52 protein-coding genes, 1 tRNA gene and 2 riboswitches (2 of these 55 only partly in view) are annotated in these 56,291 nt (G+C 67.7%); of the genes, 11 read left to right on the top strand and 42 right to left on the bottom strand.

Going from position 1 to position 56,291, the window contains the following annotated elements; translation table 11 throughout:
* The 4 genes from F3H57_RS02760 to F3H57_RS02775 all read right to left on the bottom strand — a co-directional run.
* Nucleotides 1–180: the 5' portion of a (2Fe-2S)-binding protein gene (locus F3H57_RS02760; RefSeq protein ID WP_149754323.1), read on the bottom strand. The gene continues 126 nt to the left of window position 1, outside the view; the window shows 180 of its 306 coding nt (coding positions 1–180); its start codon is at nt 178–180; the stop codon falls past the left edge of the window.
* Nucleotides 177–2,159, bottom strand: coding sequence for a hydantoinase B/oxoprolinase family protein (locus F3H57_RS02765; protein ID WP_149754324.1), 1,983 nt, complete (start codon nt 2,157–2,159; stop codon nt 177–179). The genes F3H57_RS02760 and F3H57_RS02765 overlap by 4 nt, the downstream gene beginning before the upstream one ends.
* Before the next feature lie 5 nt (nt 2,160–2,164).
* Nucleotides 2,165–4,213, bottom strand: coding sequence for a hydantoinase/oxoprolinase family protein (locus F3H57_RS02770; RefSeq protein ID WP_149754325.1), 2,049 nt, complete (start codon nt 4,211–4,213; stop codon nt 2,165–2,167).
* Nucleotides 4,214–4,304: 91 nt separating this feature from the next.
* Nucleotides 4,305–5,198 (bottom strand): LysR family transcriptional regulator, encoded by an 894-nt coding sequence (locus F3H57_RS02775; RefSeq protein WP_223162922.1) that lies wholly within the window; start codon nt 5,196–5,198, stop codon nt 4,305–4,307.
* Between the two features lie 99 nt (nt 5,199–5,297).
* Between F3H57_RS02775 and F3H57_RS02780 the strand changes: the two genes are divergently transcribed.
* A complete protein-coding gene (locus F3H57_RS02780; protein WP_149754327.1) occupies nt 5,298–6,404 on the top strand; it encodes an NAD(P)/FAD-dependent oxidoreductase in 1,107 nt (368 codons plus the stop codon).
* A gap of 2 nt (nt 6,405–6,406) precedes the next feature.
* On the opposite strand, the gene F3H57_RS02785 is transcribed toward F3H57_RS02780, so the two are convergent.
* Nucleotides 6,407–7,732 carry an NAD(P)/FAD-dependent oxidoreductase gene (locus tag F3H57_RS02785; RefSeq protein ID WP_149754328.1) on the bottom strand — a complete coding sequence of 442 codons (1,326 nt, stop codon included), beginning with the start codon at nt 7,730–7,732 and terminating at the stop codon, nt 6,407–6,409.
* Nucleotides 7,733–7,893: 161 nt separating this feature from the next.
* Between F3H57_RS02785 and F3H57_RS02790 the strand changes: the two genes are divergently transcribed.
* Complete coding sequence (locus tag F3H57_RS02790; protein ID WP_149754329.1) at nt 7,894–8,388, top strand: Lrp/AsnC family transcriptional regulator; 495 nt, start codon at nt 7,894–7,896, stop codon at nt 8,386–8,388.
* A gap of 7 nt (nt 8,389–8,395) precedes the next feature.
* On the opposite strand, the gene F3H57_RS02795 is transcribed toward F3H57_RS02790, so the two are convergent.
* The 9 genes from F3H57_RS02795 to argE form a co-directional block, all read right to left on the bottom strand.
* The gene (locus F3H57_RS02795; RefSeq protein WP_149754330.1) at nt 8,396–10,057 is read right to left on the bottom strand and encodes an ABC transporter ATP-binding protein; all 1,662 of its coding nucleotides are present in this window, start codon (nt 10,055–10,057) and stop codon (nt 8,396–8,398) included.
* The gene (locus F3H57_RS02800) at nt 10,057–10,923 is read right to left on the bottom strand and encodes an ABC transporter permease (protein WP_149754331.1); all 867 of its coding nucleotides are present in this window, start codon (nt 10,921–10,923) and stop codon (nt 10,057–10,059) included. Before F3H57_RS02800 ends, F3H57_RS02795 begins: the two co-directional genes overlap by 1 nt.
* Nucleotides 10,923–11,882: an ABC transporter permease gene (locus F3H57_RS02805; protein ID WP_149754332.1), complete on the bottom strand. Its 960-nt coding sequence runs from the start codon at nt 11,880–11,882 to the stop codon at nt 10,923–10,925. Before F3H57_RS02805 ends, F3H57_RS02800 begins: the two co-directional genes overlap by 1 nt.
* A 71-nt stretch (nt 11,883–11,953) precedes the next feature.
* The gene (locus tag F3H57_RS02810; protein ID WP_149754333.1) at nt 11,954–13,567 is read right to left on the bottom strand and encodes an ABC transporter substrate-binding protein; all 1,614 of its coding nucleotides are present in this window, start codon (nt 13,565–13,567) and stop codon (nt 11,954–11,956) included.
* Nucleotides 13,568–13,636: 69 nt separating this feature from the next.
* The gene (locus tag F3H57_RS02815) at nt 13,637–14,371 is read right to left on the bottom strand and encodes an HAD-IA family hydrolase (protein ID WP_149754334.1); all 735 of its coding nucleotides are present in this window, start codon (nt 14,369–14,371) and stop codon (nt 13,637–13,639) included.
* A 159-nt stretch (nt 14,372–14,530) separates the two neighbouring features.
* Nucleotides 14,531–15,442 carry a 2-hydroxyacid dehydrogenase gene (locus tag F3H57_RS02820; RefSeq protein ID WP_149754335.1) on the bottom strand — a complete coding sequence of 304 codons (912 nt, stop codon included), beginning with the start codon at nt 15,440–15,442 and terminating at the stop codon, nt 14,531–14,533.
* Complete coding sequence (locus F3H57_RS02825; protein ID WP_149754336.1) at nt 15,439–16,815, bottom strand: aminotransferase class III-fold pyridoxal phosphate-dependent enzyme; 1,377 nt, start codon at nt 16,813–16,815, stop codon at nt 15,439–15,441. Before F3H57_RS02825 ends, F3H57_RS02820 begins: the two co-directional genes overlap by 4 nt.
* A 20-nt stretch (nt 16,816–16,835) precedes the next feature.
* Complete coding sequence (locus F3H57_RS02830; protein WP_149754337.1) at nt 16,836–17,672, bottom strand: GNAT family N-acetyltransferase; 837 nt, start codon at nt 17,670–17,672, stop codon at nt 16,836–16,838.
* 131 nt (nt 17,673–17,803) lie between these two features.
* On the bottom strand, nt 17,804–18,916 hold the full coding sequence (argE, locus tag F3H57_RS02835; protein WP_149754338.1) for an acetylornithine deacetylase: 1,113 nt from the start codon (nt 18,914–18,916) through the stop codon (nt 17,804–17,806).
* A gap of 208 nt (nt 18,917–19,124) precedes the next feature.
* On the opposite strand from argE, the gene F3H57_RS02840 reads away from it, so the two are divergent.
* The gene (locus tag F3H57_RS02840) at nt 19,125–19,790 is read left to right on the top strand and encodes a haloacid dehalogenase type II (protein WP_149754339.1); all 666 of its coding nucleotides are present in this window, start codon (nt 19,125–19,127) and stop codon (nt 19,788–19,790) included.
* Between the two features lie 93 nt (nt 19,791–19,883).
* Nucleotides 19,884–21,086: an NAD(P)/FAD-dependent oxidoreductase gene (locus tag F3H57_RS02845; protein WP_262504484.1), complete on the top strand. Its 1,203-nt coding sequence runs from the start codon at nt 19,884–19,886 to the stop codon at nt 21,084–21,086.
* A gap of 2 nt (nt 21,087–21,088) precedes the next feature.
* Here F3H57_RS02845 and F3H57_RS02850 read toward each other — a convergent pair whose 3' ends face one another.
* From F3H57_RS02850 to F3H57_RS02870, 5 genes are all read right to left on the bottom strand, one after another.
* Nucleotides 21,089–22,048 carry a GNAT family N-acetyltransferase gene (locus tag F3H57_RS02850; protein ID WP_149754341.1) on the bottom strand — a complete coding sequence of 320 codons (960 nt, stop codon included), beginning with the start codon at nt 22,046–22,048 and terminating at the stop codon, nt 21,089–21,091.
* A gap of 688 nt (nt 22,049–22,736) precedes the next feature.
* Nucleotides 22,737–22,811 (bottom strand) — tRNA-Gln (locus F3H57_RS02855).
* Nucleotides 22,812–22,896: 85 nt separating this feature from the next.
* Nucleotides 22,897–23,871, bottom strand: a complete 975-nt coding sequence (locus tag F3H57_RS02860) for a diguanylate cyclase domain-containing protein (RefSeq protein ID WP_149754342.1) — start codon at nt 23,869–23,871, stop codon at nt 22,897–22,899.
* Nucleotides 23,868–24,482, bottom strand: coding sequence for a heme NO-binding domain-containing protein (locus tag F3H57_RS02865; protein ID WP_149754343.1), 615 nt, complete (start codon nt 24,480–24,482; stop codon nt 23,868–23,870). The genes F3H57_RS02860 and F3H57_RS02865 overlap by 4 nt, the downstream gene beginning before the upstream one ends.
* Nucleotides 24,483–24,581: 99 nt before the next feature.
* The gene (locus F3H57_RS02870) at nt 24,582–24,866 is read right to left on the bottom strand and encodes a DUF3572 domain-containing protein (RefSeq protein WP_149754344.1); all 285 of its coding nucleotides are present in this window, start codon (nt 24,864–24,866) and stop codon (nt 24,582–24,584) included.
* Nucleotides 24,867–24,970: 104 nt separating this feature from the next.
* On the opposite strand from F3H57_RS02870, the gene F3H57_RS02875 reads away from it, so the two are divergent.
* Nucleotides 24,971–26,383 (top strand): diguanylate cyclase, encoded by a 1,413-nt coding sequence (locus F3H57_RS02875; protein ID WP_149754345.1) that lies wholly within the window; start codon nt 24,971–24,973, stop codon nt 26,381–26,383.
* Here the strand turns inward: F3H57_RS02875 and F3H57_RS02880 are convergent.
* From F3H57_RS02880 to F3H57_RS02895, 4 genes are all read right to left on the bottom strand, one after another.
* Entirely contained in the window at nt 26,335–26,817 is a 483-nt protein-coding gene (locus F3H57_RS02880; RefSeq protein WP_149754346.1) for a periplasmic heavy metal sensor, read from the bottom strand. The two genes, F3H57_RS02875 and F3H57_RS02880, sit on opposite strands and share 49 nt — an antisense overlap.
* Before the next feature lie 3 nt (nt 26,818–26,820).
* Complete coding sequence (locus F3H57_RS02885; protein ID WP_149754347.1) at nt 26,821–27,183, bottom strand: dihydroorotate dehydrogenase; 363 nt, start codon at nt 27,181–27,183, stop codon at nt 26,821–26,823.
* A complete protein-coding gene (locus F3H57_RS02890) occupies nt 27,164–27,733 on the bottom strand; it encodes an RNA polymerase sigma factor (protein WP_149754428.1) in 570 nt (189 codons plus the stop codon). Before F3H57_RS02890 ends, F3H57_RS02885 begins: the two co-directional genes overlap by 20 nt.
* Before the next feature lie 105 nt (nt 27,734–27,838).
* Nucleotides 27,839–28,360: an EF-hand domain-containing protein gene (locus tag F3H57_RS02895; RefSeq protein WP_149754348.1), complete on the bottom strand. Its 522-nt coding sequence runs from the start codon at nt 28,358–28,360 to the stop codon at nt 27,839–27,841.
* A 230-nt stretch (nt 28,361–28,590) separates the two neighbouring features.
* Between F3H57_RS02895 and F3H57_RS02900 the strand changes: the two genes are divergently transcribed.
* Both F3H57_RS02900 and F3H57_RS02905 read left to right on the top strand, forming a co-directional pair.
* On the top strand, nt 28,591–29,001 hold the full coding sequence (locus F3H57_RS02900) for a DUF983 domain-containing protein (RefSeq protein ID WP_149754349.1): 411 nt from the start codon (nt 28,591–28,593) through the stop codon (nt 28,999–29,001).
* 16 nt (nt 29,002–29,017) lie between these two features.
* The gene (locus F3H57_RS02905; RefSeq protein ID WP_149754350.1) at nt 29,018–29,716 is read left to right on the top strand and encodes an NUDIX hydrolase; all 699 of its coding nucleotides are present in this window, start codon (nt 29,018–29,020) and stop codon (nt 29,714–29,716) included.
* A gap of 447 nt (nt 29,717–30,163) precedes the next feature.
* Here F3H57_RS02905 and metK read toward each other — a convergent pair whose 3' ends face one another.
* From metK to F3H57_RS02930, 5 genes are all read right to left on the bottom strand, one after another.
* The gene (gene metK, locus F3H57_RS02910; RefSeq protein WP_149754351.1) at nt 30,164–31,342 is read right to left on the bottom strand and encodes a methionine adenosyltransferase; all 1,179 of its coding nucleotides are present in this window, start codon (nt 31,340–31,342) and stop codon (nt 30,164–30,166) included.
* 8 nt (nt 31,343–31,350) lie between these two features.
* Nucleotides 31,351–31,398, bottom strand: a riboswitch (SAM-SAH riboswitch).
* Between the two features lie 34 nt (nt 31,399–31,432).
* Nucleotides 31,433–32,947: an apolipoprotein N-acyltransferase gene (gene lnt, locus F3H57_RS02915; RefSeq protein ID WP_149754352.1), complete on the bottom strand. Its 1,515-nt coding sequence runs from the start codon at nt 32,945–32,947 to the stop codon at nt 31,433–31,435.
* Nucleotides 32,940–33,884, bottom strand: coding sequence for a hemolysin family protein (locus F3H57_RS02920; protein WP_149754353.1), 945 nt, complete (start codon nt 33,882–33,884; stop codon nt 32,940–32,942). The genes lnt and F3H57_RS02920 overlap by 8 nt, the downstream gene beginning before the upstream one ends.
* The gene (ybeY, locus tag F3H57_RS02925; protein ID WP_149754354.1) at nt 33,877–34,413 is read right to left on the bottom strand and encodes an rRNA maturation RNase YbeY; all 537 of its coding nucleotides are present in this window, start codon (nt 34,411–34,413) and stop codon (nt 33,877–33,879) included. Before ybeY ends, F3H57_RS02920 begins: the two co-directional genes overlap by 8 nt.
* Before the next feature lie 58 nt (nt 34,414–34,471).
* Complete coding sequence (locus F3H57_RS02930) at nt 34,472–35,452, bottom strand: PhoH family protein (protein ID WP_149754355.1); 981 nt, start codon at nt 35,450–35,452, stop codon at nt 34,472–34,474.
* Nucleotides 35,453–35,964: 512 nt separating this feature from the next.
* Here F3H57_RS02930 and F3H57_RS02935 point away from each other — a divergent pair.
* Nucleotides 35,965–36,306, top strand: a complete 342-nt coding sequence (locus F3H57_RS02935) for a hypothetical protein (protein ID WP_149754356.1) — start codon at nt 35,965–35,967, stop codon at nt 36,304–36,306.
* A gap of 69 nt (nt 36,307–36,375) precedes the next feature.
* Here the strand turns inward: F3H57_RS02935 and miaB are convergent, their stop codons facing one another.
* On the bottom strand, nt 36,376–37,698 hold the full coding sequence (gene miaB, locus F3H57_RS02940; RefSeq protein WP_149754357.1) for a tRNA (N6-isopentenyl adenosine(37)-C2)-methylthiotransferase MiaB: 1,323 nt from the start codon (nt 37,696–37,698) through the stop codon (nt 36,376–36,378).
* Nucleotides 37,699–37,818: 120 nt separating this feature from the next.
* On the opposite strand from miaB, the gene F3H57_RS02945 reads away from it, so the two are divergent.
* Nucleotides 37,819–38,688: a hypothetical protein gene (locus F3H57_RS02945; protein WP_149754358.1), complete on the top strand. Its 870-nt coding sequence runs from the start codon at nt 37,819–37,821 to the stop codon at nt 38,686–38,688.
* 22 nt (nt 38,689–38,710) lie between these two features.
* Here the strand turns inward: F3H57_RS02945 and F3H57_RS02950 are convergent, their stop codons facing one another.
* The 11 genes from F3H57_RS02950 to metZ all read right to left on the bottom strand — a co-directional run bounded on the left by F3H57_RS02950 (nt 38,711) and on the right by metZ (nt 53,128).
* Nucleotides 38,711–39,385 (bottom strand): FAD-binding oxidoreductase, encoded by a 675-nt coding sequence (locus F3H57_RS02950; protein WP_149754359.1) that lies wholly within the window; start codon nt 39,383–39,385, stop codon nt 38,711–38,713.
* Nucleotides 39,386–39,516: 131 nt separating this feature from the next.
* Complete coding sequence (locus F3H57_RS02955) at nt 39,517–39,948, bottom strand: universal stress protein (protein ID WP_149754360.1); 432 nt, start codon at nt 39,946–39,948, stop codon at nt 39,517–39,519.
* Nucleotides 39,949–39,957: 9 nt separating this feature from the next.
* Nucleotides 39,958–42,732 carry a TRAP transporter permease gene (locus tag F3H57_RS02960; protein ID WP_149754361.1) on the bottom strand — a complete coding sequence of 925 codons (2,775 nt, stop codon included), beginning with the start codon at nt 42,730–42,732 and terminating at the stop codon, nt 39,958–39,960.
* 137 nt (nt 42,733–42,869) lie between these two features.
* Complete coding sequence (locus tag F3H57_RS02965) at nt 42,870–43,838, bottom strand: TAXI family TRAP transporter solute-binding subunit (RefSeq protein ID WP_149754362.1); 969 nt, start codon at nt 43,836–43,838, stop codon at nt 42,870–42,872.
* Nucleotides 43,839–44,208: 370 nt separating this feature from the next.
* Nucleotides 44,209–44,814 carry an ABC-type transport auxiliary lipoprotein family protein gene (locus F3H57_RS02970; RefSeq protein WP_223162924.1) on the bottom strand — a complete coding sequence of 202 codons (606 nt, stop codon included), beginning with the start codon at nt 44,812–44,814 and terminating at the stop codon, nt 44,209–44,211.
* 5 nt (nt 44,815–44,819) lie between these two features.
* A complete protein-coding gene (locus tag F3H57_RS02975; protein ID WP_149754364.1) occupies nt 44,820–46,997 on the bottom strand; it encodes an MCE family protein in 2,178 nt (725 codons plus the stop codon).
* Between the two features lie 3 nt (nt 46,998–47,000).
* The gene (locus F3H57_RS02980) at nt 47,001–47,768 is read right to left on the bottom strand and encodes an ABC transporter ATP-binding protein (protein WP_149754365.1); all 768 of its coding nucleotides are present in this window, start codon (nt 47,766–47,768) and stop codon (nt 47,001–47,003) included.
* Nucleotides 47,769–47,770: 2 nt separating this feature from the next.
* Nucleotides 47,771–48,892: an ABC transporter permease gene (locus F3H57_RS02985; RefSeq protein ID WP_149754366.1), complete on the bottom strand. Its 1,122-nt coding sequence runs from the start codon at nt 48,890–48,892 to the stop codon at nt 47,771–47,773.
* Between the two features lie 250 nt (nt 48,893–49,142).
* Entirely contained in the window at nt 49,143–50,591 is a 1,449-nt protein-coding gene (locus F3H57_RS02990) for a TrkH family potassium uptake protein (protein WP_149754367.1), read from the bottom strand.
* 102 nt (nt 50,592–50,693) lie between these two features.
* The gene (gene folE2, locus F3H57_RS02995) at nt 50,694–51,794 is read right to left on the bottom strand and encodes a GTP cyclohydrolase FolE2 (protein WP_149754368.1); all 1,101 of its coding nucleotides are present in this window, start codon (nt 51,792–51,794) and stop codon (nt 50,694–50,696) included.
* Between the two features lie 140 nt (nt 51,795–51,934).
* Entirely contained in the window at nt 51,935–53,128 is a 1,194-nt protein-coding gene (gene metZ / locus F3H57_RS03000) for an O-succinylhomoserine sulfhydrylase (RefSeq protein WP_149754369.1), read from the bottom strand.
* Between the two features lie 70 nt (nt 53,129–53,198).
* Nucleotides 53,199–53,276: riboswitch (SAM riboswitch) on the bottom strand.
* A 114-nt stretch (nt 53,277–53,390) separates the two neighbouring features.
* Between metZ and F3H57_RS03005 the strand changes: the two genes are divergently transcribed.
* Nucleotides 53,391–54,335, top strand: coding sequence for an alpha/beta hydrolase family protein (locus F3H57_RS03005; protein WP_149754370.1), 945 nt, complete (start codon nt 53,391–53,393; stop codon nt 54,333–54,335).
* Nucleotides 54,336–54,399: 64 nt separating this feature from the next.
* On the opposite strand, the gene F3H57_RS03010 is transcribed toward F3H57_RS03005, so the two are convergent.
* Nucleotides 54,400–55,635 (bottom strand): lytic murein transglycosylase, encoded by a 1,236-nt coding sequence (locus F3H57_RS03010; protein WP_149754371.1) that lies wholly within the window; start codon nt 55,633–55,635, stop codon nt 54,400–54,402.
* Nucleotides 55,636–55,693: 58 nt separating this feature from the next.
* The gene (locus F3H57_RS03015; RefSeq protein WP_149754372.1) at nt 55,694–56,050 is read right to left on the bottom strand and encodes an ArsR/SmtB family transcription factor; all 357 of its coding nucleotides are present in this window, start codon (nt 56,048–56,050) and stop codon (nt 55,694–55,696) included.
* 78 nt (nt 56,051–56,128) lie between these two features.
* Between F3H57_RS03015 and F3H57_RS03020 the strand changes: the two genes are divergently transcribed.
* Nucleotides 56,129–56,291, top strand: partial view of a YeeE/YedE family protein gene (locus tag F3H57_RS03020; protein WP_149754373.1) — the start only. 278 nt of this gene lie beyond the right edge of the window; 163 of the gene's 441 nt are visible here — the first part of the coding sequence; the start codon lies at nt 56,129–56,131; its stop codon lies beyond the right edge, outside the window.

The following is a 56,291-nucleotide window of genomic DNA, read 5'->3' on the forward strand; positions in this document are numbered from 1 at the left end:
ACCCATCAGGCAGAACCCCGCCCGCCGCTCCGACCCGAACTCCGCCGGGCGCAGGTGGTCCCTCGCGCAGAGGACAGCGGTCAGCACCGTATCGCCCACGAGCGCCGAGAGATCCTCGCCGTCGAAGCGAAAGCGCACCGTTGGACGCTCCTGTTCGGCCAGGCGCACAAAACGGCTCATTCCGCCGCCATCGGCAGACGGGCCTCCGACAATTCGGGAAAACGTGCGCAGGCCTCTTCGTGCGCGGCATGAACACCTTCGGCGCCACGGCGTCCTTCCATCCGGCGGAAGATCTCGGTCTTGGCGAAGAAGCGCCAGTGCACGGGCAGAGCGCTCAGGATCGCAGTCAGCGCGTCATAGGCCGCCTCCGTCCACTGCGCCTCGTAACCGTCGCGCTCGGGACCGAAGTGGAAATGCTGCTCGTGCCGGACAGCGCGGGCCCGCAACTCGGCCGTGGCCTCGGCGTCGACAACCCCGTCGGCGATGACCACGCCATAGGCCTCGCGCGCAGCCTCGGATGAGACATAGCCGCGCCGCACGTCCGCAAGAACGCGGGCGGGATCGCGGGTGAAGGGATCGCCGCGACCGCCGCCGCCGGCGGAACTGACCGAGAGCACGTCGCCCGGTTGCAGGATTGCGGTGTCGGCGCTGCCGAGCCGCCGCTCGTCGGCGGTGCCGGCATTAACGCTCATCCCCGCAAGGCCCGCCGCGCGCCCGCCCAGCACGCCCCATGGCCGAAATCGCGATCGGTCGCGGTTGCGCGCGGTGATGCGGGTGTCGGGCGCGAAGACGCGGAACGCCATCTCGGTGGCGAGTCCGCCACGCCAGTGGCCGGCGCCGCCCGAATCCCGCACGAGCCCGTAGCGCACGTATTCCACCGGCACCTCGGTCTCGGTGATCTCGATGGGCGTGTTCGCAAGATACGCCGCGTCCGCGCCCGATCCGTTGGTGCCATCGCGAAACGGCATGCCGCCGCCGCCGCCAACCACCGGGTTGACCGCGGCAATTACCGTCTTCCGCGTGCGTTCGTCCCGCGTCATCACGTTGACGATGCAATTGTTGCCTGCCGGCGCCGCCGGCATCCGGTCCGGGATCGCCTGGCTGAACGCGCCGAAGATGACCGACCGCAGCCGCGCGCAGGTGAGCGAGCGCATGCCAACCGCCGCCGGCTCCTGCGGGTTGAGCACGCTCCCCTCGGGCGTGATGCAGCGGAATGGCCGCGTGAGGCCGGAGTTCAACAGGAGCTGCGGATCGAGCGTGTAGAGCACGTAGTAGACGCCCACGAGCAGCATCGTGTGCCGCGGATTGCCTCCAGAGGGGACATTGAGCGAAGATCCGAGCTGCGGGTCCGAGCCGGTGAAATCGAGTTCTGCCTCGTCATCGCGGATGCGAAGGGTCAGCTTCAGGCGACAGGGATTGGCAAAATCGCTGTCCTCGTCCGCGTAGTCCGCGAAGGCGTAGTCGCCATCGGGAATGCCGCGCAGGAGCCTCCGCGCCTGCGCCTCTGCCTGGTCCTTGAGCGCGGCGACACCGGACAGGAACCCGTCCTTTCCGAAGCGCTCGATCATCGCCTGCACCTTGCGCTCGCCCGTGGTCAGCGCGCCGACCAGCGCCTTGATGTCGCCGATGTTGAGCGCCGGCTTGCGTACATTGGTTTCCATGATCCGCAGAAGCTGCGCGTTGAATCGGCCCTCTTCGACCAGCTTCATCGGCGGAAACCGTAGGCCCTCCTGATGGATCTCCGTCAGCGAGCGCGACAGCGAGGCGGGCACCGCGCCGCCCATGTCGGTGTTATGGATGTGCCCGCCTGTCCAGGCGACGATCTCGTCCTCGTGGAAGACAGGCTTCCAGAGGTGCGTGTCGGGCGCGTGGGTCGCGACGTGGCAGGAATAGGGGTCGTTGGTGAAGGCGACGTCGCCCGGGCGGTAATCCTCGATCATCTCTATCGCCGGGGCGTAGGAGAGGCCGGGATACCATGTCGCGCCAAGGTCCATCGGCACCGCGAAGGTCTCTCCGATCCGGTCCATGAGCATCACCGTGAAGTCCTGGGTCTCCTTCACGAAAGCCGAATGCGCGGTGCGCTGCAGCGTGTGGCCCATGTTCTCGGCGGCAGCGCGCGCGTGGTTGGCCAGCACCTGAAGGGTCATGCGGTCTGTCATGTCGGTCAGTCCTCGAGGGTCAGGTGGATATTCAGGTGCCGGTCGACACGCGCGGTGGTCCGGTCCGGAATGGCGAAGGTCGTGTCCTCCTGCGCGACGATGGCCGGCCCGGGGAACGACGCCCCGGTCGTCAGGTCGGCGCGCGCGTAGAGCGGGATCTCGCGCGCCCCGTGAAGATGCACGGGCACGTGGCGCAGCGGCGCGGCGGCGTACTCGGGCGAGCCGGGCTCTGCCGCAATTTCGGGCGCGGCGCCGATTCCGACCGCCGACAAGCGCAGGTTCACCACCTCGACGAGTCCGTCCGGGTCATCGAAGTCGTAGATCCGGCGATGCGCGTCGTGGAACGCCGCCGAAAGCCGCGCGGGATCGCCGAGAGCTCCGGGATCGAGCATCACCTCGATCTCGTAGCTTTGACCGATGTAGCGCATGTCGGCTGAGAGGAGCAGTTCGGACTGCCCGTCGTGGCCCTGCTCGGCCAGCCAGGCGCGGCCTTGTTCCACCATCGCTCGGTAGGCCGCGTCGAGATCGGCCCCGCCGTCGACCGACGCAAAGACAGTCCGGATGAAATCGCCGCGCAGGTCCGCCACGAGCCCGCCGAGCGCGGAAACCACGCCCGGCCGCCGCGGTGCGATCACCCGGGCCATGCGCAGCTCCCGTGCGAGCAGCGCGCCCAGCATGGGACCGCCGCCGCCGAACGGCATAAGAGCGAAATCGCGCATGTCGACACCGCTGCGCGAGGCAAGCTTCTCGACCTCCACGAACATCTCGCTGACGGCAATGTCGATGATTGCCTGCGCCGTCTCCTCGACCGAGCGACCGGTGGCTTCGGCCAGCGTGCCGACGGCGTCACGGGCCCGGCCGACGTCCATGTCCAGTTGCCCGTAGGCCATCGCGGAATGGCCGAGCCAGCCGCATACGGCCATGGCGTCGGTCACGGTCGGCTCGGTCCCACCGCGCCCGTAGCAGGCCGGGCCGGGGACAGAGCCCGCCGACTCCGGCCCGACGCGCAGCACACCCTGCTGATCGAGTCGCGCGATGGAGCCGCCGCCGATGCCGATGGAGCTGACCGACACCGACGGGATGTGCAGCGGAAACTCCCCGACCTTCTCGTCCGTGCCGAATTGGACGGCACCGTCGACGATCAGCGCGAAATCCGCCGACGTGCCGCCGATATCGAGCGTCAGCACCCGGTCCTCACCCGCCTGCCGGGCGAGCCAGGAGGCCCCGATCACGCCCGAGGCGGAGCCCGAGAGCAGCATCGACACGCAGTTGCGCCGTCCTTCCCCCGCGTTCATCAGCCCGCCGTTGGACTTTGTCAGCATCGCCCGCGCTGGAACGCCCCGCCCGCTCAACCGGTCCTCGAGCGCTTCAAGATAACCCGACACGCGCGGGTGCACGTATCCGTTGAGGATCGCGGTGGAACAGCGCTCGTATTCGCGAATGACCGGCCAGACCTCTGCCGAAGTGAAGACGAAGAGATCGGGCTCGGCCGCCGCGATCATCTCGCGCACCGCCTGTTCCTGCCGGTCGTTCCGCCAGGCATGAAGAAGCGAGACGATCACGCCCTCGGCACCGGCTGCGCGCGCCTGGCGCGCGGCCGCGGCCACGGCGTCGGGGCTCGGGGCCGTGCTTTCGCGGCCATCCGGGCGCAGCCGCGCAGGGATGCCGAAGATCATGTCGCGCGGGATCAGCGGGTCGGGCCGGTGACAGAACAGCGAGTACATTTCCGGCATCCGCAGCCGCGCAAGCTCGATCACATCCTCGAAGCCTGCGTTCGTGACGAGCGCGAGGCGCGCGCCCTTGCGCTGAATGATCGTGTTGATGCCGACCGTCGTGCCGTGCACGAACCGGCTGACATCCTCCGGCGAAAGCCCCTCGGACCGGTGCAGAAGATCGAAGCCGGTCATCAGCTCTGCGCCCGGATCCTCGGGCGTCGTCAACACCTTGAGCGAGGCGATACGGCCCGAATGGACCTCGAGCGCACAGAAGTCGATGAAGGTGCCGCCGATATCGACACCGATCTTCCAGTCCGTTCCGGCGGAGCGTCCGTCCATGGGCGAGGTCCTTTGTCCAGTCTCGAGGACAAAGAAGCAGAGCGGGCTACGCCGGTCCAAGACGTATCCGCCCGGCGCCCATAAGCCTTCCCTATAGAAGCGTTCTTGCGGTGCGACGGATCTCCTCGGCCATCGCGGCCTCGGCTCGCGACAGTGTTTTTCCGCGTAATGTCAGCAAGCTAACGGGTAGAACCACCTCGGCGGCGAGGGGACGCCGCTCCAGGCCCGCAAAGTGCTGCCAGGGAAGCATCGAGTCGACCACCCCGACACCTACACCCGCCGCCACAAGTCCCAGCGCGCCGATGGAGCCGTCGATCTCGACCCCGACGTCGAAGGCGGCACCGTCCGCGCCGGCTGCAACGGCGAGCTCCTCCCCCGGGCGGGTCAGCTTTCGATAGGAAATCAGGGTTTCACTCTCGAGATCGGCAAAGCTCACACGGTCCAGAGACTCGAACCGATGGCCCGGCGGGAGGAGGCAGCACATCGACGTATTCCCCAGCGGTTCGACCGCGATGTCGGGCGGCAGCGTGTCATCGAGCGCGATGGCGAGAACGGCATCGCCACCGCGCAGCATATCGATCATGGTTGCGATCGGGGCCACATGCGACCGGATCAGCACCTCGGGATGACTCTCGCGGTAGGCCATCATGGACTGCGGCAGCAGCGCCAGCGCCGGCGGCGGCGACGCCGCGATCCGCACGAGACCAGCGCGCCCCACGCGCAGATCGTCGGTCTTGCGGCGCAGCCCCTCGAGCCCGGCGAAGAGGCGCTCGGCCTCCGGGTAAAGCTCGACAGCCTCGGGTGTCGGACGCAGGCGCCCCTTCACGCGTTCGAACAAGGCAAAGCCCAGCTCGTCCTCGGCATGCGCGAGAATCTGGCTCAACGCGGGCTGCGACGTGTTGAGAAGGCGAGCGGCCCCGGTGACGGTGCCGGCACGCATGACAGCTGTGAATACTTCCAATTGTCGGGCACGCATGTCGGGCATCCATAGGTCAGGCTTATAATTCTCACCATTTCGCGTCTTTGACGCAAGCGGTCGGCCGGGATTTCATGTCCGGATGGGATACGGATGAAGGACCATGGCATGAACGTGATCGTTCTGGGCGGCGGGCTGATGGGAACCGCGACGGCCTACTTCCTCGCCCGCCGCGGCATCCGCGTGACCCTGATAGACCGTCGCAAGGTCGGCAGTGGCGCCACCATCGCCTCCTTCGGCAACATCCGGCGCAGCGGGCGGCACCTGCCGCAGCTTCCGCTCGCGCGGCGGTCGCTGACCCTTTGGCACGAGTTGCAAGGACTGCTCGGGCGCGATGTGGAGTTCCGCGCCACCGGCCATCTGCGGCTGATCTTCGACACCGAAAGCCTCGAGGACATGCGCGCCTTTGCCGAAGCGGCACGGCGTTACGATCTTGACCTCGAAGAGCTCGGGCCGAACCAGATCCGTACCCGGTACCCGGGCCTCGGGCCCGACGCGATCGCTGCTTCGTTCTCGCCAGAGGATGGCTCGGCCAATCCGCGGCTGGTCTCGCCGGCCTTCGCACACGCGGCCGCCCGACTCGGCGCGACCGTGGTCGACGAAACCGCTGTCGCCTCGGCACGGCACACCGGAGCTGGCTTCAGCGTGGAGACGGAGAGCGGCACGTTTCACAGCGATGCCCTGCTCAACTGCACCGGCGCATGGGGCGCCGGGATCGCCGCGGCGTTCGGTGAGCCGGTACCGATCGAGATGCGCGGTCCCCAGATGGCGGTGACGGAGCCCCTGCCCCACCGCGTACACCCGGTCGTCGGCATGTGGTCGCGCGACCACGGTGGCTACCTCAGGCAGGTGGAGCGCGGCAACGTCGTCTTCGGCGGCGCGGCCGAGCGCACGCAGGCCGACCCCGAGACGGGCCACGCCCGGCCCGATCCGGCCTCCCTGCCCGTGCAGCTTCGATCCGTTCTGCGCCTGCTGCCGGCGCTTCGCGACGTCGCGGTCATCCGGCAATGGTCGGGCTGCGAAGGCTACGTGGCCGACATGCTTCCGGTGATGGGACCGTCGCGCACCACGCCGGGCCTCTTCCACGCCTTCGGCTTCAGCGGTCACGGCTTCCAGCTTGGCCCCGGTGTCGGGGACGCCATGGCCGAACTGATCGCCACGGGCCGGTGCGACACGCCGCTCGCCCCCTACGCCATCGACCGCTTCGCCGCATGACCTCAGAAGTCGGAGACCTGGCCCCACTGAGTGCGATCGAAACGCGACAATCGGTATTGCGCCGTCTCGGTGATCGGGGTCCGCCCGAGCAGCAGATCGGCGACGAGATGCCCGACCCCCGGCCCGATGCCGAAACCGTGGCCCGACAGGCCCGCCGCCAGCGCGAGGCCGGGCACACCGATATCGGCATCGATAACCGGCACGCCGTCCGGAGTGCTGTCGATGTAGCCGGCCCATTCGGCCTGCACCGGCAGGGCCTTCAACGGAGGCAGAAGCTTGCGCGCGCGGCGAAGCGTCTGCGCGACGATGGAGGCCGACGGTTTGGGATCGAGGATGCGCGTGCGTTCCATAGGGGTGACGTCCGACAGCGACCACTTTCTCCGCGTCTCGAACCCCGTCCTCCACGCCTCCGTGCCACCTGGAGACAGCAGCCGCCAGCGCTTTGCGAACATTGGCAGGAAATGCCTCGCCCCCCAGATCGCCCCGGGGGTCGGATCGAGGTTGGCACGTCCCGATGTCGCCAGCGTGTAGGCGCCATCCCTGCGACGCGTCACCGACACCTCCGCCGTGTGCATCGCTGGCGGGATACCCTCCGCGCCCGGAGCCACCGACAGGATCGAACTGCGCACCGAGGCCTGCGGAAACACGAGACCGAGCTGATGGAGAAAACTGGACGCCCAGGCCCCGCCGGCCAGCACGACCTGCCGCGTGGAAATCACGCCCTTCTCGGTAGCCACGGCGGAAACCGCTCCTCCGGAAAGCACGACGCCGCGCGCCGCGCAGGATTGCACGACCGTGCCGCCGTGCTTCTCGACACCCTGCGCAATCAGCGGCGCCGCCCGCGACGGATCGGCGATCCCGTCGCTGGGAGACCACACGCCCCCCGCCCATGCCTGGCCGGTGGCCGCTGCTCGCTCCGTCGCCTCGGCCGCCGACAGCATGCGGGTATCCACGCCCTCGGCGCGGGCGAACCGCCCCCATTTGGCCCAGCCCTCGATCTCGGCCCCGTCGTTCGACAGGTAGAGCAGTCCGCAGCGCCGGAAACCGAGGTCGGCATCCAGATCCGTGGCCATCTCCTCCCACAGGGCGAGGCTTCGGGTCGAAAGTGGCAATTCACGCGCGTCCCGGTTCTGCTGGCGGCACCAGCCCCAGTTCCGGCTCGATTGCTCGGCGCCAACGCGCCCCTTCTCCAAGAGCACGACCTTCTGACCGGAGCGCGCCAGCCAATAGGCCGCGGAGACGCCGACAATGCCGCCCCCGATCACGACACAATCGGCCTCGGCTGGCAGTTCGGAGGCGGTTTCAACGTGCATCAAGGGTGCTGGCATGCGAGTCTCCTGACTTTGTCCTACCGATACCCCGGCTCTCGTGAGGAGATGTGCCGCACCCGTGCATGTCACCGGCAGAAGATTGCAAATGCACTTGAGATATCGGAGAGAATCGTGGCTCGCACATCGTACGGGCTACGCGGCTGCAAGGATGTTCCGAGATGAATGCAGGTTTCAAACTCGACCGGATCGACATCAAGATCCTCGCGGAGCTTCAGCGCAACGGCCGGATCACGAATGTCGAATTGGCCGAACGTGTCGCCTTGTCACCCTCGCCCTGCCTGATGCGGGTCAAGAAACTGCAGAAGGCAGGATACATCACAGGCTATTCCGCACAGATCGACGTGGCGAAACTGGGCGAGACGCTGACCGTGTTCACCGAGTTCACGCTCAAGAACCATCGCCAGATCGACTTCGCCCGGTTTCAGGAGGCGCTCGAGAACACCGACAGTTGCACCGAATGCCACCTGGTGTCCGGCGGCTACGACTACCTCGTGAAGTTCGTCACCTCGGGCATCGTGGATTACCAGTCGATCATCGAGAACCTGATCGATCGCAATCTCGGCATCGACAAGTATTTCAGCTTCGTCGTCATCAAGTCGCCGATCGTGAAGACCCAGCTTCCGCTGAGCCAACTCTTCGAAAACCGGCTCTGAACGCGCCTCAACGGTTGGTGAAGCGCGCGACCAGCTCGGGATCTTGCTCAAGTCCCGACAGCCAGGCGGTATCGAGCTTCGGAACCGAGGAGATCAGCAGCTTGGAATAGGGGTGCGTGGCCTCGGTCGACATCTTCTGCGCCGGCAGCGCCTCCACCACCTCTCCGTTCAGCATGACCAGAACGTCGTCGCAGATTGCTTCCACCGTCGAAAGATCGTGGCTGATGAACAGATAGCTGAGGCCAAGGTCCTTCTGCAGGTCCTTGAGAAGCTCCAGGATCGCGGCGCCCACCACGGTATCGAGCGCAGAAGTGATCTCGTCGCAGAGGATCAGCTCGGGTTCCGCGGCGAGCGCCCGAGCCAGGTTCACCCGCTGCTTCTGCCCGCCGGACAGCTCGCCCGGCAACCGGTGGCGGAGCGCCCCTGGAAGCTGCACCATGTCCAGAAGCTCGATCACCCGGCGCTCCCGCCGCTCGCCCTTCATGCCGTGGTAGAACGTCAGCGGCCGTCCGAGGATCGTTCCCACCGGTACCGCCGGGTTGAGCGCGGTATCGGCAAGCTGGAACACGATCTGAAGCCGGCGCAGGTGATCCTTGCGCCGCTCGTGCAGGTCGGGTTTCAGCTCCTCGCCATCAAGCTGCACGGCGCCTTCGTAGGGCTGCAGGATGCCGGCGACGGCGCGCGCGAGCGTCGACTTGCCGGACCCGCTTTCGCCGATCACGCCGAGGTTGCGGCCCCGTTCGAGCTTGAAGTTGATGTCCTTCAGAATCCTGTATGTCGGCTCGGCGCCGGGCTTGCCGCCGTATCCGGCGGACAGATGCTCCACCTCAAGGATCGGCTTCGGAGAGCTGTGCGGGACCTCGACCGGGACGTGCGGCACTGGCTCGAACGCCGCCATGAGTTCCTTCGTATAGGGATGTTCCGGCGCGGTCAGGATCTGCTCGGTCGCGCCCACCTCCTGGATCTCACCGTTCTTGAGCACGATCACGCGGTCGGCGATCTGCGCCACGACGGCGAGATCGTGACTGACATAGACGCCGGCCATGCCGGTCTTTTCCATCACCGAGCGGAAGGCGCGCAGCACCTCGATCTGGGTCGTCACGTCGAGCGCCGTGGTCGGCTCGTCGAAGATCACCAGTTGCGGATCGCCCACGAGCGCCATGGCCGCGGCAAGGCGCTGCAGCTGGCCGCCGGAAACCTGGTGCGGGTAGCGTTCGCCGATCGAGTCGGCCTCCGGCAGAGCCAGGGCACGAAACAGCTCGCGCGCCCGCTCCTCCGCCTCGGCGCGCGGCATCAGACGGTGGATCTTGGTGACCTCGACGACTTGGTCGATGATCCGCTTGGCCGGGTTGAAGGCCGCCGCCGCCGATTGTGGCACGTAGGAGACCTCGGTCCCGCGCAGTTCCCTGCGGGCACGTTCGCTGAGCCCTGTGACATCGAAGTCGCCCACCCGCACCGAGCCCCCCGAGATGAAGCAGCCCGGCCGCGCATGCCCCATGAGCGACAGCGCGATGGTGGTCTTGCCCGAGCCCGACTCGCCGATCAGCGCGACGATCTCACCGGGGGCCACGTCGAAGTCGACGCCGCGGATAATCTCGACCTTGCGGCTAGCGTCGGTGATGGCGCCGACCCTGAGGTCGCGGACGGTGACGAGAGGATCGGTTGGCATCAGTCGCTCCTGTCGCGGATCTTGGTGGGCAGGTTGTCGATGAAGAGGTTCACCGAGATCGTGAGAGAGGCGATGGCAAGGCAGGGAAACACCACTGCCGGTGCGCCGAGGCTCAGCCCCTCTATGTTCTCGCGCACGAGCGCGCCCCAGTCGGCGTTCGGCGGCTGCACGCCGAGCCCGAGGAACGACAGCCCCGAAAGGACCAGCACGATGAACACGAAACGCAGGCCCAGATCGGCGAACACCGGCCCGACGATGTTGGGAAAGATCTCGCGCGTGATGAGGTAGGATGTTTTCTCTCCACGCGCTCGGGCAACAGTGACGAAGTCCATTGTATTGACGTTGACCGCCAGCGCCCGTGCAAAGCGGTAGGATCCCGGCAGATAGATCACGGCCAACGTCAGGATCAGGACGGTGATGGAGGTGCCGACCGCAGCCACCACGACGATTCCAAAAAGCAGCGACGGGATGCCGTTGAGCGCGTCGAGAAACCGCGACAGGCAGGTGTCGAACAGGCCCCCGATCACCGCCGCGATCATCCCCAGGACGATCCCGCCCGCGCAGGCAAGCGTCACCGCTCCGAGCGCGATGCCGACGGTGTAGCGCGCCCCCATCAGAATGCGCGAGAAGATGTCGCGCCCCAGATAATCGGTGCCCATCCAGTAGTCGCCGCTTACCGGCCCGAAGTAGTCGAAGTCGACGATCTCGCCCACAGGATATGGCGCGACCCACCGGCCGATCACGGCGATGACCGCCCAGAACAGGATCACCGTCAGGCCGATGCGGCCGGCCCAGTTGAACCTGTAGCCGAGATTGGCGGGCGTGGGCAGGCGCAGGGATCTTGTCCGCTGTTTGGTCATGGTCATCACTGGCGCAACCTCGGATTGGACAGAATGGCGATCATGTCCGCAAGCGTGATCAGCGTGAGGTAGCTGACACAGAAGATCATCGCGCAGGACTGGATCAGCGGCAAATCGCGGGTCGACACCGCGTCGACCATCAGCTTGGCGACGCCGGGATAGTTGAAGATCGTCTCCACGATGATCACCCCGCCGACGAGATAGGACAGCGACAGGGCGACCGCATTGGCGATCGGGCCAAGCGCGTTCGGCAGCGCGTGGACAAGCACCATGCGGCTGCGCGAGGCGCCCTTGAGAAGGGCCATCTCGACGTAGGGGGTGTTGATCGTCTCGATCACCGCGGCCCGGGTCATGCGGATCATCTGCGCGCAGACGACGAAACTCAGCGTGATGACCGGCATCGCGTAGGCGCGCAGCATCGCGCCAAGGCTGTCGACGTTGACCCCGTAACTCAGCGCCGGCAGCCAGTCGAGCCAGACCGCGAAGATCAGCACCGCGAGCGTCGCGACCATGAATTCGGGCACCGAGATGAACGAGATCGTCATGATCGACACGCCCCGGTCGAACCAGGATCCGCGCCACATCGCCGCCGCGATCCCCAGCGTCAGGGAGACGGGCACACAGATCGCCGTGACGATCCCGGCGAGTCTCAGCGAGTTCACCAGCCGGCCGGAGACCAGCTCGGCGATCTCGATGTCGTTCACGTAGGAACGCCCCATATCCCCGGTGGCGAGCCCACCGAGCCAGGACAGGAACCGCAGGAAGGCCGGACGGTCGAGGCCCATCGCCTCGCGCAGGCCGGCGACAGCCTCGGGCGTCGCTGCCTGCCCCAACAGGATCTGGGCCACGTCGCCGGGCAGAAGCTCTGTGGCGAAGAACACGGCGAAGGACACGATCAGCAGGGTGATGAACGCGATGGTCAGCCGCTGCCCGACCAGAAGCCAGGTCGTTGGAGAGCGTAGCATGATGCCTCCCCTTCGGTTGATGATGGCGGAAACCCGCGCGCGTCGGCGCGCGGGTCGTCTCCGGCCGGATCTCAGCTCTCGAGCCAGACGTATTCCGCGAAGGCATAGCCCATCTGGCCGCCCAGCGGGTTGGGCCGCAGACCTTTCAGGCTGTCCGCATGTGCGTCGACGCCCGAGAGGAAGGCGGGAATGATGGTGCCAGCGTCGTTTGCGACCATTTCCTGCATTTCCCAGTAGATCTGCGTCCGCTTTTCCTCGTCCAGAGAGCCGCGCGCCTCGACCAGCATGCGGTCGAATTTCTCGGACTGATAGCGGCTCTCGTTCCAGGGCGCGTCCGACTGGTAGAGCAGCGAGAACAGGATGTCGGGTGTCGGCCGCGGATTGATGTTGCCGAAGTGGATCGGCGATTTCAGCCAGTAGTTCGACCAGTAGCCGTCCGCCGGCACGCGCTGGACCTCGAACGGCATGCCGATCTGCTGGCCGGCCTGCTGCACCACGACTGCCATGTCGATTGCCGAATTTGCCGCGCTCGAGGTGACGATCGGGACCGACTGGCCCAGCACCCCGGCTTGTTCAAAGAGCGCGCGCGCCCGTTCGGGGTCGAACTCTTTCGCCGGCAGGTTGGGGTTGTGGTAGCGGTTGCTCGACGACACCGGCTGGTCGTTGCCGATCTCGGCAAGGCCGCGCAGGATCGACTGCTGTACCGCTTCGCGGTTCATCAGGTACTTCATGCCCTCGATAAAGCCCGCCTTTTGGCCGGGGTCCATGTCGAGCCGGATGTTGAGGTTCGTGTAATTGCCCGAATTGGTGACGGAGGTCACCACGCCCGGCTGGCCTTCAAGCATCCGCATGGACCGCGGGTTGATCGCCGCGGCGAGGTGGATGTCACCGGACAGAACGGCGTTCACCCGCGCGTTGTTATCGGTGATCGCGAAATACTCGAACGTGTCGACGTAGGGACCTTCTGCCTTGAAGTAGTTCTCGTTCCGGACACCGAGCGACCGCACGCCGGGCTCGAACGTCTCGCACACGAAGGCGCCTGTGCCGTTCGCGGTCGAGAAATCCGTCGTTCCGTCGGCGACGATCATGAAGTGGTGCAGCGACAGGATCGTCGGCAGATCGGCATTGGCCTCGGTCAGCACGATCTTCACCGTGCGGTCGTCGACCGCGGTGATCTCCGTCATCTGCTTGGCGATGGAGTTGACCTGGGAGCCGACGGACTCGTCGAGGTGGCGACGCAGCGAATAGACCACGTCCGCCGAAGTCAGCGTCTTGCCGTCATGGAAGGTGACGTCGGGCTTGAGGGTGATCTGCCAGGTCTTCGCATCCGAGCTTTCGACCGTGTCGGCCAGTTCCATCTGCACCTCGCCCGCCTCGTCGAGGAAGGTCAGGCGGTTGTAGAAGGCGCAGCAGCGCGTGTAGTCGGTCGAAAGCGACGCCTTGGCCGGATCGAGCGTGTCGGCGGTCGAGGCCGACCAGCCGGCCGCGCGCAGATCGCCGCCGGTTTTCGGGGTCTGCGCCACGGCCTGGCCGGCGCGCAGCAGAAGCGAGCTGCCGGCGCCGAGCGCCACACCCGAGCCCATCAGCATTTTCAGAAGCTCTCGGCGGCTCGCGCCCCGCCGGATCGCCTGCTCGACCATCGCGTCGTCGCGGTCGGTCCAGTTCGTCGGTGTCTTGTGCGTCATGACAATATTCCCTGTTGCTGGTTTATCCGTCCCGGTCTTGTGCCGGGCTGGCTGGATTCCGTGGCGGCCTCAGCGTCCGGCAAGCGCCGCATCAACGGCATCCGCAAGCTCGGACAAGGCGCGGAAGTGATAGTCGGGCCGAGTGAAGGCATCGGGCTCGATCGTGCCGCCGTAGCCGGCTCGGTCGTGGCGCCGTTCGATCCAGACATTGGTCATGCCGAGATCGCGGGATACGCCGATATCGTGGTACTGGCTCTGGGCGGTATGGAGTATGTCGCCCGGCGCCGCGCCCTCCCCGGAAAGCGCGTCGAAGACGTGCCGGAAGAACGCCGGATCGGGTTTCTCACAGACGGTGTCGTCCACCGTGAAGCTGGCATGGAATGGCTGGCCGAGCGCCTCTGCGTAGCGCTCGAACGCCCACCGCTGAGCGTTTGTCATCGCCACAAGCTTGTAGTGCCGGCCGAGCCGCGCCAGCGCCTCCACGCTGTCCGGGAACGGTCGCGCATCGCCCATCGCGGTGACCATGGTCCGGCGCGCATCCTCGGTGTCGGGAAGGCCGAACTCGGCCGCGATCACACTGTAGCACCGCGCCAGATCGTCCGGGAAACGGTTCGCGCCCGGTTGCCGGCGCGCGTCGCGGTAGGTCACGAGCGCGGCTTCGATGTCCACGTCGATGCCGTGCGCCGCAGCGATCTGCGACAGCCCGTGCCGAATGGCTCCCTCGAAATCGATCAAGGTCCCGACAACGTCGAAACTCATGTAGGTGAACGCCGTCACTGGCTTGGCTTCGGTCGTTGTCGCCATGCGCTAAGGGCCCTTTCCTGGCTGTCCCGCCCCGCGGGCAGTGTGCTTCGTATCAGTGTGTCGTGGATGACGTCGCGTGATTTGCCGAAGCCGGCGGGCAAAGCGGCAGATTGTTTCGAATAGCCCCCCGGCCCGGCAGATTCCCCCGGTTGCCGCCCATCAGTAACCGCGCTGCGGATCAACGCGGCCAGGGATCGCATGCCCCGCCCGCGCGGCCGAGACCACGGACAGCGCGTGTGCGGCGCCCTCTTCGGCATCGGTCTGGGCAGCGACATGAGGTGTCACCAGAACCTTGGGATGGCGCCACGCCCAGTGATCCGCCGGCAACGGTTCGGGATCGGTCACGTCAAGCATTGCCGCCTTCATGTGCCCGCTGTCGAGGGCCGCGCGCAGGGCCGCCATGTCGAGCTGCGCACCGCGTCCCGCCTGCACGAGCGCAGCGCCCGCGGGCAGATGTGACAACAACTCTGCGTTCAAGACACCATGCGTCGCGCCGGTCAGGGGCAATAGACAGATCAGGATGTCGGTTCTACCGAGGAAGCTGACGAGATCATCCTGCGCGAACATCTCGACGTCCTCGACGGGAGCTCCGGAGCGGCTCCATCCTGCGACCGCGAAGCCGAGCCCTGTCAGACTCCGGGCCGCGAGCCGGCCGATCCGGCCCATCCCCATGATACCGACCCGGCGGCGTGCCGCGTCCGGCGCCGGCATCGGCGCCCATTTTCCCTGCGCCGATTGCGCGATGTAGACCGGCAGGTCACGGTAAAGCGCCAGCGCCGCCATCACCACGTAGTCGCGCACCATCTGCTCGATCCCCGGAGCGAGCGTGCGCACCAGCGTCACGCCTTCGGGCAAGGGTGGCATCTGATCGACACCGGCCCCGACGCTGATGACAGTCTTGAGCGCGGTATAGCGCGCGATGTCTGCCGGCGGCGTCCAGCAGGCAAGATGCAGGACCTCGCCCGGGTCGCGCACGTCAGCCGCATCCACCAGCAACCGTTCGCCCGCCTCGGCGAAGACACGGCCCCAGACCTCGGCGCGTTCGGGCGTGGACAGAAGGAGCGTCGTCACGTGCGCAGCACCGCGCGGATCTCCGGGTCCTCGAGGGTCAGGTCCAGAACCGTCCTTGTGCGTTCGACGATACCGTCTATATCGTCGGCCGTACTGCAGAGCGGCGGGGCATAGCCGAAGACACCTGTCGGGAAGGCCCGCAGCACGAGCCCGGCCTCCCACGCGCGGTCGAAGAGGCGCGTCGCCGGCTGGACCTCCGCCGGCAGCGGCGTCTTGGCCGCCTTGTCTGTCACAAGCTCCAGCGCCGCCAGCATCCCGCGCCCGCGCACGTCGCCGACAAGCGGGTGGTCCGCCAGGTCCTTCAAACCGGCCTGCAGCCGGGCGCCCATCGCCCGGCCGTTGTCGAGAAGTCCCCCTTCGTAGAGCGCCAGCACCTCGCGTCCGACCGCCGCCGACACGGGATGCGCCGAATAGGTGAAACCGTGGCCGACCGCCTTGGGGCCCGCGCCGTCCGCAATGACATCGTAGACCCCGTCGCTCAGGAAGACCGCCCCCATCGGCGCGTAACCCGAGGTGAGACCCTTCGCGACAGTCATCATGTCCGGCACGATGCCTTCGTCGTCGCAGGCAAAGAGCGGCCCGGTGCGGCCAAAGCCGGTGATGACCTCGTCCGCAACGAACAGCACCCCGTGCTTGGTGCAGACGTCGCGCATCGCCTTGATCCAGCCCGCCGGGGGAACCAGAACGCCGCCTGACCCCTGGATCGGTTCGACGTAGAATGCCGCGACACGCTCCGCCCCGATCCCTGCGATCTTGGCCTCAAGCTCTTCGACCGAGGCGGCGATCACCGCCTCGGGGTCGTGCGCGTTGGGGTTGCGGTAGAGATCGTGAGACGAAATCTTGTGCTGCCAGTCATAGGGCAGCCCGAAACCTTCGTGGAAGGCCGGAAGCGCCGTCAGACCCGCGCCGCCCGCCGTCGAGCCGTGATAGCCTTGGGCGACGGAAATGAACTGATCGCGCTCCGGCGCGCCTTTCGCGTGCCAGTAATAGCGAACGAAGCGGATCGTGCTGTCGACCGCGTCCGACCCGCCGAGCGTGAAGTAGACGCGATTCAGATCGCCCGGCGCACGCTCGGCCAGCTCTGCCGCCAGCCGGATCGCGGGCTCCGAGCCGAGATCGAAATACCCCGTGGCATAGGGCAGTTTGCGCAACTGTTCGGTCGCCGCCTCCACGATGCTGTCCTGGCCATAGCCGGCATTGACGCACCAGAGGCCTGCGAAGCCGTCGATCAGCTCGCGACCCTCGGCGTCGACCACCCGGGCGCCGTGGGCGGAGCGCAAGACGCGCACGCCCCGCGCCTCGTGCCCGCGATAGGACGACACAGGATGTACGAGGTGCCGCCGGTCGAGGTCGACAAGAGAATTGCTCAGCATGATCGTTGTCTCCGAGGTAGTCATCCCAGCGCCTGCGAGACGAGCGCGTATGTCGAATATTCGGTGGACGGGCGTGCGCCCGCCTTCCGTGTCATTGCGGTTCCGCCGCCGGCATGGACGAGCCCGAGCGTCTCGGCGTGTTCGCCAAGCGCGTGGCTCTCCGGCATGTCGACCCGCAGGAAGCTGCCGGCAGAGCGGCGTGCCGCCTCGCTCATCAGGGCCCGTGCCGCGGAATCGCTCTTTGCCAGGATCGGGCCGAGAACGCGGCCCCGTCCGAAAGGGCGGACCATCGCGACCCCGCCATCCGTCTGCAGCGCCTCCCCCGCGGCCGCGATGGCCTCCAGAAGGCGCGAGCGGGACAGACCGGTTGCGGCACGGTCCAGATTTACAAGCTGCGAAACGTGGTCTTTCCCGGCGGTGGCGACCGGTTGTTCCGGCGCCGTTGAGACCGCTATCCCCTGATGCTGGACGATCTGCCCCGTCGCCTCGAAGCCGAGCTTGCGATAGAGCGGCAATCCCATCTCGGTGCCGACGAGACGGCATTCGCGATCGCCCGCGATCTCCAGCACCGCTTCCATCAGGCGACGGCCAAGCCGGCGGCCGCGCATGTTCTCGTCCACAATGATCATGTTGATCGCCGCGACCGGACCGAAATCGCTGCAGAGCGCCGTGCCCACGACATTGCCGCCCGCAACGGCGGCAACGCCGCGAGAGACGGAAAGGACCATGCGCCAGTCCTCTTCGCGATGCGGCCATCCGACCTCCGCGGACAGCCGCATCGCTCCCGCCAAATGGGCGTCAGCGAACGGCTCCAGCGTGATCGCCCGGCCCGTTTGGTCTTCGGTCTGATAGTCCATCATCGTCTTCGCAATCTGATCGTCCGGTTGCCTTCAGATTACATCCGAGCTGGCGGTATGATCGTCGGCATCCCGAAGCGGTGCCACGCGTTTGCGTTGCGTCAAGGCGCCGGCACCGCAGGATATGCCGCTCATTCGGCGAGACCGCGCCCGAGGGCGCGTATCATCGCGGTGGCCGCCTCGAGTTCATCGACGCGCAGGTATTCTTCGGGCCTGTGCGCGCGGGCGATGTCGCCGGGGCCGCAGACGATGGCCGGGACGCCCGCCTCCTGATAAAGGCCGGCCTCCGTGCCGAAGCTGACAGCACCGATCGGGCTGCGCCCCGCGAGGCGTTCGGCCAGCGCGGCGAGCGGCGCATCCGCCGGCAGCGCCAGTGCAGGGTAGCGCGACAACCACTCGACTTCGCACGAGTCTGCGGCGGCTATGACCGGTTCGAGCACCTCCTCTGGATCGACACCGGAAATGGCGCGCGCCTCGATAAGCACTTCGGCCCGGTCAGGGACGATGTTGATCGCCTGTCCGCCTGCGATGATGCCGGCTTGCAGGCTCGACCACGGAGGCGCGAATCGCGTGTCCGTCGGCCCCTTCTCGAGTGACGCGGCCCGGCTGACGACCGACGCCAGGACCGGCGCCAGCCTGTGGATGGCGTTTACCCCGAGATCCGGGCGAGAACTGTGTCCTGCACGCCCCGTGGCACGGATCGCGACGGCCGCCTTGCCCTTATGCGCCAGGACCGGGGCCAGCCCTGTCGGCTCGCCGACGATGCATCCGAGCGGCGGCGCGCAGAGGCTCGGCAGCGCCGCGATCATGTGGGGCACGCCGCGACAGCCCGCCTCCTCGTCATAGGACAGCGCGATGTGGATCGGCGTCGAGAGGTGCATGGCGGCAAGGTCAGGCAGCGCAGCCAATATCGCGGCGACGAACCCCTTCATGTCGCAAGCGCCCCGTCCGATCAGCCGGTCGCCGTCGCGCCGTAACCGGAAGGGGTCGCCCTGCCAGTCGGGCTCTGTGGCTGGCACGACGTCGACATGCGCCGAGAGGATATAGCCGGGCCGGCAAGGATCGCCGATCGTGGCGAAGAGATTCTCGCGGTCGCCCTCGGGGCCGGTCATCCTGTGGCAGGATAGGGCGACGCGGTCCATCCGTTCGGCGACATAGTCCATGATCGCCCCGTTGGGCGTGCCGACCACGCTGTCGAACCCGACGAGGTCCGCAAGTATCGCCGTTGCGCTGTCGTCTGTCATGTCGTGCGACCTTCGCTCAATTTCTGCCGGATCAGGATATCGCCGCGCCAACGGCAACGAGCGCGGAAGACGGCCCGGCCGTGGCACCATTTGCCGCCCGGACGCGACGAAACGGAATTTCCTGCGCCGAATGCGCGAAACGCGGCAAGCTGTGTGGCACGAAGCGGAAGATGATGGGTGCAACGAAGCCCGTCAGGAGAGACCGCCCATGCCCGTGCGCCCCAAATTCATCACCTTCGACTGTCATGGTACCATGATCTTCTTCGACATGGCCGGGGCGGCGCGCGACCACTACGCCGCGCAGCTGTCACCGGAGGCAATGGACAAGTTCATCCGCGACTTCTCGGCCTATCGGCTCGACGAGGTTCTTGGCGCTTGGAAGCCTTATGCCGATCTCGTGCACAACGCGCTGGAGCGCACCTGCCGTCGCAACCGCGTCGCCTTCGATCCGGCGGTGGCCGACGACATCTACGCCCGGGTGCCGACCTGGGGCCCCCACCCCGACGTGCCCGCGGGCCTCGCCAAGATCGCGGGAGAAATCCCGCTCGTGGCTCTCACCAATTCGATGAACAGCCAGATCCAGTCGAACATCGAAAAGCTGGGCGCGCCCATCGCGCATGTCTACACCGCCGAGGACGCGCAGGCCTACAAGCCGCAGATGCGCGCCTTCGAGCACATGTTCGACCAGCTCGGCTGCGGGCCGGAGGACGTGCTGCATGTCTCGTCGAGTTTCCGCTACGATCTGATGACGGCGCACGACCTCGGGATCACCAACAAGGTGTGGGTGAATCGCGGTCACGAACCCGCCAACCCGTATTACGGCTACACCGAGATTTCCGACGTCTCGCAGCTTCCTGCCGTCGTCGGACTCTGAGCCGCCATGAAGTACGAGTCATACTGGCACGACACCGCCGAGTCTTTCCTCGATGCCGAACCCGGCCCCGTGGAGGGCAGCTTCGATGTAGCGGTGATCGGCGGCGGCTTCACGGGGCTGAACGCCGCGCGCAGCCTGGCGCGCGCGGGCGCGCGGGTCGCGCTGCTCGAGGCACGGCATGTCGGCTTCGGCGCTTCCGGGCGCAATGGCGGCCATCTCAACAACGGCATGGCGCACGGCTACGCCGACGCCAAGGCCCATCTGGGGGCCGAGCGCGCGCATGCTCTCTACAAGGCCTACGACCGGTCCATCGACCTGATCGAGGACATCGTCGCCGAAGAGCGCATCAACTGCGACTTTCGCCGCTCGGGCAAGCTCAAGCTCGCCTCGAAACCGTCGCATGTGGAGGGCATGCATGCCAACTACGAGCTGATCCGCCGTGAGGTGGATCCCGATACCGCATGGCTTGACCGCTCGGACCTCTCCGGCGAAGTGGGATCGCAGGCGTTCCACGGCGGGATGCTCTACCGAAAATCCGCGATGATGCATATGGGCCGCTTTGTGACCGGTCTGGCCCGTGCCGCGAAGGCGCGCGGTGCGTCCATCTGGCATGAGGCTCCGGTTACGGGACGCGCGCGCATGGGCGACGGCTGGGCCCTGTCAACGCCACGCGGAACGTTGCAGGCCAGGACCGTAATCGCCGCCACCGGAGCCTATTCCGGCGAGGTACCGTCCGCCCCGCTGCGCTACTTCCGTCGGCGCCTGATCTCGGTCGGCTCGTTCATCGTCGCAACCAGGCCGCTAAGCGGGGAGGAGGCCGTCTCGGTCATGCCCGGCGACCGGACTTGCGTGACGTCGATGAACATCGGCAACTATTTCCGCCTCTCGCCGGATCGCCGGCTGATTTTCGGAGGCCGCGCGAGGTTCTCGGCCACCTCGGACCAGCGCTCCGACGCGAGGTCCGGCGAGATCCTGCGCCGGGGGATGGAGCAGATTTTCCCCCAACTCCAAGGCATCGATATCGACTACTGCTGGGGCGGTCTCGTCGACATGACCAAGGACCGACTGCCGCGCGCGGGCGAAGCCGACGGTCTTTTCTATGCCATGGGCTATTCCGGCCACGGCGCCCAGATGTCGACGCTCATGGGACAGGTTCTTGCCGACATGGCGTGCGGCAAGGCCGGAACAAATCCGCTAGACGGACTTTCCTGGCCGGCGATTCCGGCCCATTCCGGCAAACCGTGGTTCCTGCCGCTCGTGGGCCTGTGGTTCGGGCTGAAGGACCGGCTGTCCTGACGTCAACCGAGCGACTGGGCAGCCAAGCCGAAGATGCGCACGCCCTCGCGCGGACGGCGGTCATTGCCGATATACATCTCCGTCACGGTGTCGAACACGCCCATGCCGGCGGCGGCTAGAAATCCTCCGAAGCGCTCGCCCCGATCAGGCGTGTCGATGCGGAGAAAGCGGCCCTCGGCGCGCTGTACGAACGGCGCGGCAAGCATCATCGCGACTTGCTCGTCATCGGCAACGAGCGGACCGATCACCTCGCCCCGGCCGAACCGCCGACACAGCGCGTAGCCGCAAGGCTCGTTGTCCCGAACGGCCACGACCCCCTCCGTCATCGCAAGGAGGTATTCAAGAGTACGTTGCCGTCCCGCGCCGAAGGCGACGAGATCGAGGGCACGCACCGCGGAGTGATCTTCCGTCCGCATCTTGCGCACTGTGACGCCCTCCGCGGCGCACGGCGCCTCCACGCGCGTGACGATACCCTGATGCTGGCGAATGACGTCCACCGGGATGAAGCCGGCGCTTTCGTAAAGCCGGTATCCGGACCGCGTGGCGCTTAGCCGCATATCGACGCCGGGCCGTTCTTCCATCAACCGGCGCAGCAACCAGCGCCCTGCCCCATGCGATTGCAGGCGGGGCGGAGTTACCATCATGCCCAGGAAGTTCACTTCCTCGCCGTCGCCGAACGCCATTGCAGAGGCCATCGGCCGGCCGATGGCGTCGACGGCAACATACCCGCACCCCAGATCGACGAAAAACCGCAGATCATCGCGCCGGTGCGGCCAGAACACGCCGATGGTCAGTTCGTGCAGAAGCTCGATATGGGCGTACGAGATCTCGAGGACCCTGGCATCGTAGCTATCGATCCGCAAATCCGGACGTTCCTCGGAACTCGAGCGGCCTTCGTGGTCCTCATCGGCCGCATGACGAGTTTCCTGTGTTTTCCTTCGCATCGGTTCGCTTCCGTTCATTCACGCCGAATACCCAAAGTAACCTCGAAACAGCAGTCTTTACTGCCGTTCCTGTACGCTTGGTATCGTAGATCTGCTGAAGAGAGTTTCCGCCTCCCTCGCAACCGATGATATCGGCTCTTCGCGGCGGCTCGCCGCAAGCCTGTTGACCAGATTGCCGCCAGACTCGCTTCCGGAGCGGCCGCAGAACCGAAAACTCCTGTAACAGGCATCGTCGCGCCGCAACGGGGAAGGCCCGCGATCATCGGCGAGTGCGATGACGCGGGCGGGGTCTACTGCCTCGACGACGGCTATCATCGTTCGTGCGCCCAATGCCGGCGACGACCGGCTCTTCGTGCTCCGCCTCTGGCAGATCCGGACGACGCCGAGCGAAATGGCCGTCTGTGATGCGCACGACCGATCACAGCCGGAGTGCCCTTCCCCGCACCCATTTATCCCACGGCCCCTGTGATCGTTGTTCCGAGCGTGATGAAGACATTGAGACGGCCGCCCCCGCCCACAGGTCCGCGAGCCGGCTGTCGCCGTCCCCGTCCGTCAGGCCGTATCTGCGCACGAGCTCAAGCCCAGATCTCTCGACGGTTCCCACGCTCCACACCCCGCGAGATGTGAACCAAAACCGCGTAGAGCCGGGCGGATCGCTGCTGGAGCAACGGATATCCTCCCGGAAGGGATGAATTTTTCTGGATCATGGCTGGGGTGGTAGGATTCGAACCTACGGTACACGGTACCAAAAACCGCTGCCTTACCGCTTGGCTACACCCCAACTGGCGCGCTACTTACGTTGTGGCTCCGGCAGGATCAAGTCCTGCATCGGCAAAAATACCGTCTTACGTGCGATGGCCCGAGGGTCACGCCGCGTCGTCGCAATCGGCAAACACGACGCGGCTGCGTCCCGCGCTCTTGGCCGCGTAAAGGGCGGCGTCGGCCGCCTCTATCAGGCGTCCCGGAGCGCCGATGGGACCGCCTCGGTGACACGCGATTCCGACGCTCGCTGAAATCTGCAGAAGCTGGCCCCGGTAACGCACCGGAACCTTGATCCGCGCGATCAGACGCTCCGCCGTCCGGCGCAGCGTTTCCGGGTTCGGCGGGGTCGGCACGATCACGAGGAACTCGTCGCCACCGATCCGCGCAGCGAGGTCGCCACGGCGCGTGCCGGCGACCATCGCATCGGCCACCGCCTCCAACACGCGGTCGCCGGCGCCGTGCCCGAACGTGTCGTTGACCGCCTTGAAGTGGTCGAGGTCGATCTGCATGACCGCGAACGGGTCCTGCCGCGCGGCGAGGCCGGCAAGCTCGACCTCCACCGCCCGGCGGTTGCGCAGCCCGGTCAGCGTATCGGTGTGGGCCTGTTCTTCCGCCATCAGCCGCGCGCTCTGAAGCCGCTGGTTGAGCTGCAGCGCCGAATCCATCGCCGCCGATTTCGATTCGATCAGAAAGAGCATCTCGACCGTGAGATCGGTGGGCGGAAAGTCGGCGCTGGTCAGCGGGTGGTCGCGCAGCGCCGAGGCGACCGCGATCCCGAAGGACAGGTCCACGACGCCGCCGCCCGTGTCGGCGGCGACGAAGTGCCCGGCGAACGGTGTGTGCGGCGGGCGGCGCAGCTTTAGCCGCAGGCGCCGGAGGCTGAACCGGACAAGATCGTCCAGCGAATGCACGCCACGCGGACTCGTGACCTCGAAGAGATCGAAGAGCGGCGTGCCCTCGGGCGACGGAGATCGGACGACCTTCGCCAGCGTCGGCCCGATCCGTGTGATGCGTCCGCCGCCATCGACGGCCAGATGCATCGGGCAAAGCCGGTCGAGCATGGCGGCGGGGATGCTCATGCCGCGCCCTCGGCGAGGTCTGCGCCGCCGAGCAGGAAATCGCGCCCTTCGGCGAAATCGCACTCGATCACGGTAACGCGGACGCGGTCGCAATCGCCGTGGCCTCCGACATGCTCGAGCAGAGCCAGCACGCCGAAATCGTCCGCCATTGCCCGCACCAGCCCGGCAATGAGCTCCGAGAAGCCCGGAAGGGCATTGCGGCACAGGATCTCGAACCTGCCATCGCCCTCACCGAGCACTTCGATCTCGGGCAGGGCAAGGTCGGGCAGCACGAGAGCGACACGGTCCGGCAGATCCTCCAGCGAATGCAGGAAATCGACGAAGTCGACACCGCAGAACCGCAACAGCCGGCGAATCGACTGCGCGTTCGGATGCGACACCAGATAGGTCCCGACATCCTCCAGCACGCCGCCGATGGGCCGGCGGAACTCCGCCTCGACCGCGCGCATCAGCCGGTCCGACTGGTCGGCGTCATGGCGCAGCCGCGCGTCGATTTCGACGCGCCGCAGACCGGCAACGCCGAGCACCTGGTCCCAGCGCGCCGCGCCATAGGTGTCCTCGACGAACACCTTGAGCATCCGAGTGATCAGGACATGCATGTCGAACCCCATCTCTCCCCGCCGCGGAGAGTGGCAGAAGAACCTTAAGAGAGGGGGAACGCATTCAATTTATCCGAAACTCCACGGTCTCGCCGCATTCGGCGGCGCGCCTCAGGTCCATTCGGGCAGATCGCCTCCGGGCAGGATCGCGCGCGCCTGCATCGGCGCGGCGTAGTCGATCCCCGTCTCGTCGCAAAACCGGGTGAGCCAGGCATCGTCCATCAGCAGGAAGTCCAGCACCGCCGCCTGGAAGGCCGGATCGCCGATACCTTCGCGCATCGTGGCCTCGTCGGCGCCGGTCGAACCCATGAAGACGGGCAGAAGCTCCTCGTCCGCCGCAAGCCAGGCGATCGCTTGCAGACCGATCGTCTCGGCGTGATCCCGCGAAATCGTCACAATTTGTACCTCTCCGGACAACCATTTCTTAACCAATCTCAAGAAAGACTGACAGCGACAAGACGGTCGGGAGGCTGCCCTCCCCCGTGACCAAGAGGAACGCGATGACCGGACGGATCCTGGTTGTGGACGGCACGGCGACGCACCGGATCATCCTGCGGGTGAAGCTGGGCTCTGCCTTTTACGACGTGGCGCAGGCCGCCAGCGGGACCGCGGCTCTGGAAGAGGCGCTGCGCACCCGGCCCGACCTCGTCCTCGCCGCCAACCGGCTGGAGGACATGACCGGGGCGGAACTCTGCCGCAGGCTGCGGCCGCTGTCGCCCTCCCGCGATCTGCCGGTCATCCTGATCCAGTCGTCGGATGACCCGGCCGGGCGGCTCGAAGCGCTGCGCGCCGGCGCCGAGGATACGTTGGCCCGCCCGCTCGACGAGGTTCTGCTCTTCGCCCGGCTGCGCAGCCTTCTGCGCGCGCGCGAAGCGGAGCGGGAGCTGCGGCTGCGCGACGACACCGGCCGCGCGCTCGGGCTGGCCGAAGACGCCTCGGCCTTTGTGCCGCGCGCGCGCGTGGCGCTGGTGGAAGCGCCGGGCGCCGATCGCGGTGCCATCGCCACCGGTCTGCGCGATCTGGCCAACGCGGATCTGGCCAGTTGCACCCGAAAGGACGTGCTGCAGGGCCGCGCCGCCGCCACCGACCTCTTCGTGCTGGTCGAGGGACCGGGCGGCGCCGCGCTCGACCTGCTGAGCGAAGTCCGCTCGCGACCGGACACGCGCCGCGCCGCCATTCTCTACATCGCCGCCGAAGGGCAGCGACGCGAGGCGGCGACGGCGCTCGATCTGGGTGCCGACGACCTGGTGATCGGCGCCGCCCTCCCCGAGGAACTGACCCTGCGGACCGAGAAGCTGATGCAGCGAAAACGTGTCACGGACCGGCTGCGCGCCAGCATGCAGGAAGGGCTGCGCGCCGCGCTGACCGATCCGATGACCGGCCTTTACAATCGCCGTTACGCGCTGCCGCACCTGGAGCGCATCGACGCGGCGGCGCAGCGCAGCGGCAAGCCCTATGGCGTGCTGATGCTGGACATCGACCGCTTCAAGACCATCAACGACGGATACGGCCACGCGGTCGGCGACCTGGTCCTGACCGATATCGCGCGGCGGCTTCAGCACAACCTGCGCGCCGCCGACCTCCTCGCGCGGCATGGCGGCGAGGAATTCCTGGTCATCCTGCCCGATACCGACGCCGACCAGACGCTGAACATCGCAAATCGGCTCTGCGCGCGAGTGCGCGAGGTGCCGGTGAAGATCGGCGCCGGCCTGCCGCCCCTGCCGGTGACGATCAGCGCCGGGGCGACGGTCGGCCCCGCGGCCTCGGGGCTGGAGACCGGCGCGCTGATCGCGGCGGCCGATCATGCGCTCTATGCCGCCAAGGAGGCCGGCCGGGACCGCGCCGTGGGCACGCGGGTGATGCCTCACCTGTCGCCGAAGCGGGCGATCTCGGCTTCCAGCCGGTCGGCATAGGCGGCGCGCGCCTCGGGCGTCAGGCCGGCGAGGAACTCCACCAGCACCGCCTGCCCGCGGGTCCGCCGCGCGGCGGCGCGCTCGGCCTGCTCGGACATCGCTCGCGCCAGCGCGGCGCGGTCGAAGGGCTCGGCCCGCAGCACGCGGGCCGCGGCCTCGTAGCCGCCGACGAACCGCGCCCGCCGCGCCGAACGATCTTCCCCGCCCTCTTGCAGGCTGCGCCGGAACGACTCGCGCAGGGCCCCCCGCTGCGCATCGTCGAGCGCGCGGATATAGGGAAAGGACGGATCGCCCCCGTGCTTTTCGGCGCCGCGATGCGGCGGGCCGTCGCCCAGCACCACACCCGCAAAGACGCCCGCCACCAGAAGGTTCAGCGCCAACGACACGAAGAGGGCCGGCGCCAGCCAGCGCCGCCGGGATTTATCCTCGCCCATCGCTCACTCCTCGTACCAGGCCAGGTCGTAGGCCGAGACCGGGTCGACCAGTAGCTCCGCCTCGCCCGTGTCCCAGAGCGCGGCCGCCAGGGTCTCGGGCGGGCGCACGCCGATGAAGAGCCCCAGCGCCAGCGCCGCCGCCAGCCCGGCACCCTGCCAGCGCAGCCCGGCCATCATCCGCGGCAGCCTGCGCGCACCGCGCTGCCGTGCCGCCGCGCGCGCCTCCTGCTGGGCCAGGCCGTCGGCCGCGATGCGCGCCAACAGCGCGTCCGGTGGCTCCGGCGGTGCGGCGCGGGCGGCCTCGAAACAGGAATCCAGCTCTCGTGAGGCGGGGTCGGGGCGGTCGTCAGGTGTCCGTGTCGGCATATCCAAGCTCCTCGCGCCGCCCCGACAGGATCGTCTCGAGCGCGCGCTTGCCCCGCGCGGTGAGACTTTCCACCGCCCGCGGGCCGATGTCCATGATCCGGGCGATCTCGGGATTGCCCAGACCCTCGATGTGGCGCAAGACCACCGCCTGCCGCTGCCGCGCCGGCAGCTCGGAGAGCGCTGCCGCCAGCGCCGATGCGCGGTCGGCCTCGGCCAGCCGCGCATCGGCGGAGGGCGCGTCGTCCACCGGCTCGGGCACCTCGTCGAGAGGGTGGCCGCGCCGGCGCCGCATCCGGTCGATGCACAGGTTCGCCGTCACGCGGTAGAGCCAGGTGGTCACCTTCGCCTCGCCCGCGCGCCAGTCGGGCGCGATGCGCCAGAGCTTCAGCATCACCTCCTGGGCGATGTCCTCCGCCTCGGCGCGGTCGCCGAGAAGCCGGGTGGCATGGGCGAAGACGCCGGGCACCAGCCGCAGGGTCAGCGCCTGCGCCGCCGCGCGGTCGCCGGCGGCATAGCGCGCCAGCAGCTCCTCGTCGCCCGTATCGTTCATCGCATCCAGCGGCACCCGTCCTGCCCTTCGCGCTTACAGTCCCCCTCGCGGCGGGACAATCGCCGGGCAAGGCACAGCGCCCCGCCCGGCGGTCCGGCGCCGCGCTCAGTCGTCGCCGAAGGGGCCGCGGCGCCCCATGCGCTCGCGCATGATCCCGCGGGCCTCCCGCATTTCCTCCTCCGAGAGGGCGCCGTCACCGTCGCTGTCAATCTCGTCGAAGATCGCGGCACGGTCGAGCTGAGTGTCCATCTCCTCCAGGCTGATGGCGCCGTCGCCATCGCTATCGAGCCGGGCGACCATGCGCTCCGCCCGGGCGATGCGGCGCGCTTCGCGCTGCGCTTCCGCGTAGGCGGCCATTTCCTCGGCCGTCACCGCGCCATCGCCGTCGGCATCCATCGCGGCGAATCGGGCCGCGGCCGGGTTCTCGAATTCCTCCCGGCTGATCGTGCCGTCGCCGTCCGCATCGAGCCGGCCCCCATGACCGCCGTAGCCGGGGCCGCCGGGTCCGCGGTCGCCGTGATGCCAGCCGTAGCGCCCCGCGTCATTCGCTTGCGCCTCGGCCAGGTCCGCGCCCAGCGCCGCGGTCGCGGCGAGCACCGCGCCCATCGTGAAGATTGCTCGTTTCATCGTCGGATCCTTCCCGGTTCTCGGTGTCGTTCCCGCCACGTGGCACGCGCGCCGGTCGCGCTGCGGGTCCGATCAATGAAACGTGGCGGGCGGCGCGCTCCGTCGCGATGCGGCGTGGCCCGGGATCACGGATCCGTGATAATGGTGCCGGGACCGCGCGACATGCCGCCGCCTTTCGCCCGCCACACCCAGGGTCCATCCTGCACACGCAGCAAACAGGAGTGTTCGCTATGACCCCCCAGAGCAAGCCGAGCATCGAAGCAGAGCCGATCCGCGCCACGTGGCCGGCGCTGATGCGCGGCTGGCGGCGGCGCTGCCCGTCCTGCGGGACGGGGCCGCTGCTGCGCGGCTATCTCAAGGTGCGCGACACCTGCCCGGTCTGCCGCGAACCGCTGCATCATCACCGCGCCGACGACGGGCCGGCCTACCTGACGATCCTGATCGTCGGTCACCTGATGGCGCCGCTGCTGCTGTTCGTGTTCGAGACGTGGCGGCCCGAGCCCCTGACGCTCTTCACCATCTTCGGGCTTGGATGCCTCGGGCTCACGCTCTACCTTCTGCCGCGATTGAAGGGGGCCGTGGTCGCGTTCCAGTGGGCGCGGTTCATGCACGGCTTCGGCGAGGCGCGCAGCGACCTCTAGAACTCCGAGAGGCAGGATGACGAGCGAGTCCCCCCCGATCCGTGACGCGGCGACGGTGATCGTGCTGCGCAACCGCCTGACACGGCCGCGCGTGCTCATGGGCCAGCGCGGTTCTGCGGCGGTCTTCATGCCCAACAAGGTGGTCTTCCCGGGCGGCGCGGCCGATCCGGGCGACGCCGGGGTGCCGCTCGCCGCGCCGCTGGCGCCGCTCTGCGCCGGACGGGTGGCCGAGGGTGCCGGCCCGGGCCATCCGCATGTGCTGGCGGTCACCGCGATCCGGGAACTCTTCGAGGAGACCGGCCAGATCCTCGGCCGGCCCGGCACCTGGGACGGTACGCCACCCGAGGATTGGCGCGCCTTCGCGGCGACGGGCCACGTACCCGACGCCTCGGCGCTGCAGTTCGTGTTCCGCGCGATCACCCCTCCGGGCCGGCCGCGGCGGTTCGATGCGCGGTTCTTCCTCGTCGATGCGGAGGCGCTGGCGCGCGATCCCGACGATTTCTCGGCCGCCTCGGACGAGCTGTCGCATCTGCAATGGGTCGCGCTCGACGAGGTGCGGGCGCACGACATGCCCTTTATCACCGAGGTCGTGCTGGCCGAGGTCGCGGCCCGCGCGGCCGATCCGGCACCGCCCGCCTCCGTGCCGTTCTTCCGCAACGACGACGAAGAGAGCCTGTTTCTTCGCCTCGGCCGCGGAGAACCGCGCGCGGGCTGAGTGCCGGCTGCGCGGCGGAGCGGGGGATGGCGCCGCACCCCTGGAGGTGAGCGCTTTATGGCAGCCACATCCCTCCGCAATAGGGGCGGAGCACGAGGGTGACATCGCGCCAGACCGCCGGACCCGTGTCGCCATCGTCGCCAGGACCGATGGCGCCAGAATGGCGACCGTGCGCCCGGCACCTGCGGTGCTGTTCGGTCGGATGGCGCTTTGCTCAACCCGTTTTCGAGCCTCGAGGCAGGAAGACCTCTAGGGGGCACCGCATAGGTGCCTTCTTCCTAACCCCCGAAACGGCGATCAGGCGCCTGCGCTCCAAGGGCGGAACGGGCGGTCGTTAAGTTTTTCGGGGGAAGGAAAGGTCGCGCGTGTCGATTCTGCGAAGATCGCCAACCAGCGCGAGGGGTGCCCGCCCCGACTGAGGGGGCGGACACCATGTTCATAAAGGTCTCAGACCTCTTTCTTGAGCGCCTCTGCGAGGTCCGTGCGTTCCCAGGAGAAGCCGCCGTCGGCATCGGGCTCACGGCCGAAGTGGCCGTAGGCTGCGGTGCGCTCGTAGATCGGCTTGTTCAGGTCGAGATGCGTGCGGATGCCGCGCGGCGTCAGGTCGATGACCTTCGGGATCGCCGCCTCGATCGCGGCGGGGTCCACCTGACCGGTGCCGTGCGTGTCGCAGTAGATCGACAGCGGACGCGCCACGCCGATGGCGTAGGACAGCTGGATGGTGCAGCGCTCCGCCATGCCGGAGGCGACCACGTTCTTGGCCAGGTAACGCGCCACGTAAGCCGCCGAGCGGTCCACCTTGGACGGGTCCTTGCCCGAGAACGCGCCGCCGCCGTGCGGGGCCGCGCCGCCATAGGTGTCGACGATGATCTTGCGGCCGGTGAGGCCGGCATCGCCGTCGGGGCCGCCGATCACGAAGGTGCCGGTCGGGTTGACCCACCATTCGCAGTCCGGCGCGATCCAGTCGGCCGGCAGAACGTCGCGGATGTGGGGCTCCACGATCTCGCGGATCACGTCCGAGGTCTGGCTTTCGTCCGCATGCTGCGTCGACAGCACGATCTGCGTGACGCCGACCGGCTTGCCGTTTTCGTAGCGCACGGTCAGCTGCGACTTGGCGTCGGGGCCGAGAAGCGGCTCCTTGCCGGATTTGCGCACCTCGGCGAGGCGGCGCAGGATGTCGTGCGAGAACTGGATCGGCGCGGGCATCAGCGCCTCGGTCTCGTTCGTGGCGTAGCCGAACATGATGCCCTGGTCGCCAGCGCCCTCGTCGCCCTTCTCGCCGGTCACGCCCTGCGCGATGTGCGCGGACTGCTCGTGCAGAAGGTTGGTGATTTCGCAGGTCGCGTGGTGAAACTTGTCCTGCTCGTAGCCGATATCCTTGATGCATGCCCGCGTGATGTCGGGAATGCGCTCCATGTAGTCCTTCAGCTTGGCCTGATCGGTCAGACCGATCTCGCCGCCGATGACGACGCGGTTGGTGGTCGCGAAGGTTTCGCAGGCGACGCGCGCCAGCGGATCTTCGGCCAGAAGTGCGTCGAGGATTGCGTCCGAGATCCGGTCGCAGACCTTATCGGGGTGGCCCTCCGAAACGGACTCGGAGGTGAAATAGTAGGACTGTCGTGCCATATTTATAGTGCTCCATTTGATACAACTGCCACGCCAGGAAGCCGTTGTGGCAGGAAGGCCTGTCTGCGCTATACCCCCCCCGACCTAGGGTCAATGCCGCTGGCCGGATCGTTTTGACCGGGGGTGAAGCAGGATCAAGCTCAGCACAGCGCTCAGAATCGCCAGAAGCGCGGGCCAGTCGCCGGTCCGGCTGTAGAGTGTCGGAGCCAGCGCGGGCGGCAGTGGATGGTCGATATGACCGGCCTCGCCGAGTGGCAGTAATGTGCGCACGCGGCCGCCCCCGTCGATCACCGCGGAGACCCCGGTATTGGCCGCGCGCAGGAGCGGCAGACCCGTCTCGATCGCCCGCATACGCGCTTGTGCAAGGTGTTGGTACGGTCCCGACCAGGTCCCGAACCAGGCATCGTTCGTCAGTTGGAGAAGCATCCGCGGCCGCTCCGGCGCGCCGGTTACGTCCTGTGGAAAAACCGCCTCGTAGCAGATCAGCGGCAGCGCCGTTCCGAGCGCCCCGAGGTCGAGCAGCCGCGGCCCCGGCCCGGCCGAGTACCCCCCCTCCGCCCGGGCCGCGAGACCGGAAATCTCGATGTGCTCAAAAAACCATCGCGCGGGCATGTATTCCCCGAACGGCACGAGGTGATGCTTGTCGTAGACGTCGGCGATTCGGCCCCTCGGCCCGATGGCGATGGCCGAATTGTACCAATTTCCGGCCTCCTCGCGCTGGATGCCGAGGACCACGGGCACCCCTTGCGCGGCCTCGTCGATGATCTCGCGCGCCTCGTTGGAATTGTGCAGGAGCATCGGCAGCGCGGTCTCGGGCCAGACGATGAGGTCGGGGCGCGGCTCCGCCCGCGTCGCGGCGATCTGGCGCTGGAAGTAGACCGGGATCATGTCGCGCCGCCACTTGAGGTGCTGCGGCGCGTTGGGCTGCACGAGCCGCACCACGGGCGCATCCGGGGCGGTCGCCGGCGCCGGCGCGAGCGCGAGCCCGCCCAGGAGCAGCACCCCGGTGCCCAGCACAGCGCCCGCACCTGTGCGCCAGTCTCGGGCGGACAGCCCGTGCGCGGCAAGCGCGGCCAGTGCCAGCGTCACGAAGGTCAGGCCGTGCGGCCCGACGACCGCCGCCCATTGCGCGCCCGCGCTTGGGGTCCAGACATAGCCGACAAGGCCCCAGGGAAAGCCGGTCAGGACATAGGCGCGCGACAGCTCGAACAGCGCCCAGAGCGGCACGGCAAGCACCGGGCGGCCGATCCGCCAGGCCGACCAGACCGGCAGCGCCCAGAACAACGCCAGCCCGCCCGCGAGGCCCAGGAGCGCGAAGGGCGCCATCCATCCGGTAACCGCGGCATCGACGAAGAACGGCTCCACGATCCACGACAGCGACAGGCCGAAATAGCCCGCACCGAACGCCCAGGCGGACCAGCCGGCCTGCGTCGGCACCGCCAGCGACCGAAGCAGCACGAAGATCGCCACGAGTCCGAGCGGCGCGATATACCACAGATCGAACGGCGCCTGCCCGAGCCCGAAGAGTCCGCCGAATGCGGCGGCCAGCGCCAGTCGGCACCACCGCCCGAGCGCTCGCCCGCGGGCGAGCGCCGTGTCAGCCATGCTCTGCCCGAGAGGTGTGTGCGGGCGGCAGCGCCAGCGGCTGGGTGCTGCCGGGCGCGCCCGGCAGGCGCACGCGCAGCCGCTTGATCCGCCGGGGATCGGCGTCCACGACCTCGAACTCCACCCCGCCGGGATGCGGCACGACCTCGCCCCGCGCCGGCACGTGGCCGGCGAGCATGAAGACGAGGCCGCCGAGGGTGTCGATCTCCTCGCCGTCGATTTCCTCGTCGTCGGTCAGCTTGAGGCCGATCTCGGCCTCGAACTCCTCAAGAGGGGTCTTGGCGAGCGCGAGATAGCAGCCGGTCCGTTCCTGGCTGAAGTTCTTGGCCTCGTCGGTGTCGTGCTCGTCCTCGATCTGGCCGATGACCTGTTCGATCAGGTCCTCGATCGTCACCAGCCCGTCGGTGCCGCCGTATTCGTCGATCACCAGCGCCATGTGCCGTCGCTCGGCCTGCATCTTGCTCAGGAGCACACCGATCGGCATCGACGGCGGCACGAAGAGCAGCGGGCGCAGCATCCGCTTCAGGTTGAAGCGCGTGTCGCGGCCGTTGAACCCGTGCTTGAGCGCGAAATCCTTCAGGTGCGCCATCCCGATCGGCGTGTCGAGCGTGCCGGAATAGACCGGCAGGCGCGTCAGGCCCGATTCGCGGAACACCTGCACAAGGTCGTCGCGCGTGATCGTGTCCGGCACCGCGACGATGTCTGCCTTGGGGATGCACACATCCTCGACCCGCATGCGCCGCAGGTTGGCAAGGCCGGGCACGCCCTCCCGGGCGGCGCTGCCGATCGTGTCCTCGTCGTCGTCCTCGTCCTCGGCGGCATTGCCGAAGCCGAAAAAGCGGCGGAAGAAGCCGCCTTCGCTGTTGTCGCCGTTTAATTCGGCATCCGTCTCATGCGCGCTCTGCGCTGCATTAGACGACTCGTCGCTGTCACCCATCGTTTCCGGTCTGTCCTGTCTCCCACGGGGCCGTTTGCCCCGCCTCGTCGGCATATGGGTCGGCAAGACCCATTTTGCAAAGTATGTCAGCCTCGAGCCGTTCCATCAACGTGGCGTCTGCATCACGCACATGGTCGTAACCCAGAAGATGCAGAACCGCATGAATGACAAGGTGCGTGACGTGATCGGCAAGCGGAAGGCCGCCGGCCCCGGCCTCTTTCGCGCAGGTTTCAAAGGCGATGGCGATATCGCCGAGCTCTCCGGGGGCCGGCGGCGGCGGGCGGGTGCCGGAGGGCTCGGGCGCGAGATCCTCGGCCGGCCAGCTCAGCACATTGGTGGGATCCGGCTTGCCGCGGAACTCGGCATTGAGCGCGGCGATGCGCGCGTCGTCGCAGCCGAGCACCGCGATCTCGTGCGCGCCGGGGTCGAGGCCGAGATGCATCAGCGCCGCCCGCGCCGCGGCCTCGGCCAGCTCGGGCAGGCCGGCGGCGTCCCAGGGGTCGTGTTCTACGATCGTGTCGGTGAGCATGTGGCGGATCGGTGCCCCGGACCCCGGACTATTTGAAACGAGAAGAAGATGCGGGCGGTCACCCGGTTTCGGCGTCCTTGTCGTAGGCGTCGATGATCTTGGCCACGAGCGGGTGGCGGACGACGTCGCGGGCGGTGAAGTAGTTGAACGAGATCTTGTCGATATCCTTGAGCAGACGCTCGGCGTCGCGCAGGCCCGACTGCACGCCGCGGGGGAGGTCCACCTGGGAGCGGTCGCCGGTGATGACCATGCGCGAGCCTTCCCCGAGGCGGGTGAGGAACATCTTCATCTGCATCGAGGTGGCGTTCTGCGCCTCGTCCAGCACCACGAAGGCGTGGGCGAGCGTGCGGCCGCGCATGAAGGCGAGCGGCGCGATCTCCACCGTTTTCTCCTCCATCATCCGGGCAAGCTGCTTGCCCGGCAGGAAGTCGTTCAGCGCGTCGTAGAGCGGCTGCATGTAGGGATCGACCTTGTCCTTCATGTCGCCGGGCAGGAAGCCGAGGCGTTCGCCCGCCTCCACCGCGGGGCGCGACAGGATGATCTTGTCGACATGGCCCTGGATGAACATGTTCACGCCGACCGCGACGGCGAGGTAGGTCTTGCCGGTGCCCGCCGGGCCGATGCCGAAGGCCAGTTCGTTCTCGTAGAGCGACCGGACATAGGCCTTCTGCGCCTCGGTCCTGGGCTCGATCAGCTTCTTGCGGGTCTTTATCTCGATCCGGTCGCCCGATCCGAACATGTCGAGCTGGTCGTCCGGCGTCTCGGCCGGATCGGCCATGCGGAATTCGCGGTCGATGTCGCCGCGCCCCACGCTCTTGCCCTGTTCGAGCCGCTGGTAGAGCGCGTGCAGCACCTCGGAGGCCTCGGTCTGCGCCTCGGGCGGGCCGTGGATGGCCAGAAGGTTGCCGCGGCGCAGGATCTGCACGCCGAGGCGGGCCTCGATGTCAGTGAGGTTGCGGTCGAATTCGCCGCAAAGCTCGATCAGAAGACGGTTGTCGGGGAATTCCAGGACGGCTTCGCTCAGGGTGCCTGTGCTCACGCAGCTCTCCGGGTTGGCGTTACGCCCGTATCGTCACAAGCCCGGGCGCCGGTGGCAAGGGCCTAGGAGATCAAAGTGCCGCGCGGAGACCTTTCCGCGGTGGCGCGCACCGGGGCAAGCCCCGCGACCGGCCCGCGGGGCACCGCTGTTCCGGCGAGCGCTGGTCCTGTCGGACTCCCGAAGGAGAGGCAGGCGGCCAGCGCGGCCACCAGATGGCGAATCTCAAATGTGCCGATCGGTGCAGATTCGGCAGGGGTTGGGCGATCCGGGCGCCGCGGCCTGCGGAAGGACGGATCACGCTTGGCAACTGTCCGCATCACGGCGACAATGAGGCGCACAGCAACACATTCGACACCATGCCCCTGCAATCGCGGAAATATTTTGGGCCGGACCACAAATTCAGGCTAGATTGTGGCGTGCGCTCGGGGGGCGCATGGGGGCTGTCGCAATCCGTGCGGCGGCGGCCTCGATGACGCGCGCGTCGCAACCCAAGCACGGACGGGATCGAATACATGAAGACCATCATCGCGCTCGCGGTCGCTGCCTTCGCCGCCGCACCGGCCGTTGCCGGCGACTATCACCGTGACACCGGTCACTCGGACATCAAGCGCTTCCAGGGCGGCACGATCGTCGTGAGCTGCTTCCGCGGCCCCTGGAAAGACGTGATCTGGGACCGCCCGAATTCCAACTTCGTCGACAGCCTCGTGGCCATCGGCTACGATTTCCCGACCGCGCACGCGGTCGCGGAGCGGGTCTGCCGCGACGACGAGCTTGTCGGCAACCCCGAGGGCATGAAGCAGCGGATGCGCCAGATCTACCACGACGCGCGTTCGCGCAAGACGCTCGGGCATTGACGGCCGGCCTGTGCCGCGATCTCGGGTGGGGACGCGGCACGGCCAGCGCACCGCGCGCGGTGCGCCCGATCAGACCAGCGTGCCGGCCAGGGAGTTCGGCGCGCTGTCTGTCACAAGCACGCGGCGCAGATCGCCCGGAGCGATGTCGTCGGCGGTGACGTGGACGGCGTGGAGGTATTCCGACTTGCCGACCATCTGCCCCGCCATCCGGCCGGGTTTCTCGAACAGCACATCGACCTCGCGGCCGACCATGGCATCCTGGAGCGCCCGCTGCTGGCGCGTCAGAAGCGCCTGAAGCCGCTGGAGCCGGTCTGACTTCACGTCCTCGGGCACCTGATCGCGCGTTTCTGCCGGGGTGCCGGGACGGGTCGAATACTTGAACGAGAAGGCGGAACCGTAGCGGACCTCCTCGATCAGGTCGAGCGTGGCCTGGAAATCTTCCTCGGTCTCTTCGGGGAAACCGACGATAAAATCGCCCGACAGGTGCAGGTCGGGCCGCGCGTCGCGTAGCCGCTCGATCAGGCGAATGTAGCTCTCGGCGGTGTGCTTGCGGTTCATCCGTTTCAGGATGCGATCCGATCCCGCCTGCACCGGCAGATGCAGGTACGGCATCAGCTTGTCGCAATCGCCATGCGCCGCGATCAGGTCGTCGTCCATGTCGTTCGGATGCGAGGTGGTAAAGCGGATGCGGGCAAGCCCGTCGATCTTCGACAGCTCGCGGATCAACCGGGCGAGCGACCAGTCGCCGCCCTCCCCCGCGCCGTGATAGGCGTTGACGTTCTGGCCGAGCAAAGTGATCTCGCGCACCCCGCGCTCCACGAGATCCTGCGCCTCCGCGATCACCTGCGCTGCGGGGCGCGAGACCTCGGCGCCGCGGGTATAGGGCACGACGCAGAAGGCGCAGAACTTGTCGCAGCCTTCCTGCACCGTCAGGAACGCCGCCGGGCCGCGTTTCGCCTTGGGCCCCCGGCCCTTCAGCGCGGCGAACTTGTCGTCCTCGGGGAAATCGGTGTCGAGCGCCTTCTGCCCCGAGCGCGCCCGCGCCTCGAGGTCCGGCAGGCGGTGATAGCTCTGCGGGCCGACGACGAGGTCGACCATCGGCTGTCGGCGCATGATCTCTTCGCCCTCGGCCTGGGCGACGCAGCCCGCGACGCCGATCTTGAGGTCTGGCTTCGCGGCACGCAGATCCTTGTAGCGGCCAAGCTCGGAATAGACCTTCTCGGCCGCCTTTTCGCGGATGTGGCAGGTGTTCAGCAGGATCAGGTCGGCGTCCTCGGCCGAGTCCGTCGACTCGTAGCCCTGCCCGGCCAGCGCCTCCAACATGCGTTCGCTGTCGTAGACGTTCATCTGGCAGCCGTAGGTCTTGATGAAAAGCTTCTTGGGCGCGGTCATGGGGCCTCCGCCATCGGGGCATGCAGGATCAAGGCGCGGCTATAGCGCGACTCCGCCGCCCCTTGCAATGCACGGACCCTTAACCGAGTCTGCGCTACGAAGGCAGGGCAGAGGGGCGGTATGCGGCATTCGGGGCTCGATGCGTTTCTGAGGAACGGCAAGGCCGCGCTGACGAAGGGGCCGGTGGCGCTGATCTTCGCCGAAGACGACGTGGAGGTCGACACCACGATCCGCCATCACCTGCAAAGCGGCTTCGCCAGCGTCGTGGTCTTCATCGCCCCGGTCTTCGACCTCGCCCCCGACGTTGCGCAGCTCGTGCATCGGGTCGACTACGATCCGGTGGCCGAGGGCGCAGTGCCGGCGGCGGTCAACCGGGTCATCGCTGCGGCCCCGGGCATCTGGCTGTTCTACTGCTACAACGCCGAATTCCTGTTCTACCCGTTCTGCGAGACGCGCACGGTGACGGAGATGCTCGCCTTTCACAGCGAAGAACGGCGCGATGCGATGCTGACCTATGTCATCGACCTTTATGCAGACGATCTGGAGCACCATCCGGACGCCGTATCGCTCGATTCAGCGCATCTCGACCGGTCGGGCTATTACGCGCAGGCGCGCGTCGATCCGGCGAACCATAACCATCCCAGGGAACGGCAACTCGATTTCTTCGGGGGGCTGCGCTGGCGATTCGAGGAGCACGTGCCTGCCGACCGGCGCAAGATCGACCGCATCGCACTGTTCCGCGCGAAGCCGGGACTGAGGCTCCGCGAGGATCACACCTTCTCGGACGAGGAATACAACACCTATGCCTGCCCGTGGCACAACAACCTGACGGCGGCGCTGGTGTCATTCCGCACCGCCAAGGCGCTGAAGCGCAATCCCGGCTCGACCTTCGATATCGAGGCGTTCACCTGGCACAATTCCACGCCGTTCGAATGGCACTCGCGGCAGCTTCTGGACCTTGGCCTGATGGAACCGGGGCAGTGGTTCTGACCCGTCCGCCCCGGCCGCCGCGTCAGTCGAATTCCTCCATGACGATATCGTCCTCGGAAACGCCGATCTCCTTCAGCGCCTTCTCGATATCGTCCAGCATCGGGTCCGGGCCGCAGACATAGACCTTGCCCTGCCCCGGCATCACGTGTTCGGACAGCATCTCCTGCCCGATCTCGCTACCGCACAGCGGGCTGTCGGGCTGATCGGTCACAACGAAAATGCAGGTGAGGCCGGTCATCCCCTCGAACGTGTCGCGCAGGATGATGTCGCGCTCGGTCTTGTTGGAGAAGATGAGAGTGGAGCCATCGAGCGTGCCGTGCTGGTGCAGCCGCTGACGCAGCACGGCGATGAAGGGCGTGACGCCCGCGCCGCCGGCGATGAACCAGCCCGGCCCCTTGTCGGCGATGGCGCCCCACGGCTCGTCGATCAGCACTGTCTCGCCCGGCTTGAGATTCGCCAGCTGCTCGGTCACGCCGTCATGGTCCGGATAGGACTTGATGACGAATTCGAGAGTCTCCTCGTGCGGCAGGCTGGTGAAGGTGAAGGGCCGCTTTTCCTCGCGCCAATCGTCGCGGTCGAGCGCGAGGTCCACCGCCTGGCCGGGCGTGTAGGAAAAGCCGTCCGGCTTGTCGAACACGTAATGATTGGTGTCGTGCGTCACCGGTTCGATCGACCGGAGCGTCAGCGTATGCGGCATGGGGAACCTCCTGTGGTGCTCGCGGCAAAACCGCCGGGCAGCGCGGGGGGTTCCGTAGGGGGCGCAACGGCCGCGAAGCGCACACCCGCCCGAACGGCACCGAAGGTGCCGGGCACGCTCGGCGGCGTTCCCTACTCCCGGACCACCAGGACCGAGACCGGGGATCTGCGGACAACCTTGCCGGCATGCCCGCCGATCAGGAAATTCTGGGCAAGGTCCGGATCGTGGCTCGCCATCACGATGAGGTCGGCTCCGGTCGCCGCGGCGGTTTCGAGGATCCGGGCGGTGATCTGGCCCAGCGCGACGTGCTGTTCGTGCGGCGTGTCGGCGGGCAGCGCCTCACGCGCCAGCTCGTCGAGCTTGGCCTTGGCCATCGTCAGCGCGTGTTCCTCGTAATGGGCGGGAAAGAACCCCTCGACCAGCGGCATGCCCATGTCGGGGACCACGGCCAGAAGGTGCAGCCCTCCGCCCGAGGCCTTGGCCAGTTCCGCCGCCTGGGGCAGCGCCTTTTCCCACGACACCGGGTCGTTGAGGTCGATCGTCACGAGGATGTTGCGGAACATCGGTGGCCCTCACGCGGTTGCGCCGGACGCGCGCCGTGCGCTCGCGGCCTTCTCGGCCCGGCCGCGCTGCATCCAGACGATCAGCGCCAGAAGCAGAAAGGCCGGAATGAACATCAGGTACTTGGACGGCTGCCATTGCGGCTGCAACACGCGGAGCACCTCCTGATCCCAGTCGAGGCCGGCGTCCTGCGCCGCGCTATCGAACATCACGTCGTCGATGATGAGCGCGTCGCCCTCCTCGCGGAAGAGCAGCCCCGCGTTCTCCAGCCGCTCGGCACCGGTCTCGCCCTCGGGCATCTCCAGCAGCGCGGTGAACTCCAGCGGAGCGCCGATCTCGTCGACGCCCGACACGCGCAAACGCAGCGGCTCGCCCACGGGGATGCCCTCGGCCGCCGCCTCGATGTTCGTGGGCGGCACGGGCTCGAACGGGGGATAGACCATATCCATCCAGAACCCCGGCCGGAACAGTGTGAAGGCGATGAGCAGGAGAGCGATGGTCTCGTAGATCCGGTTCTTGGTCAGAAACCAGCCCTGAGTCGCCGCCGCGAAGAGCAGCATGGCGATCGTCGCCACGACGAAAACAAGTATCCCCTGTATCCACGTCACGTCGATCAGGAGAAGCTGCGTGTTGAAGATGAACAGGAACGGCAGCGCCGCGGTGCGCAGACTGTAGAAGAACGCCACCGCCCCGGTCTTGATCGGATCGCCCCCCGACACCGCCGCGGCTGCGAACGAGGCCAGGCCCACGGGCGGTGTCACGTCGGCCATGATGCCGAAGTAGAACACGAAGAGGTGCACCGCGATCAGCGGCACGATCAGCCCGTTCTGCTGGCCAAGCGTCACGATCACCGGCGCGAGCAGCGCCGAGACGACGATGTAGTTGGCCGTGGTCGGCAGCCCCATACCGAGGATCAGCGACAGGATCGCGGTCAGGAACAGGATGGCCAGGATGTTGCCGCCCGACAGCACCTCCACCACGTCGGCAAGCGCCGAGCCCACGCCGGTCTGGCTGACCGAGCCGACGATGATGCCCGCGGTCGCCGTGGCGATACCGATGCCGATCATGTTGCGCGCGCCGGTCACCAGCCCGTCGACCAGGTCGACGCAACCGTTGCGGAAGGAGGTGACGAACTGCCCCTGCCCGCGAAACAGCGCCATCAGCGGACGCTGGGTGAGCAGGATGAAGATCATGTAGGCGGCGGCGTAGAAGGCGGAGAGGCCGGGCGACAGACGGTCGACCATCAGCGCCCAGACCAGCACCACAACCGGCAGGATGAAGTGCAGGCCCGACCGCACCGTCGGCCCCGGCAGCGGCAGCGTCTCGTTGGCGCCCTCGTTCTTCAGCTCGGGAATCTCCTCTTTCGAGGCAACGTAGACGAGGCCGACATAAACCGCCGTCAGCAGCACGAAGAGGATCCAACCCGCGGTCTCGGGAAACACGGTGCGAATCCAGCCCATGCCGTAATAGACGATGAAGCTCAACGCGCAGATCGCGGCGATGATGAACGCCATTCCGATCAGGCGCTGCACGATGGGCTTGGGGGTATAGGCGCGCGGCAGCCCCTCCATGCCCTGTTTCAACGCCTCGAGATGCACGATGTAGACCAGCGCGATGTAGGAGATCACCGCCGGCAGGAAGGCGTGCTTGACAACGTCGAAGTACGGAATGCCCACGTATTCGACCATGAGGAATGCCGCGGCGCCCATCACAGGGGGCATGATCTGCCCGTTGACGGAGGACGCGACCTCGACCGCGCCGGCCTTTTCGGAGTTGAAGCCGACCTTCTTCATCAGCGGGATGGTGAAAGTGCCCGTGGTCACCACGTTGGCGATCGAGGAGCCCGAGATCAGGCCGGTCATCGCCGAGGACACCACGGCCGCCTTCGCCGGCCCGCCCTTCATGTGGCCCATCAGCGAAAAGGCGACCTGGATGAAGTAATTGCCCGCCCCCGCCTTATCGAGGAGTGAGCCGAACAGCACGAAGAGGAACACGAAGGACGTCGACACGCCGAGCGCGATGCCGAATACGCCCTCGGTCGTGATCCACTGGTGGTTCGCGACGACGCCCAGCGACTTGTAGCTGTGGGCGATCATCTGCGGCATGTAGGGTCCGAGGAAGGTGTAGCTGAGAAACACCGTCGCCACGATCATCAGCGCCGGGCCGAGCGACCGGCGCGTCGCTTCGAGCAGCAGCATCAGGCCGATGACGCTGACCACGAGGTCCTGCGTGATCGGTGCGCCGACCCGGTTCGCGATGCCGTCATAGGCGATGTAGATGTAAAGTGCAGATGCCGCGCCCGCGAGCGCCATGGCCCATTCCCAGACTGGCACCCGGTCCTTCGGAGAGCCGAGCAGGATGCCGGCGATAACCGCCGCGCCGACGATCGGCACCCACCAGGCTGTCCAGCCGGAGCCGAGCCAGAACAGGAAGGTCAGCAGCAGCGGCACCGCCACGCCGAGGCCGAGCTGGAAGGGCGTGCGCGCCGCCGGATACGCCATGAAGCCGAGGAACAGCGCGAAGGCAAGGTGGAAAGCCCGCGCTTCGGTGTCGTTGAAGACGCCGAAGCCGACCATGAACGGAAGCGGCGAGGCGATCCACAGCTGGTAGAGCGACCAGGCCAGCGCAACCAGCATGATGATGAGACCGACGGCGCCTTTCGGCGACCGGCCCCCGGCATCGGTGGAGGCGACAAGCTCGTCCAGTTCCTCCTGGCTGAGGCCGGCCTTGCCAGCGGCCTCATTTTCCACGCGCGCAGCCTGGAACTGGTCCTTGTCGTCGCTCATCGTCATGTTCCCTGTCGAAGGCCCGGCGGTTGTTCTGTTCCGGGATGTCCCGAAATGCCGGTACCGAAAAGCGGAGAGTGCGAAAGTCCGCGAAAGACGGCCCCGCGTATTGCGGGACCGCCTGAAAGGTCAGCGGATCAGGAGCCGCCGTCCATCCAGCCCTGCTCCTGGTAGTACTTCTCGGCGCCGGCATGCAGCGGCGCCGACAGGCCGGCCGAGATCATCTCCTCCTGGCTGAGATTGCCGAAGGCCGGGTGCAGGCGCTTGAAGCGGTCGAAGTTCTCGAACACCGCCGAGACGACCTCGTAGACGGTATCCTCGGCCACATCCTCGGAGGTCACGAAGGTCGCGCGCACACCGAAGGTGGTGGTGTCGTCCTCAACGCCCTCGTAGAGCGAAGCGGGGATGGTGGCTTCGGCGTAGAAGTCGTTCTCCTCGATCAGCCCGTCGATATAGTCCCCGTCGACATCGACGAAGGCCGCATCGCAGCTCGAGAACGCCTCCTGGATGGAGCCGTTCGGATGGCCGACCTGGTAGACGAAGGCGTCGATCTTGTTGTCGCAGAGCGCCTGCGCCTGCTCCGTCGCCTTCAGCTCGGAGGCGAGCGAGAACTCGTCGGTCGTCCAGCCGGCGGCCTCCATCACCACGTCCATCGTCGCGCGCTGGCCCGAACCGGGGTTGCCGATGTTCACGCGCTTGCCGGCGAGGTCGTCGAAGGTCTCGATCCCCGCATCGGCGCGGGCGACCACGGTAAAGGGCTCGGGATGGACCGAGAACACCGCGCGCAGCTTCTCGTACGGTTCGTCGAACGACCCTTCTCCGTTGTAGCCGTAGAACTGCTGGTCGGACTGGGCAACACCCATGGTCTGGTCGCCCGACTTGATGGCGTTGATGTTCGCCACCGACCCGCCGGTGGACGGCGCGGTGCATTGCAGGCCGTGCTCGGACGTGCCGCGGTTGACGAGACGGCAGATCGACTGGCCGACGACGTAGTAGACGCCAGTCTGGCCGCCGGTGCCGATGGTGATGAATTCTTCCTGCGCAACGGCCCCTGTCGTGCCGGCCATCAGCGCGGCGACGGCCAAGTATGTCTTGGTATGCTTCATCTCGATCTCCCTAATGTGAAGCCGGTATCGGCTCGCACGGGCGCGTGAGCAGATACGCGCCCGACTTCTTCTTCGGAGCGGCGTTCCATCCATGAACGCTCCGGCGTCGTCCGGGGCCAGAGATCCCGTTTCGCCGGGCGTACCTTTCCGGGGCGAGCCGCTGCCTTGCGGAAGGGTAACAGCGTGCGGGCTTCGATCAAGGATTGAAATCAGGGGGTTAGGCGCATGATCCGGGATCTGCCGGGCACCTGCGAGGGCTCCGCCGGTCTGTATCAAGCCTTTGGGAACAAGGTAAAAAGCCGCTCCGCGAGGGGGGAAGACCCGACCCTACGGAGCGCTGCTTGCAATTTTGCAACTACACCCTTGCGGCCTATCCCAGGCGCTCGAGCGCCCAGCTCGCGAACTCCGCGAAAAGCGCATCGGACGCCGCGTCGAAGGCGGATACCAGTGTCGCAGTCTCGGTGTCCACGGCCGACGCTGTCGCCTCGAAGGTCCGGCTCGCCAGGATCGACACGCCTTCCTCCCGCACAAGCTGCACCCGAAGGCGCAGCACGACCTCCGCGCCGTCTCCCGCCTCATCCGCCACCGCCTGAAAGTCGACGATGTCGGTCACGATGGCGACGTCGCCGGCCAGACCCAGCGGCTCGCGCCCGGTATAGCGGAACGCCTCCGTCCGCTGCAGCGTGCGCAGCATCAGCGTCTGCACCATCACCGGCACCTCTTCGCCCCAGCGTGCGTCCGGCAGGTACTGCGCCTGAAGGTCCGAGGGCTTGACCATGATCCGGTCGGTGTCGAGCGCGCCGGTGGTCACCGGCTCCTCCACGATCACGTCGAGGGGGCGCGGCGCGCCTTGCGGCACCGTGTCTGGCGCGCGCAATTCGTAGACGTCGAGCACTGCCGTCGCCTCCCCGATGGCGGAGATCGCCGAACAGCCGGAGAGCAGCGCAAAGGTCACGAGAAAAGCGAAACGGCGCATGGGCATCACCTGCGGAATGTCGGCGTGTCGCGGTCGAGCAGGAAGCGCGCGGGGTCGCGGGCGATCTGCTCGGTCAGCCGGTCGAGGTTGCGGATGAGCTGGCGGGTCTCGCTCGCCAGCCGCGTGTATTGCGGCAGCCCCTCGCCGGCGAAGGCCGACAGCGGCTGGCCGGTCTCGTCTACCAGGGTGCGGATCTCCCGGAACAACGCCTGCGCCTGCGCGGCGGCGTCGCGCACGTCTCCGGAGACCTCGGGGATGTCCTCGGAAACCTGCGCGACGGCAGCATTGAGCGTGCCGATCGCCTCGCGCAGGTCTGCCGTGATGGTGGAGATATCCTCGTTGATGACCCGGTTCGCGCCGTCGAGCACCGGACCGGCCTTGGCAAAGGTCTCCTCCACCACCGCGAGCGTCTGTTCGCCCGACGCAAGGGCCGAGTTGACCGCCCCGAACGTGGTGTTGGCATTGGCGAAGGTAGCGGTGGCGACCTCGAGCGCGGTCTGCGCCTCCTCCGACAGCCCGTCGATGCGGCCGGTGGCGTCCTGCAGATCGGCGCCGACGGTCTCGATCACCTCCGTCGCGCGGGCGGTGGCGGTGCGGATGTCGGAGACGATGGTCGGCAGGTCCTCCTCGGCCACGCGCGACACAGTGCGCACCGCACCCGCGGCGTCGGTCACCAGCGCCCGCGCCTCGGAGACCAGCGCCGCGCCCTCGCCGCTCACCAGCCCGTCGACGGAGGCGACCGCACGGTCGACGCCCTCGGCCGTGCTGCGCAGTTGCGCGACCAGTGCCTCTGTCTCGGCGATCACCGGTTCGGCCTGGTCGAGCCGGGCAGTCGCCGAGGTGCCGGCGCCCTCGAGCGCCGCGAGGGCGCTCTCGGCCCGCGCTGTCAGCCGATCTAGCCTGTCTCCGAGATCCGCGATGGACCCCCGCAGATCATCGGTCAGCGCCGGAAGATCCTGCATCAGCAGCGTCTCCGCACCTTGCAGCGTCCCGGTCGCCGCCGCGACGGTGCCTTCGGTCGCCTCGAGGAATCCGCGTCCCTGCCGCGCCAGCGCCGAGACCTCGTCGACCGCCGCCACCACGTCCTGCAGCGCCGCGCGGCTTTCGACGATCACGGCGGTGAAGTCGCCCTCCATCAGGTCGTCGAAATAGGTCGCAGCCTCGTCGATATGCGTCGTGGCGATATCGAGGTTCGCGACCAGCTCGAGCGTGTCGTCGATCAGGGGCTCGGCCTCGGCGAACCGGTCGAGCGCACTGCGCGCCGCTGCGTCGAAATTCGCCAGAGTGGCGTCGGCGCGGTCGGTCAGGTCCAGCGTCTCGCGGCGCAGATCCGCCACCGCGCCCTGCAGCTCGATGGTCAGCGCCGGCAGGTCGTTCGACAGGTAGCCGTTGGCGCTCTCGATCGTGCGGATCGTGCTGTTGAGCGTGACCTCGCCCCGTTCCAGCAGCGATTGGCCGTCGAGTGCAAGATCGCCGATATTCACCAACGTCTCGTCCGCGGTGCGCAGCACCACCGAGACGTCGTCCGACAGGTTCTCCAGCGTGGTGTTGAAGCGATCCACCTCGCGCGCGAAGTTGGAAATCTGCTCGGTCACGTCGGAAAAGCCGCTGAGCACGTCCGAGAAATCGTCTGACGCCGCCTCCACGTTGATCAGGATATTGTCGACGCGCGCGCGGTTGTCCGGCGACAGCACGTCGTTGATGTTGCGCACCGTGTCGAGCGTCTCTTGCAGCAGTTCCGGCGCATCCTGCGTGAGCGACTGGAACACCGACGTGCCCGCGGGAATGGTCGGTACGTCGCTGTCCGCCGCCTCGTCCAGAAGCGGTGTATCTGGGTCGCCGGCACTGATGCCCACATAGCTGACCCCGGTGACCCCCTGGCTTTCCACCGTCGCCTCCGAGGTCGTGCGCACCGGCGTCGCGGCGTCCACTTCCAGCCGCACGACCACGGTGCCGTCGCGCTCCGGCGCCAGTCTTATGTCGGCCACCTGCCCCACCGGCAGGCCGGCAAAGCGCACGTCGGCGGCCTCGCTCAGCCCCGCGACGCTCTCGAAGCGCACGTCGTAATAGCCGAACTGGCGGTCGAGCTCGATCCGCGCGAACCACAGAAAGCCCAGCACGATGGCGGCAAGCCCGAAAAGCGTGAACGCCCCGATCAGCACGTAATTGGCGCGCGTCTCCATGGCTCAGCCCCGATCCGGCCGCGCGGCCCGCGCCCGGGGGCCATGGAAATAATCGCGCACCCAGGGGTGATCGACGTCCAGCATCTCTTCCATCGTTCCGGTCACGAGAACCCGCTTCTCTGCCAGGACAGCCACCCGGTCGCAGACCGCGTGGAGCGTGTCGAGGTCGTGCGTCACGAGAAAGACGGTTAGCCCGAGCGATTGCGTAAGTCCATGGATCAGCCGGTCGAACGCCGCCGCCCCGATCGGGTCGAGCCCCGCCGTCGGCTCGTCGAGGAACAGCACCTCGGGGTCGAGCGCCAGCGCCCGCGCAAGGCCTGCCCGCTTGCGCATGCCGCCCGAGAGCTCCGAGGGATAGTTGTCACCGGCCGCGTAGGGCAGCCCGGCCATGGAGATCTTCAGATCGGCCAGCTCCGCCCGTGTCCGCGCGCTCAGCCCCGCGACCCGGCGCAGCGGCACCTCAACGTTCTCGCGCACGGTGAGCGAGGAAAACAGCGCGCCGTCCTGGAACATCACGCCGATATTGCCCTCGAGCCGGGCGCGTTCCGCCGCGGTCCGGGCCGGCACCGGCGTACCCAGCACCTCGATCTCGCCCACCCGCGCGGGGTTGAGCCCGACGATGGTGCGCAAGAGCACCGACTTGCCGGTGCCCGATCCGCCGACGACGCCCAGGATCTCCCCCCGCGCCACGTCGAGATCGAGCCTGTCATGCACGACGTGGCTGCCAAAGCGCGTGACCAGCCCGCGCACGCGGATGATCGCCTCGGACATCGTCAGATCCCGATCTCGGCGAAAAGGACGGAGAACACCGCATCGGCCACGATCACCGCGAAGATCGCCGTGACCACCGCGGCCGAGGTCTGCCGCCCCAGCGATTCGGCGTTGCCGCCGACGCGCATGCCGGCATGGCAGCCCACGACCCCGATGATCAGCGCGAAGAACGGCGCCTTCACGAGGCCGATCACGTAATTGGCGACGCCCGTGCCCTCGACCAGCCGCGTTGCGAACATCGGCGGCGAGATGTCGAGCACGACCCACGCCATGACCCCGCCGCCCACCAGCCCGGCGGCGTTCGCCACCACCGCGAGGATCGGCAGCATCAACAGAAGCGCCAGCACCCGCGGCACGAACAGCATCACCGCCGGATCGAGCCCGAGCGTGCGCATCGCGTCGATCTCCTCGCGCATCTTCATCGACCCGATGGCGGCGGTGAAGGCCGAGGCCGTCCGCCCCGCCACGATGATCGAGGTCAGCAGCACGCCGAGCTCGCGCAGGATCGAGATCGCGATCAGGTCGACCACGAAGACCTCCGCGCCGAACTGGCGCAGCTGCGTGGCCCCCTGGAAGGCCAGCACGACGCCGATCAGGAAGGCCATCAGCGCCACGATCGGCACCGCCTGCCAGCCCACCGCCTCGCAATGATGCACCAGCGCCGTCATCCGGAAATCCCGCGGCCGCCAGATCGTCCGCACGAGCCGCGCCAGGATCAGCCCGAACATCGCCAGGAGCTCCGCCCCGAAGCGCCCGGCGCCGGTCATGCGTGCGCCGACATCGGCAACCCGGTCGACCAGCCCGCGCCGCGCCGGCGCCGCGCGCTCCGGCGCCGGCTCCGCCGCCGCGACGGTCGCGATCACGCTCTCCACCGCCGCGGGCGCCCCCCGGATCTCCAGCGCCTGGCCCTCTGCCTCGAGACGCGCGCGCAACCGCACGAGCACGTGGGCCCCGGCGGTGTCCATCCGCTCCACGCCCGCCAGGTCCACCGCGACCGGCCCGCCGAGCCGCGCGAAGGCGCGCTCGATTTCCGGCAGATCGGCGACGGTCACGCGTCCGGCCAGCCGCACCAGGGTGCGGCCGGCCTCGTGCAACGTCTCGATCCTGGGGGCCGCCTCGCTCATCGCCCGGAGCTAAGGCGCGCGGCCCCCGAATCGCAAGCACCCCGCGGCCGCACCGGCCCGACTGCACCGGCGAAGACACAGCTCGCGCGCGCCCTGCCCTTCATCTGCCCGGAAAAATCCCGAAGGACGCGCCGCAGGCTACGGCGGCAGCGCCCCCCTCGACCTCTCCGCGCGCGCCCCGCCCGGCCCGGCGCGCCGGTCGGGACGGCGGGCGGGGCGACGGGCCGGAGGCCCGAGCGCCGCTCCGGCGTCATCCGCGCCAGAACCGCAGCGTGAACAGCACCAGCACCGCCATCAGCTCCAGCCGCCCCAGCAGCATCGCGAAGATCAGGATCCACTTGGCGGTGTCGTTGAGCCCCTGGAAATTCCCCGCCGGCCCGATCTGCGGCCCCAGCCCCGGCCCGATATTGCCCAAGGCCGTCGCCGCTCCCGAAACGGAAGTGACGAAATCTAGCCCGGTCAGGCTCAGCGCCACCGCGATGAGACCCAGGGACACCACGAAGAACATGAAGAAGGACATGACCGAGGACAGCACGTCCTCGCCCACCGGGCGCCCGTCGTAGCGCGGTGTGAAGATCCCGTGAGGCGCCCGGATCTTGCGCAGTTGCGTGCGGATCGAGGCAAACAGAAGCTGATAGCGGAACACCTTGACCGAACAGGCGGTCGATCCCGCGCATCCCCCGATCAGGCCGATGAAGAAGAACATCGCCGCCAGGAGCGACCCCCAGCCCATGTAGTCGACGCTGGCATATCCCGTCCCGGTGATGATCGAGGAGATGTTGAACAGCGCCTCGCGCAGCGCCTGTTCGGGGTGATGCGGGAAGATCGCCACCAGCACGCCGACGGTGAAGACCACGAGCACCGCGATGATCGCCACGAAAGTACGCACCTGGCTGTCGAAGAGGATCGCCGACCGGTTGCCGTTGATCATCTGCACGTAGCGCACGAATGGCAGCGCCGCGAGCACCATGAACACCGCAGCGACGTATTCCGCGGGCCCCTGGAACACCCCGAACGAGGCGTCGTAGTTGGAGAAGCCCCCCGTCGACACGGTGGTCAGCGCATGCACGGAGGCATCGAACGCCCCCATCCCTGTGCCGAGGTAGATGATCGCGCAGAGCAGCGTCAGCGAGATGTAGATGGTGGAGATCTGCGCCGAGATCTGCGTCGCCCGGGGCAGGATCTTGCCCATCGTGTCGAAGGCCTCGGTGCGAAAGATCTGCATGCCGCCGACGCGCAGCTCGGGCAGGAAGACCATCGCGACGACGATGATCCCGATCCCGCCCAGCCACTGCATCAGTCCACGCCACAGCAGGATCCCCTTGGGCATCGTGTCGAGCCCCGTGAACACGGTCGAGCCGGTGGTGGTCATCCCCGACATCGCCTCGAAATAGGCGTCGACGAAGCGCGCTTCGGTCGCCCCCAGCACGAAGGGGATCGCCCCGAACAGCGGCAGCACGACCCAGACCGACACGGTCAGCAGGAAGGTCTGCTGCAGCGACAGCCGCCCCTCGACCGAAGGCGAAGCGGCGATCGCGATCAACCCGCCGGCCAGCGTGGTGACGATCGCGCTTTCGAGGAAGACCGCCCATTCCCCGCGCCCCTCGGCGATGTCCACCAGCATCGGCAGCACCATCGTCGCGCCGAGGCAGGTGACCAGAAGGCCGATGACATGGGCGACAGGGCGCAGATCGAACATGGCGGCGAGCGTTGGCGCCGCTTTCGCGCGCTGTCAACTCTCCGCGATGACGGGCCGGACGGCGCGCCCGGCGGGTGGGCAATATGCCCACCCCGAACGTCGTCACCCGACGTGGAACAGCGTGGAGAACAGCTTGGGGTCGAGGCTGTCGGCGGCGAAGAGCGTGCCCTCGGTCAGCACCGACACCGCGTCGTGGCTGTGCAGGCTTTCCTGGTGGCTCGCAACCACACGGAAATCGCCGATCCGCTCTTCCGCCTGCAGTTCCTCGGCAAAGAGCCGTGCCGCGTCCTCCACGAAGATCGGGTTGGCGGCGTTGAGCTCCGCGAAGGCCTGCTCGTCCTCGCGCTTGACCATGACCTGCGTCTCGGTCGGCACCGCCCGGCGGCAGAGCTCGATCAGGTCCTCGAACCACAGGCAGCGCGATCCGACCAGCTCCACCGACACCCGCGCGACGGAGCGCTGCGAATGCGGCGTCGCCAGAACGCCGCGCGCCTGCCGCGCATGCTCCGACAGCTCCAGCGAGCACGGGCAGGTCGAGGAATAGACGTAGTCGAGGTGCATGATCTTGCGCCGCACGCCGGCTGTCTCCACCAGTTCCAGCGAGATGTCGTAATATTGGTACCCCGTCAGGCCCGACCGCAGGCTCTCCACGGCGACCGGGAAGCGCAGACCCATGTTGATGCGCGCATCGAAGCTTTCGAGGTCGGTCTTGTAGTCGTCGAGGGCCGCCTCGATGGTCTCGAAGCTGAACGTCTTTTCGGCATGGGCATAGAAAGACCGGATGATCCGGCTCATGTTGATGCCCTTCTTGTCGGCGTCGAGGCTGACAGAGCCGGTCACGCTCGTCTCCAGCACCAGAGCGCCGTTGTCGCGGCTGCGGAAGCGGATCGGCAACCGGAAGTTCGAGATACCGACATGCTGGATCGCCCGCCGTGCCCCGCGGATGAGAGACGACGGTCCGTTTTGAAGATCGGGCAGCGTGTCGCGGTAATCCGCGTCGGCCTCGAACCCCGCGTCGTAATGCCGCGCCAGCGGCGGATAGGAAACCTTCTCCGCATCCGGCGCCAGCGCCGCGACGGCGGGATCGAGGGCCGCGATCTCGGCCTCGTGCGACTGCCCTGCCCAGTGGCGCAGGGTAGCGAGCGCACGCTCGGCCTCCTTGCGGCTGGGCTTGCGGTCGATCTCGGGCGTGTGGACATTCATGGCATCCGCCTCCTGCCGTCTGCCCGCCTTATCTATGTGGTAACGGGCGCTTCGTCCATGTTCGCACAGAGATACGCACGCGGACGGGTCGCGGATGACACGCGGCCCCGGCGCCCCGCGCCGGCGCCGCGTACGTACGGTCACGCTTGCGCGAGCGCGCCGAGGATATCCTCCGCGAGGTCCTCGGGATCCTCGAGGCCGACCGACAGCCGGATCAACCCGTCACCGATGCCGAGCTCGGCGCGCATCTCCTCGGACAGGCGCGAATGGGTGGTGGTGGCCGGATGCGTCGCGATCGACTTCGCATCCCCGAGATTGTTGGAGATCAGCACCACCTCCAGCGCATCGAGCATCGCGAAGGCCGCGGCCTTGCCGCCCGCCACGTCGAAGGAGAGCATCGTGCCGCCCGCGCCGAGCTGGCGCTGCGCGAGGTCGTGCTGCGGGTGATCGGCAAGCCCGGGATAGATTACCCGCCTCAGCGCAGGATGGCCCTTCAGCCGCAGCGCCAGCGCCTCGGCGGTCTCGGTCTGGGCGCGCACGCGCAGGTCGATCGTCTCCAGCCCCTTCAGTAGCACCCAGGCGGTGAACGGGCTCATCGAGCCGCCGGTGTGCTTCATGTAAGGCTCGACGGTCTTGCGGATGAACTCCCGCGTGCCGAGGATCACGCCACCGAGCGTCCGGCCCTGCCCGTCGATATGCTTCGTGGCCGAGTAGATCACCACGTCCGCGCCCTGCTCCAGCGCCTTGGAATAGACCGGCGTGGAGAAGACGTTGTCGACGACCACCGTCGCGCCGACCTTGTGGGCAAGCTTTGCGACGCCCTCGATGTCGATGACCTCCAGCGTCGGGTTGGACATCGATTCGAAGAACACCGCCTTGGTGTCGGGGCGGAGCGCGGCCTCCCACGCATCGAGGTCGGTGCCGTCGACCAGCGTGACCTCCACGCCGTAGCGCGGCAGGATCTCTTCGAGGATATAGAGGCAGGAGCCGAAGAGCGCGCGAGCCCCGACGACGTGGTCGCCGGCCTTCAGCATCGCCGCCAGCGCGCCGTTGACCGCGGCCATGCCCGAAGCGGTGGCGAACCCGTCCTCCGCGCCCTCCAGGAGCGCGATGCGTTCCTCGAACATGCGCACGGTCGGGTTGCCGTAGCGGGCGTAGATGTATTCGTCTTCGCCGGCCTCGATGAAACGCGCCTCGGCCTGCGCGGCGCTGTCGTAGGCAAAGCCCTGCGTGAGGAACATCGCCTCGCTGAGCTCGCCCCACTGGCTGCGCTTGGTGCCGCCATGCACGAGTTGCGTGCGCGTGCGGCGGGTCTGGCTCTTGTGGTCCTTCATGTCATCCCTCCTGGCCGCCGGCGCGCCGGGCGGCACAACGAAAAAAGCCCCGATCGCGGCCAAGCGAAAGGGGCGCTTTCGTCTGACCTCTTTAGCGGCTTGTTTTACGTGGCCCGCAATCCGGTAACAAATCGCCACGGATCACCGGCTAGTGCCGAAATATCGCCGGGTCAAGCCCGTCATCGGACTGTCGCTTGATCTTCACGCAAGCATAACAGTGGCACGATAGCGCCCACACACAAGATGTAGTGGAGCGCTTCTTATGCCGGTCATCTGCGTCACGACCCGGGACGCGGCCCCCGCCCCGGCCTTCGGCACGGCGAGCCTCGGCGCGGTTCTGGACGCGGCCCTTGCGGACCCGACGGTCGGGTCGGGGCCGATCGCGGTCATGGTGCACGGGCTGAGCTACGCGCCCGGGTTGCCGCGCCACTGCCCGCACGAGACGATCTTCTCGCTCAGACCGAGATTCCGTGAGGCCGATGCCAAGATCGTCAGCTGGCCGCGGCATCTGGGCTTCGGCCGGCCGGGCCGCGACCGCGGGCTGGCGATCTCCTTCGGCTGGCAGGCGCGCGGATCGGTGCGGCAGGCCTATCGCGGGGCGGAAACGGCCGGAACCGCGCTCGCCACGCTGCTGGCCGAGATACAGGCGCGCTGCCCGGGGCGGTCGGTGCACGCCATCGGCCATTCCCTCGGCGCGCGCGTCGTGCTGAACGCGCTGACGAAAGCCGCGCCCGGCGCGCTCGGCTGGGGGCTGCTGCTCGCCCCGGCGGAATTCACCGCCACCGCGCGCGCCGCCGCCGAGAGCGAGGCCGGCCGCGCCGCCCGCCTGCTGGCCGTCACGAGCCGCGAGAACGACGTCTTCGACCTGCTGATGGAGCTTTTCGTGAGTCCCGGGACCCGGGGCGATTCTATGCTGGGCGCGCGCGGGCTCTTGGCGCCGAACGCGCTGACGCTGCAGATCGACCACGCGGCAACGCTGGAGGCGCTGCGGCATGCCGGCCACCGGCTCGCTCGGCCGGCCACGCGGGTCTGCCACTGGTCGCCCTACCTGCGCCCCGGGGCCTTCCCGCTCTACCGCGCGATCCTGGAGGGACGCCTGCCCTTCCGGCGCCTGCGCGCGATCCTGCCCGAAGAGGCCGATCCCCGCTGGTCCCGCCTGCGCCCGCGCCGCCTGCAGTCCGACTGCATAGAGGGGGCGGCGGGATAGAGGAGAGGACGGAGGCGGTGACGGGCCCTCAGTTTTGGGCTCGCGATTAGCGGCCGCCCCTCGCTCACCCGCCAAGCGCGCCCAGCATCTCCTTGCGCGGAAAGCAGGTCGGCGTCTCGCCCCGATCCGCCTGCCAGCGGCCGATCGAGCGGCGCGTCTTGAAGCCCGGCAGCCCGTCCGCCCCGCCGACATCGTGACCGAGCGCCTGCAGCCCGCGCTGCATCTCGGCGATGTCGGAGCGATAGAGACCGCCCACATCGCCCCAACCGGCCGCGAAATCGCTCATGCCATAGGCAATCCGGTCCCCCACATGCCCCACGAAGAGCGCGTAGAGGTCGCTCATGTTGTAATCCTTCAGCACGTAGAAGTTCGGCGTGACGACGAAAGCCGGCCCGTGCCGCCCCGCCGGCATCATCAGGTAGCCCTCGCCGCGCAGCTCGTGCTCCGGGAACGCCTTGCCGCCGACGCGCGAAATGCCCATCGCCGCCCAGTCGGCGATCGGCCGCCCCTGATCCGGCCCTTCGAGGGCGCAGGAGACGTCCTCGGGCACCACGACCTCGAACCCCCAGTCGCGGCCTGCCACCCAGTCATGCTGCGCAAGATACGTGGCGATAGAGGCGATCGTGTCCGCCTCCGACCGCCAGATGTCCGAGCGTCCGTCGCCGTCGCCGTCGGCGGCGTAGTTCAGGAAGCTCGACGGCATGAATTGCGGCTGGCCCAGCGCGCCCGCCCAGCTCGACTTCATCGCGCCGGGCGGGGCGTGGCCCGCCTGCGCGATCTGAAGGAGCGCCACCAGTTCCTCGGTGAAATACTCCGCGCGGGTGGACATGAAGGCCTTGGTGCCCAGCACCTCGAAGGCGTCGTGCGGGATATCGACGCGGCCATACCCGCTCTCGCGGCCCCAGATTGCCAGCACGATCCGGCCCGGCACACCCGTCGCCCGCTCCGCCGCGGCGAGCGCATCGGCATGTCGCGCGGCCATCTGGCGGCCGATGGCGGCTGCCCCCTGGACCGCGTTCGGTCGGAAATACCGTGCGGGGCTGGCGAATTCCGACTGCCGCTGCGCGCGCGGCACCGCCGCCTCCGCCCCCGGCGGGACGAGATCCGGCAGATCCCAGTTCAGCCGCGCATCGCCCAGCGCCGCGTCGAAGGTCGAGCGCGAGACCCCCTCTGCGCGCGCCATCGGCCAGAGCGTGTCCGACAGCCAGGCACGGTAGAACTGCGCGACCTCCGTGCGGTCCTGTCCCCAGGCCAACGTCGGAAGCAGCACAAGCAGGCAGGCAAGCCGTCTGAGCGTCATGGCGGGTCCTCTCCTTCTGCACGCCAGCATGATCGCTGCGCCGGCGCGGCTCAACCGGTCACCGGCCCTGCGCGCAGAATGTGTCGTAGAGCGCCACCATCAGCGCCCGCGTGTCGTCGTCGCAGATGGAGTAGTGCATGCTTTGCCCGTCGCGCCGCGCCCGCACGATGCCGGCGGCGCGCAGCCGGGCGAGGTGCTGGCTCAGCGCCGACTGGCTGAGCCCGACGGCGGACTGAAGCGCGCTCACGGAGGCCTCGCCCTCTGCCAGCCGGCACAGGATCAGCAGGCGACGCGGATTGCCCATCAGCGTCAGCAGCCCCGCCACATGCTCGGCGCGCTCTTCCAGCGCCGCGAGATCGGCCGGCGCCACCGGGTCGGCGCCATGATCGGGATTGTCCGGATCAGGAGGCGGCATGATATTTTCACTTCACGCTTTACTAAATTAGTTACCGCTAATATATGGCGCCCGAACACAACGCAAGGAAAGTTGCGCATGGAGCTCGACACCGTCACCGCCTTCACGCCGGTCGCCTCGCTGGCGGGCGGCATCCTGATCGGGCTGTCGGCCGTGATGGTCATGGCGATCTTCGGCCGGATCGCCGGGATCTCGGGCATCACCCGCGGCGCCCTCGGGGCGATAACCGGCGGGCCGGACG

It is taken from the genome of Roseivivax sediminis (assembly GCF_900112685.1).
In the GTDB taxonomy this organism is placed as follows: domain Bacteria; phylum Pseudomonadota; class Alphaproteobacteria; order Rhodobacterales; family Rhodobacteraceae; genus Roseivivax; species Roseivivax sediminis.

Bases quoted from the DNA above. Each gene is read 5' to 3' on its own strand.
- F3H57_RS02765 (WP_149754324.1), bottom strand. From the start codon at position 2,159: ATGACAGACCGCATGACCCTTCAGGTGCTGGCCAACCACGCGCGCGCT.
- F3H57_RS02770 (WP_149754325.1), bottom strand. From the start codon at position 4,213: ATGGACGGACGCTCCGCCGGAACGGACTGGAAGATCGGTGTCGATATC.
- F3H57_RS02775 (WP_223162922.1), bottom strand. From the start codon at position 5,198: ATGCCCGACATGCGTGCCCGACAATTGGAAGTATTCACAGCTGTCATG.
- F3H57_RS02780 (WP_149754327.1), top strand. From the start codon at position 5,298: ATGAACGTGATCGTTCTGGGCGGCGGGCTGATGGGAACCGCGACGGCC.
- F3H57_RS02785 (WP_149754328.1), bottom strand. From the start codon at position 7,732: ATGCCAGCACCCTTGATGCACGTTGAAACCGCCTCCGAACTGCCAGCC.
- F3H57_RS02790 (WP_149754329.1), top strand. From the start codon at position 7,894: ATGAATGCAGGTTTCAAACTCGACCGGATCGACATCAAGATCCTCGCG.
- F3H57_RS02795 (WP_149754330.1), bottom strand. From the start codon at position 10,057: ATGCCAACCGATCCTCTCGTCACCGTCCGCGACCTCAGGGTCGGCGCC.
- F3H57_RS02800 (WP_149754331.1), bottom strand. From the start codon at position 10,923: ATGACCATGACCAAACAGCGGACAAGATCCCTGCGCCTGCCCACGCCC.
- F3H57_RS02805 (WP_149754332.1), bottom strand. From the start codon at position 11,882: ATGCTACGCTCTCCAACGACCTGGCTTCTGGTCGGGCAGCGGCTGACC.
- F3H57_RS02810 (WP_149754333.1), bottom strand. From the start codon at position 13,567: ATGACGCACAAGACACCGACGAACTGGACCGACCGCGACGACGCGATG.
- F3H57_RS02815 (WP_149754334.1), bottom strand. From the start codon at position 14,371: ATGGCGACAACGACCGAAGCCAAGCCAGTGACGGCGTTCACCTACATG.
- F3H57_RS02825 (WP_149754336.1), bottom strand. From the start codon at position 16,815: ATGCTGAGCAATTCTCTTGTCGACCTCGACCGGCGGCACCTCGTACAT.
- F3H57_RS02830 (WP_149754337.1), bottom strand. From the start codon at position 17,672: ATGGACTATCAGACCGAAGACCAAACGGGCCGGGCGATCACGCTGGAG.
- argE (WP_149754338.1), bottom strand. From the start codon at position 18,916: ATGACAGACGACAGCGCAACGGCGATACTTGCGGACCTCGTCGGGTTC.
- F3H57_RS02840 (WP_149754339.1), top strand. From the start codon at position 19,125: ATGCCCGTGCGCCCCAAATTCATCACCTTCGACTGTCATGGTACCATG.
- F3H57_RS02850 (WP_149754341.1), bottom strand. From the start codon at position 22,048: ATGAACGGAAGCGAACCGATGCGAAGGAAAACACAGGAAACTCGTCAT.
- F3H57_RS02860 (WP_149754342.1), bottom strand. From the start codon at position 23,871: ATGAGCATCCCCGCCGCCATGCTCGACCGGCTTTGCCCGATGCATCTG.
- F3H57_RS02865 (WP_149754343.1), bottom strand. From the start codon at position 24,482: ATGGGGTTCGACATGCATGTCCTGATCACTCGGATGCTCAAGGTGTTC.
- F3H57_RS02875 (WP_149754345.1), top strand. From the start codon at position 24,971: ATGACCGGACGGATCCTGGTTGTGGACGGCACGGCGACGCACCGGATC.
- F3H57_RS02880 (WP_149754346.1), bottom strand. From the start codon at position 26,817: ATGGGCGAGGATAAATCCCGGCGGCGCTGGCTGGCGCCGGCCCTCTTC.
- F3H57_RS02885 (WP_149754347.1), bottom strand. From the start codon at position 27,183: ATGCCGACACGGACACCTGACGACCGCCCCGACCCCGCCTCACGAGAG.
- F3H57_RS02890 (WP_149754428.1), bottom strand. From the start codon at position 27,733: ATGAACGATACGGGCGACGAGGAGCTGCTGGCGCGCTATGCCGCCGGC.
- F3H57_RS02895 (WP_149754348.1), bottom strand. From the start codon at position 28,360: ATGAAACGAGCAATCTTCACGATGGGCGCGGTGCTCGCCGCGACCGCG.
- F3H57_RS02900 (WP_149754349.1), top strand. From the start codon at position 28,591: ATGACCCCCCAGAGCAAGCCGAGCATCGAAGCAGAGCCGATCCGCGCC.
- F3H57_RS02905 (WP_149754350.1), top strand. From the start codon at position 29,018: ATGACGAGCGAGTCCCCCCCGATCCGTGACGCGGCGACGGTGATCGTG.
- metK (WP_149754351.1), bottom strand. From the start codon at position 31,342: ATGGCACGACAGTCCTACTATTTCACCTCCGAGTCCGTTTCGGAGGGC.
- lnt (WP_149754352.1), bottom strand. From the start codon at position 32,947: ATGGCTGACACGGCGCTCGCCCGCGGGCGAGCGCTCGGGCGGTGGTGC.
- F3H57_RS02920 (WP_149754353.1), bottom strand. From the start codon at position 33,884: ATGGGTGACAGCGACGAGTCGTCTAATGCAGCGCAGAGCGCGCATGAG.
- ybeY (WP_149754354.1), bottom strand. From the start codon at position 34,413: ATGCTCACCGACACGATCGTAGAACACGACCCCTGGGACGCCGCCGGC.
- F3H57_RS02935 (WP_149754356.1), top strand. From the start codon at position 35,965: ATGAAGACCATCATCGCGCTCGCGGTCGCTGCCTTCGCCGCCGCACCG.
- miaB (WP_149754357.1), bottom strand. From the start codon at position 37,698: ATGACCGCGCCCAAGAAGCTTTTCATCAAGACCTACGGCTGCCAGATG.
- F3H57_RS02945 (WP_149754358.1), top strand. From the start codon at position 37,819: ATGCGGCATTCGGGGCTCGATGCGTTTCTGAGGAACGGCAAGGCCGCG.
- F3H57_RS02950 (WP_149754359.1), bottom strand. From the start codon at position 39,385: ATGCCGCATACGCTGACGCTCCGGTCGATCGAACCGGTGACGCACGAC.
- F3H57_RS02955 (WP_149754360.1), bottom strand. From the start codon at position 39,948: ATGTTCCGCAACATCCTCGTGACGATCGACCTCAACGACCCGGTGTCG.
- F3H57_RS02960 (WP_149754361.1), bottom strand. From the start codon at position 42,732: ATGAGCGACGACAAGGACCAGTTCCAGGCTGCGCGCGTGGAAAATGAG.
- F3H57_RS02965 (WP_149754362.1), bottom strand. From the start codon at position 43,838: ATGAAGCATACCAAGACATACTTGGCCGTCGCCGCGCTGATGGCCGGC.
- F3H57_RS02970 (WP_223162924.1), bottom strand. From the start codon at position 44,814: ATGCGCCGTTTCGCTTTTCTCGTGACCTTTGCGCTGCTCTCCGGCTGT.
- F3H57_RS02975 (WP_149754364.1), bottom strand. From the start codon at position 46,997: ATGGAGACGCGCGCCAATTACGTGCTGATCGGGGCGTTCACGCTTTTC.
- F3H57_RS02980 (WP_149754365.1), bottom strand. From the start codon at position 47,768: ATGTCCGAGGCGATCATCCGCGTGCGCGGGCTGGTCACGCGCTTTGGC.
- F3H57_RS02985 (WP_149754366.1), bottom strand. From the start codon at position 48,892: ATGAGCGAGGCGGCCCCCAGGATCGAGACGTTGCACGAGGCCGGCCGC.
- F3H57_RS02990 (WP_149754367.1), bottom strand. From the start codon at position 50,591: ATGTTCGATCTGCGCCCTGTCGCCCATGTCATCGGCCTTCTGGTCACC.
- folE2 (WP_149754368.1), bottom strand. From the start codon at position 51,794: ATGAATGTCCACACGCCCGAGATCGACCGCAAGCCCAGCCGCAAGGAG.
- metZ (WP_149754369.1), bottom strand. From the start codon at position 53,128: ATGAAGGACCACAAGAGCCAGACCCGCCGCACGCGCACGCAACTCGTG.
- F3H57_RS03005 (WP_149754370.1), top strand. From the start codon at position 53,391: ATGCCGGTCATCTGCGTCACGACCCGGGACGCGGCCCCCGCCCCGGCC.
- F3H57_RS03010 (WP_149754371.1), bottom strand. From the start codon at position 55,635: ATGACGCTCAGACGGCTTGCCTGCCTGCTTGTGCTGCTTCCGACGTTG.
- F3H57_RS03015 (WP_149754372.1), bottom strand. From the start codon at position 56,050: ATGCCGCCTCCTGATCCGGACAATCCCGATCATGGCGCCGACCCGGTG.